Source organism: Nocardia sp. NPDC050408 (genome assembly GCF_044458905.1).
Taxonomy (GTDB): Bacteria; Actinomycetota; Actinomycetes; order Mycobacteriales; family Mycobacteriaceae; genus Nocardia.
Genome location: NZ_JBITIL010000024.1, coordinates 1 through 57,671, shown reverse-complemented (window position 1 = coordinate 57,671; position 57,671 = coordinate 1). Strand labels below are relative to the sequence as shown.

The following is a 57,671-nucleotide window of genomic DNA, read 5'->3' as shown; positions in this document are numbered from 1 at the left end:
ATGCCGACCGCTTGGCGGCTGGATCCGATTCCGCTGCTGATCTCCGCCGACGACTGGACCCGGCTGGAGGCCGGGCTGGTGCAGCGCTCGCGGGTGCTCGATGAGGTGCTCACCGATATCTACGGCGCGCGCCGCACCATCACCACCGGTCTGCTGCCGCCGGAGGTGGTGTTCGGCAATAGCGGATATGTGCGCGCCGCGCATGGCATCACGATTCCCGGGCGACACCAGTTGTTTCTGCACGCCTGCGATCTCAGCCGGTGGAGCGACGGACAGTTCCGTGTGATCGCCGACTGGGCGCAGGCGCCATCGGGTGCCGGATACGCGCTGGCGGATCGGCGGGTGGTGTCGACGGCGATTCCCGAAGCCTTCGAACATTCCAATCCGCGCCCGCTCACACCGTTCGCGCGGGCCATGCGGTTGATGTTGATCGAATCCGCGCCGATGGCCGATGACGATGATCCGGTCGTCGTGGTGCTGAGTCCAGGTGTGCATTCCGAAACCGCCTTCGACCAGGCCTATCTCGCTTCGACGCTCGGTTTTCCGTTGGTGGAGAGCGCGGATCTGGTGGTGCGCGACGGTGCCCTGTGGATGCGCTCGCTCGGCACGTTGAAGCGGGTCGATGTGGTGCTGCGGCGGGTGGACGCCGAATTCTCCGATCCGCTTGACCTGCGGCCGGATTCGCGGCTCGGGGTGGTCGGGCTGGTGGAGGTGTTGCGTCGCGGTGCGGTGACCGTGGTGAATACGATCGGCAGCGGGTTGCTGGAGAATCCGGCGCTGGCCGGGTTCCTGCCGCGGATCTCGCGGGCGCTGCTCGGAGAGGAGTTGGCGCTCGAGAGCGCGCCGACGTATTGGGGTGGCAATGACAGCGAACGCTCGCATCTGATCGCGAATCTGGATCGGCTGATCATTCGTTCGGCGGTCGACGGTGCGACGCTGTTCGGTCCGGAACTGTCCAATGCGCAACGCGCGGAGCTGGCCGTTCGGATCGAGGATCGCGGCTGGCAATGGGTCGGGCAGGAGCCCGCGCAGTTCTCGGTCGCGCCCGCGGTTCAGGGTTACGGCGGGCTCACCTCGGCACCTGTTGGTATGCGGCTGTTCTCGCTCGCCCGACGCGGCGGCTATACGGCGATGGAAGGGGGCCTCGGCCAACTGCGCCAACGCCTACAGCCTGAGCGAATAGTCATAAAGGTTGCCGCCAAAGACATCTGGGTCCGCGCGGCGCCCGCCGCTGTCGCCGCCATCGGCACCGAACCCACCCACGAGGAACGCGAACGCCGCGCCCCCACCCTCGAACCGATCAGCTCTCCCCGCGTCCTCAACGACCTGTTCTGGATGGGCCGCTACAGCGAACGCGCCGAAGCCGTTGTACGACAACTGATCGCAACCCACGACTGCTACCAGGACTATCGCTACCGCCCCTGGCTGGCAGGCGCCGACGCACTGCCTGCACTGATGGCCGCACTGGCCCGCACCACGGGGACGCTGGCTCCGCTCAGTGTGCTGCCTGATGGTGCCGGTGTCGTGCAGAAGTTGCCCGCGGAACCACCTGCGTCGCAGTCGCAATCAGCGGAGCAGGGGCCTATTGCGTCGAGCTCCGCTGATTCCTCGAAGCCGATGGCGGCGATCACCGCGCGGGCGGCGGTGCCTGGGACAGGGCGGGCCGGGCATGACTATTTGGTGGCGTTGACTGTCGATCAGGATATGCCGGGGTCGATGGCGTTTGCGATCCATCGGTACGGGTCGGCGGCGCGGGCGGTGCGCGATCAGCTGTCGGTGGATACCTGGATGATTCTGGGGGCGGTGGATCGGGCGCTGGTGGAATATCGGTTCACCGGTGATGATCAGGAAACGGCATTGTCGGCGCTGCATTCGCTGTCGTTGGCGGCGCTGCTTTCGCTGTCCGGTATCGGTGCCGAATCGCTGGTGCGCGATACCGGTTGGTACGTCATGGATATCGGCAAGCGCATCGAACGGGGGCTGTCGCTGACCGCATTGCTCGCGGCCGCGCTGACGAATGCCTATCGGCCGGAAGCCGAGCGGGTGGTCATCGAAACGGTGCTGAAGGCGACCGAGTCGTCGGTGAGTTACCGTCGTCGGCACCGGGATTCGGTGCGAGTATCGGCGGTCACCGGACTGCTACTTTTCGATGCCGGGAATCCGCGCTCGCTGGCCTATCAGCTGCATCGGCTCGATGCCGACTTCCAAGCGCTGCCGGGTAATTCGCGATCCTCCCGCCCGCAACGGCTGCTGGCCGATGCCCAGCGCATGCTGCGCCGGGTAGACCCGGACGAGCTGGATGTCACCGATGCCGAGGGTCGGCGTAGCGAACTGGCCGAGTTGTTGGAGGGCGTGCATTTGCGGTTGCGCAAGATCTCCGAATCGTTCGAGACCACGAAACTGGCGCTGCCGATCGGCATCCAGCCGCTGTGGGGTAGCACGAGGGTCGTTGGATGACCGTGCCCAACGCCGCCGCCCGGCGCTATCGGGTCGAGCATCGCACCACCTACAAATATTCCGGCGAGGTCACCAGCTCCTATGGGCGCGCCTATCTCACGCCCCGGGATTTTCCCGGACAGCGCCTGCTCTCCCATGAGATCCACATCGATCCGACACCATCGGACCGCTCGATCGGCACCGATGTGTACGGCAACACCACCTCGTATTTCCATGTCACGGCCGAACATACGAAGCTCGTGGTCACCGGCGAATCCATGGTCGAGGTCGAGGTACCAGATGCCACAGCTGTGAGCGCGACCGCCGAGCCGTGGGAGCGGTCCCGTCCGTGCACCGCGAATGGCCCACTCGCAGTGGAGTTCACCCTCGACCTGCATCCACCCGAGGTCACGCCCGAGCTCACCGCATACACCGCCGAATCTTTGAAGCCCGGCAGGCCACTACTGGAAGCGGTGACCGAACTCAACACCCGCATCTACGAAGACTTCACCTACAAATCCGGCTCGACGACGGTATCCACTAGGGTCGCCGACGTCTTCGCGGCCCGCGCGGGCGTCTGCCAGGACTTCGCCAGAATCGGCGCCGCCTGCCTACGCTCACACGGCCTGGCCGCACGCTATGTATCCGGCTACCTGGCAACTGATCCGCCGCCGGGTAAGGAACGCATGGTCGGCGCGGACGCGACCCACGCCTGGTCCGCGGTATGGGTCCCCGGCGATACCGCACACGACCGGACCGGCCACTGGATCGGCTTCGACCCGACCAACGACCAATTCGCCGACGAGCGCTACGTAACCGTCGCATGGGGCCGCGACTACGCCGACGTGCCCCCGCTGCGTGGCATCATCTACACCGACGCCAGGGAGAGCTCGATCACCGTATCCGTCGACGTGGCGCCGGTAGAGGTGTAGCGATTTGCGCGATTTCACTCGCCCGAACTGCGCCCGACAATTGGCGGTGTGGCGGAGTTCGCCGGTACTTAGGTCCCAGCGCACCGGCGACGGATTGCCTTCGAGAATTCGGTGTGCCTGTCCTGTTCCCGCCCTCTGGGTTTCAGCCTCGCCGATCGCGCACTGCTGGTGATCGGCGATCCGCCGACGGATGCGGAGTAGATCGGTCGAACGGCGTCGTCGGTCGCGCCCGGTTCCAGCTCTGCGACAACTTGCATGTGCGGAATGCAATTGGCTGGTGCCGGTGCCCGGCACCGAGGTATCGGCCAGCGCGATCGTGCCGCCCCGTCGGGCACGTCGGAGAACGCTGACCGCGCGCACCGTTGGTGCGCGCGGTCAGCGCTGTGTGTTTCAGCCGATGCCGTTGGTCGCCATCATGTGCTCCGCGATGCCTTCCGGTCCCCATTGGTTTTGTGCCAGCGCCTCGTATACACAGATGAGCAGCAGAATCCGGGCGCGCTGTCCGGCCGTCAATTCGGTATCCAGATAAGACTCCTGGGCTCGCAGGCCGGTGCCGGATACCCGGCGCGGGCTGGGCTCCGACAGCAGCCAGAACAACTCCGGCCCGATCAAGGTCGAGCGTCCACCGGTTTCGGTGAACCAGCGCGACGAGTATTCGATCATCAACTCGATGAATGCTTCCCCGTTGCCGACCGATTCGGCGAACTGGTTCAGCGCGCCCGATCGGTCGAGGCCGCTCTGGATCACTGACGCGAGCCGGCCCGCGACCTCCCGGAATTGATCTATGCCCTGGTCTTGCCAAACGGTTATAGCCATCATTTACTCCATCGACGTGTCCGATTGTGGCTGAAGCAGTTTCGGGTCAGAAGGGGTTGATCTTTGTCTGGCCGTTCGGACCGGTGGTCACGAACGTCGGGGTGATCCACGGCGTGGCACCGGTCCTGGGCAGTGCGTTGGGCAGCACTGCTTTCGGAGCGATGAGCAGCGGATCGGTATTCTCCAGGATCACGGGAATCCGTGTCGGCACGACACGCTCGGACGGCGCTGCCGAGTTCCGATCCTCCTCCGCTGCCGAGTCCCAGTCCTCTTCCAGCGCCGCTAGGTTCCAATCGTCCTGTTCTGCTGAAACCCAATCCTCTTGTGCCGCTGGGGCGCGATCCAGTCGCGGTGCTGGAACGTGATCGTCCTGCGGTGTCGGGACGTGATCGCCCTGCCGTGTCGGGACGTGATCGCCCTGCGGTGCTGGGACGTGATCATCCTGCGCTGCCGAGGCGTGATCGTCCCGAGCTGCCTTGGCTTGCTCCTCCTGCGGCACTGGGACGTGATTCGCGGTGCGTGTGTGCCCGCGTCGGCGCCCGAACAGCATCAGGGTGAGATGCACCGCGAACAGCATCGTCATCGGCATGCCGGCGTACAGCGCCAAAGACACGGGGCTACCCCCGATTTCGCGCGCGTACTCGATATTTCCGGCCACCGATATCAGGGTCCAGAAGACGAATAGTGCCGTGGCGTACCACCAGCCCGAACTTCCCCTCCGGAAGGTGGCGGTGGCGATGATCGAACCGACGACCAGGCCATCGATGGCGATCGGCACATTCGCTGCGAGCGCTGGCGCCACCAGGTTTCGCACCGCCAGGTCGTGCAACGCGGCGAACGACATTTCGAATGACGTTAGTGCGACGACGCCGGTGACGATTGCCGAAGCATGCAACGGCCGTGGCCGCCACGCTCGTAGTCGGCTCACTAGGGACCGCCGCTCATTTGTTGGTGCCGACTGCTCTTCGAACCGATCCGATCTCGTTGGTGTGATCGTCGCCATAGCGGGAGCGTATCGTGAATCATCCGTTATTCCACCGAGGCGCAAGGGAAAAGCGCGTCGCGTTGCCCCTTTTCGCACACCGCGCGACCGACGGTGTCGGCATCACCGCGCGCCCGCGGATCACCCGCGACCAGCTTCGAATCGGCGATCAGGCGCGCAGGCGCTCGCGGCGGAGTTGGTCGACCTCGGGGAGGTGCAGGGGTGGCAGTTCGTCCACGCCGAGGACGCGGGACAGCAGCAGGTCGGCGAGTTCGGGGTTGCGGGCCAGGGCGGGTCCGTGCATGTAGGTGCCGATGGCGGAGCCCTGGACAACGCCCTCGAGGCCGTCGCCGACACCGTTGCCCACGCCGCGGGTGACGTGCGCGAGGCCGGTGGCGTCGCCGCCGAGTTTGGTTCCGCCGCGGTGGTTTTCGAAGCCGGTGAGGGCGGCGGTGAGACCAGGGAGCAGCGGCGTGGTCGTCACCTCGCCGATGGCGCGCTTGGCCTGCGGGGAGGTGGTGACATCGATGAGGCCGACGCCGTCGACACGCTCGCCGGTCGACGTCTCGTACCAGTGACCCAGCACCTGGATCGCGGCGCAGATGGCGAGTACCGGAGCGCCTTTCGCGGTGGCCCGCTGCAGCCCGGGATAGCGCTGCAGATGCCGGGTGGCCAGGCGCTGCGCCGAATCCTCGGCTCCGCCAAGGGTGTAGATGTCGAGCGACTCGGGAACCGGGTCGGACAGGGTGATTTCGACGATCTCGGCGTCATGGCCGCGCATGCGCAGGCGCTGCCGCAGCACCAGCGCATTGCCGCCGTCGCCGTAGGTGCCCATCACATCGGGCAGCACCAGGCCGATTCGTACGGTCGATTCCGTCCCATCCGTCACTGGCCACCACCCATCGTCGAATCGCTGCGCGACGCTGCCATCAGTTCTGCTCCTCCAGATCGCGGTTGAGATCGCGGAACGCGGTGTAGTTGGCCAGCACCTCGACCCGTCCCGCCGGACAGGATGCGATGGCGCGCACCGGATCCGGCACCGTTGTGTGCTCGACTCCGGCATAGGTCAGGCGCACCGCGAGATCTGTGGCGCGTTCACCGGCGGCCACCACCTGGACGCCCTCGAAATGCTCGAACCGCACATCCCACAGCCAGGACAGATCCTCGCCGTCGGGCACCTGCCCGTTCACCGCGATCACCAGCCCGGCCGAATCAGGCTCGATCATCGACAGCGCCTCCTGCCAGCCCGCCGGATTCTTCGCCAGCAGCAGCCGGGCGGCGTGCTCGCCGACCTGCACCGTCCGATAGCGACCGGCGATCTCGCGCACGGTACCCGCCGCGGTCGCCGCCGCGGCCGGATCCGCACCGAGGGCAACCGCCGCGGCGACCGCCTGCGCGGCATTGCCCTTATTGGCCCGTCCGGGCAGCGCCAATTTCAGTGGCAGCCGGACACCGTCGGGTCCGACCAGCTCGTCGCCGTCCAGCCACCAATTCGGTTCGGGCCGTTCGAAATCCGTGCCGGTACTGCGCCAATGCGCACCCTCCCAGACGATCGGCTCACCGCTGCGCGGACAGCTCGTCGCATCCATCGACCAACCGCTGCCCGCCGCGACCCACACCACATTCGGATGGTCGTAGGCAATGGAGGTCACCAGCACATCGTCGCAGTTGGCGATCACCACGGTCTGCGGATGCCGCGCCAGTCCGGCGCGCAGCTTGCGCTCGATCATATTGATCTCGCCGACCCGATCCAGCTGATCGCGGCTCAGATTGAGCAGCACCACCACGGACGGATTCAACGAATCGGTGACGTGCGGCAGATGCAGTTCATCCACCTCGATCGCGGCCAGCGGCGTCCCGCGGTGCGCGCTCAGCGCGGCCACGATGCCCGCATCCATATTCGCGCCGTCGGCCTGCGTGGCGACCTGGCCGAGGGTGCTCAATGCGGCGGTGGTCATCCTGGTGGTGGTCGACTTGCCATTGGTGCCGGTCACCAGCACCGTGCGCCGTCCCCGGCCCAGCTGATCCATGATCGTCTTATCGATCTGCAGGGCGATCAGCCCACCGATCATCGACCCCTTGCCGCGGCCCGCCTTCTGCGACGCCCACGACGCTGCCGCCGCCGCCCGCAGCGCGAGTCGCCCGCGCACCGTTATGTCTGCCACGCCGCGAGTCTATGTGTTCTGCTCGGCGGCGCATTCGCTGCGGCCCACCCGCTCGGCCGCAGTGACCGTACTCACTCCCGGTACAGCTTGGCTTGGTAATTTTCCGGCGAGTAGTAGCGCTCCAATTCCTCCACCGACTCCGTCACATTGGTCTGGACCTCCTTGACGAGCCGGGCCGGACTCGGCAGATCGTCGACCGGCCACTGCTCCGGTTCCCACAGGTGACTGCGGATGAACGCCTTGGCGCAGTGGAAGAAGATCTGCTCGATATCGACTTCGATCGCCAGGATCGGTCGATGGCCCTTGACCACCATGTCGTCGAAATACGGTGCGTCCCGAACCAGGCGGGCCCGACCGTTGATGCGCAACGTCTCGCGGCGACCCGGAATCATGAACAGCAGCCCGACGTGCGGATTACTGAGGATATTCAGGTAGCCGTCGGCCCTGCGGTTACCCGGCCGTTCCGGAATGGCGATGGTGGTGTCGTCGAGCACTTTCACGAATCCGGGCGGATCACCCTTGGGCGAGGTATCGCAATTGCCGTCGGCATCGCTGGTACTCAAGGCAATGAACGGGGTGGCCGCTATCCAGTCACGGTCGCGAGGATGCAGTGCCACGCGCTCCTTCGTCGCGGCTCGCGGCATGACCTCCCCGAGCAACTGCCGCAGCTCGGCCGGGTCGGTGATCTTATTGGTGTCGGTGGTCTCGCCCATAGTTCGATCAAAGCACCGGCACGGGGGCGCGGACGATCGAATTATGTTCCCGCGAGGGGAGATCGATCACAGTCGCACATCGAACAGGTTGGGCTGGCCCGCGGCGTAACGGTCGGCATCGATGCGGCGCAGCGGCTCCAATTCGGTGGCCCGGTAGAGCGTGAACTTGCGGCAGCGTTCGGCATTCGAACCCGAAACGTCGAGAATGGCATTGACCGCGTCGCGCGCGGACTCGTTGGCGCCCTCCATGGTTGCCAGATCGACATTGGTGCGCACGTAATCGCCCGCCAGGAACAGGTTTTCGAGCGCACCGTGGGTTTCCGGTCGACACTCCCATGACCCGGCGGTGTTGATAAGCAACGGATCGGCATTGGCATTGCGCCGCTGGGATTCCTGCCAGCTGATGCCCGGATCGAGGAACCAGGAATGCAGATCGGCATCGCGCAACAGATCGTCGCGATCGTTCAGATGCGCCCGCAGCTGCGCCCACACCTCGCGCGCGATCTCCTCGTGCGTGCACTCCTTGGCAGGCTTGCCGTAGAGCATGCCGGGGGAGTTCCAATCGGAGATATCGACCGAAAGGCAGTCCTGCACCGTACCGTCGCCGAATTCGGTCAGTTTGTGCGTCCACAGCTGATTCTGGGTGATCGAGGTGAGTGACCACGGGGCGTCGATATAGGCGGTGTGACCGTGTGAAATATCCATCGGCCTGCGCAGATAGAACTGGATGCCGTTCATCCAGTCGACGAAGAGCCGATCCATCGCGGCCAATTCCGGGCGCACCTCGAGCACGTCGGGCGACCAAAGGGCGCGGGCTTGTTCGGCGGGCAGCGCGACCACGAAGTAATCCGCGTCGATGCTGCGCTGAGCGCCGTTTTCATCGACGATGCGGGCTGCGGCGATCCGCCGCTCGCGCACGTCGAGCCCGCGCACCTGTGCCCCGAGCGCGAATTCCACGCCGAGGTCGCGCAGCCGCTGCACCCATGGATCGATCCACACCGAATCGGTCGGACCGTTCAGCACCCGGTCCAGCGCCCCGTCATTGCCGATTTCGAAGGGGTTGCCCAGGAACTGTTCGCCCATGGTGCCGATGGTGCGGACGCTGGCGACGTCCTCTTTCGCGGCGACCATGATGCTGGTCAGCGTGCGCGAGAGCAGGGCGCGGAATTCGTGGGAGCGCTGGTGGCCGCCGACGAAATCGCGCCACGAGGTATTTTCCCACTGTCCCAGCCGCCGGGCATCGCAGCTGGAATTGAAGACCAGTAGTCGATCCGCGAAATAGGCGCCCTCGTTGGCCGGCATTTTCAAGGCCGTCGCGATTGCCGCGCCCATGGTTTCACGGAATGCGTCCGGACTGAAATTGGTGCGGGCCTTGGGGCCCAAGGGAAGTCGGAAATCATCGCCGCCGCGGCGGGCGAAACGTGCCTCCGGCACGCCGATCAGGTTATTCCAAACGCCATCCGGATTGCCCGCGAACGGAATTCGCCGCATGGTGTCCGGAATATGCTGGTAGAAGCCGGGAAAGAAGCGGAAGCCGTGCTCACCGGGTAGCTCCGGCCGTCCGGCCGACCCACTGCCCGGCACCGGGATGCTGCGCGCCTTGCCCCCGAGCGCACGTCTTTCGAATACGGTGACCTGGAACCCACGCTCGGCCAATTCGTGCGCCGCGGTCAATCCCGCGACCCCACCGCCGAGTACCGCGACCCGCCTGCCGCCGGGACTGGCAGCGGCAGGCGCTGGTCTGAGCCCGCCGGCCGTTAGCGCCCCCGCCGTTGCTACCCCCATCGCAACCGTGCCGCGAAGCATTGTTCTTCGCGAAACGGTCCACTGTTGTTCTGCCATGCGCGTCTTTTGCTGCCTAGCCTCGGACCTGATCTCTACCGCCGCGAACACTGTAAAGCGACTGCTGGTGGGTGCGCCGACCCACCCCTGACGCCGCCGCCTGGACCTGGTCTCCCTCGCATTCGACCAGTACAGCGGGGCAGACATTACCGGGCGGTGTGACCGAGCCGAGTTGGTTTCTCGAACCGGCGTCATACGCAAACTTCGCAGGTCAGGGCGCCGTGGCGGCCGATACTTCCCAGGTGCGGAAGAAGAGGGCAGGTAAATCGCGTGCGGCTGTGCTGGGTTGTCTATCGCAGGCTGTGTTGACGAGCGTGCAATGGATCAGACATGCACCAACCAGGGTTGCCTGCCGAGCAGCGGCTCCGGTGCCGGGGTACGGTCGCACCCGGTTCCATCGCTGCTGTAATCGGCGTGGCGGTCGGCTCGGGCCGACTCCAACCAGGGTTGTGTGCGCAGGGGTGGCTCCGGCGCTGGGACAGGGTCGAATCCGGTTTGGCCGTTGCGGTAGTCGTATGGGGGTCGGCTTGGGGCCTGCACCAATCGGGGTTGTGTGCCGTGGGGGTGGCTCCGGCGCTGGGACAGGGTCGAATCCGGTTTGGCCGTTGCGGTAGTCGTATCGGGGTCGGCTCAGGCCTGCACCAATCGGGGTTGCGTGCCCAGGGCCGGTTCCGACACCGATTCCGCCGCTGGGGCGTTCGCATCGCGGCGGCTCGCCTTCGTCGCCGCGAACGCACCCGCGATCACGATGGCTCCGCCGAGCAGCGACAGTGGCGTCGGGTCCTCGCCGAAGGCGGCCCAGGCGGCGAGGATGCCGACCACCGGGACCAGCAGGGACATGGGCGCGACCGTGCTGACCGGGTATCGGCTCATCAGGTAGGTCCACAGGCCCGAGCCCGCGATGGTGCCGAGCGCGACGATGTAGGCGAGGCCGAACAGTGCGTGCCAGCCGCCGGGGGAGGTGACATCGGTCAAGGCGTGCAAGCCGGTAGTCGGTCCTTCGATGAATGCGGACAGCGCGAACATCGGGATCGGCGGCACGACCGTCATCCAGAGCGTCAGATGCAGCGGTTCGACATCGCCGGACGCCGTGGCCAATCGTGAACCGATATTGCCGAAGGCCCAGCCCAGACCACCCGCCAGCGTTAGCAGCACCGGCAGCAGCGCCGCTTGCTGTGCGCGATCGAGCCCGATCACCACAATGCCCGCCACGGCGACGGCAATGCCGAGCAACTGGGTCCCCCGCAGCCGCTCTCGCAGGAACAGCGCGCCCAGGACCACGGTGAACGGCGCGGAGGATTGCAGCACCAGCGAGGACAACCCGGTCGGCATGCCCGCACGCATCGCGGTGAACAGAAAGGCGAACTGCAGAATCCCGAATCCGATCCCATACAGCAGCAACCACCGCAGCGGCACCTTCGGCCGCGGCACGAACACCAACACCGGCACCGCGATCACCGCGAACCGCAGCGCAGCGAAAAAGAACGGCGGAAAGTGGTCCAGCCCTAGCCGGATAGCAATGAAGTTCAGGCCCCAGAGCAGGACAACGGTAAGCCCGAGCAAGCGATCACGATTGGTCACATTCCTTATCGTCGGTAATGAAACCGATAAGAACAATCGAATAAATATGCACTATCGATGTAGCATCGCTTAATGGTTTTGGACGTGCGGGTTGGGCCACCGATGGCGGTTGAGCGGCTGCGGGTGCTGCGGGAGTTCGCGGATCGCGGGACTATCGCAGCTGTGGCCGAGGCACTTTCGATGACTCCTTCCGCGGTATCGCAGCAGCTCAAGGTGCTTGCCAAGGAAGCGGGTGTCGCGTTGCTCGAGCCGGATGGGCGGCGGGTTCGGCTCACCGATGCGGGGCAGGCGCTTGTGGTGCGTGCTGATGAGGTACTTGCCGCGATGGATCGTGCGGTTGCGGAGATGGCGCACTATCGCGGGTCCGCGCGTGGCCGGGTTCGGGTCGCGCTGTTCCCGTCCGGCGCGGCGCTGCTGCTGCCACGGGTGCTGCCTGCGCTGGCCGACAGTGGTGTCGAGGTTGTCGCCCGTGACGAGGATCTGCCGCCGACTGAAGTGCCGCGGCTGCTGGCCGACTACGACATCGTCCTCACACACCGCGACGAGCGCTCGCCGGGTATCGCGGGCCCTCGCGTCAGCACCACGGTTATCATGCGCGAACCCACCGATGTCGTTGTCGCACCGACCCATCCGCTCGCGACTCGCACCGAGGTGACCCCGGCCGAACTCGCCGAGGAAACCTGGCTCAGCGTGCGCGGCGGCTTCCCGGTCGACGACGTGCTGCGCTCGATCGCCACCATGACCGGTGTCCAACCTCGTATTGCCCAGCGCCTCAACGACTTCCGCGTCATCGAAACCCTCGTCGCCGCCAACTACGGCGTCGCCCTCATGCCGCGCTGGGCGGTGGCCCACCCGGACCTCGCCGTGCTACGCCTGTCCGGCGTCCGCGCCGCCCGCCTCTACGAATTGGCTACCCGCCCCCACACCGTGACCCGCCCCGCCATAGCCACCGTCCTGCAAGCCTTCCGAACTGCGGCTACCGAAGTCGCCGCCGAATAGCGGCCGAATCAACGCTGGCGCAAACCATGTGGCCTCCGCACACAGGTTGCAACCTATGCGAGGGTGCCCATCGCTGTGCGTCATGTGAATTCTCGAGCCTTCCCACACCACCGCAGCCGAAGTCGCCGCGGAGTAGTCGCTCACGCAGCGTTGGCGACGACCGTGTGGCACGGTCACACCGGTTGCGGTCTATGCGAGGGTGTCACACGGTCTGCGCCAGGAATTCTCGGGATACGCGGCAGGCCTCGGATGCTCAATCCGTTGGCCGCCATGGCGACGACGGATCGAACCTGTCTCGGACAACGTGCTTCGAAACGCTAGTAGTGCCGGGGCGGGCCCGGGCGGTACTGCTGGTTGCCGATGTAGCCGAAATCGTCGGCGACCATGGCGGCCAGTTCCAGGAGTGCGCGCCGGGTCGGCTTGCTCACCAGTTCCAGGTCGATCTCGGCGCCCTCGGCGAGGTGGTCGTCGAAGGGCACCACCTGGACCGCGCGGGTGCGGTCGAGGAACAGTTTGCGTAGCTGGTCCAGGTCGACGGTGGAGGCACCGCGGCGAGATGCGTTGACCACCACCACGGTTCGCTCGACCAACTTGCCGTAGCCATGGTGGTCCAGCCAGTCCAGGGTGGCCGAGGCGCTGCGGGCGCCGTCGATGGCGGGTGAGGTCACCAGCACCAGTGAGCTGGCCATATCGAGCACACCGGCCATGGCCGAATGCATCAGACCGGTACCGCAGTCGGTGAGGATGATGTTGTAGAACGACTGCAGGATGCTGATGGCCTGGCGGTAATCGGCCTCGCTGAAGGCTTCGGAAACCGCAGGGTCCTGTTCACTGGCAAGCACTTCCAGTCGGCTCGGCGCCTGGGACGTATGCGCCCGGACATCGGAGTACCTGCTGATGTGCTGATCCTCGAGCAGATTGCGCACGGTGGAGCGGGTCTGGCGCGGCACACGATGCGCCAGGGTGCCGAGGTCGGGATTGGCGTCGATCGCGATGACTCGGTCGCCGCGCAGCGAGGAGAACGTCGATCCGAGCCCGACCGTGGTCGTGGTCTTGCCGACGCCGCCCTTGAGCGAGAGGATCGCGATCCGATAGTCCCCGCGCACCGGCTGATTCACCCGGTCGACCAGATCGCGGTAGACGACATCGGCCGCGGACTCCCCCGGATTGATCATGCCGCCGGAAGCCTTGTGCACCGCGCGCCGCCAGCCACTGCGCGGCGCCTTGCGCGCCCGCTTGAGCAGGTTCAGGTCATTGACCGAATGTCCCGGTTGGCCGGGCTGCGGCACATGCTGCGGCTGGAACGGCAGCTGGGTATTCGGCGGGCCGCCTTGCCATCCCGGCGGCGGGCCCTGTTCGGTATACGGCATCATGCCGGTGCCCGGACCTTGCTCGCCATACGGCATCAGACCGGTGCCCGGCCCCTGCTCGGCGTACGGCAGCTGCCCGGTGTGCGGCCCTTGCTCGGCGTACGGCAGCTGCCCGGTGTGCGGTTGCTGGCCCATCGGTGGTTGCTGGCCCACGGGTGGTTGTCCCATCGGGGGCTGTTGTCCCATGGGCGGCTGCTGATACATCGGCGGCTGCTGCACCGGCGGTGGCGGCGCCCAACTGTAGATCGGCGGCTCGGGCGGACTTTCCGCCGGGACCCGTCGGACCAGCCCATCGGGCCCGATCTCCTGCCGGTACTCGCCATAGGATGGCTCGGGCTGAACCGGATGGTTTCCGCTCTGGCCGGGACCCGGCTGATGCGACTGCGCGAATTGACCGGTGTTGTAAGGCGTTCCGGGCGGCGCGAAAACCTCGGGCGGTCCGTACTGCTGCTGCGGCGGCACTCCGGCCTGCGGGTAGTTGGTCTGATCCGTTGGCCCGCCCGGGTATCCGGTGAACTCCGACTGTTCGGACTCGTCGGGCTGTTCGGTAACCTCGGCGGCCTCATGCTCGTCGGTTGCGGGCTCCGCGTCGACGGGTGCGGACTCGGCCGCTTCATCCGGCGCCGAGGAGTCGGTGGTGACCTCGGCCGTATCCACCGAATGACTCTGCAGCCAGGGCGGAGAAGTCGGGTTGTGGTCGTTAGTTGTCACAGTTCCCCCATCTGCTCGGTAATTCGAGCAGAGAGCTCGGCGCTTGAATGCGAATCAACGCTAGCACGGGGTATTCGGCCCCGCGCCGTGGTATACACGGCCGCCGCGTCGCGTCAAACACCGCGACCAGCCGTAACTCGAAAACACTGTCCAACAGCAAGTTCGAGAGCCGGGCGCCCGGGTCGGCGACGAATTGTCACCAACGGATGCCCGGCCCCCACCGTACTCTCAGGTCTGAGCCGAGGTGTCCCGATCGATCGGACCGAATCAGTTGACCCGCTTCCGGGCCGACCTTCGGACCCGAATCGCGCAGTCGGACTCAGCGTTCCCGTGCTCGCCGACGCAACGTGCAGACTCCGCTTATCGGCTCGGTCCGGCGACTCCGGCTCAGTGCGCCCGGTTCACCGCCGACACCACGGCCCGCAGCGAGGCGGTCGTAATCGAGGTGGCGATGCCGACACCCCACACCACCTTGTCGCCGATCGCGCACTCCACATACGCCGCCGCCTGCGCGTCGTCACCTGCCGACATCGCGTGTTCGGAGTAATCCAGCACGCGCACATCGAATCCGACCGTCGCGATCGCATCGACGAAGGCGGCGAGCGGTCCATTGCCCGCGCCGGTGACTTCCTGCTCGACGCCCTCGACCTTCACCACCGCGGTAATCGAGTCCACGCCGCCGTCGGTCTCGGAGGCGGTCACCTTCTGCCGCATCCGCTCCAGCGGACGGATCGGGCTCAGGTATTCGTCGGCGAAGACATCCCACATCTCCTTGGGCGAAACCTCGCCGCCCTCACCGTCGGTGATCTTCTGGATCGCCTGGGAGAACTCGATCTGCAGCCGGCGCGGCAGCACCAGTCCGTGATCGGTCTTCATGATGTAGGCGACGCCGCCCTTACCGGACTGCGAGTTGACCCGAATGACGGCCTCGTAGGTGCGGCCCACATCCTTGGGGTCGATCGGCAGGTACGGCACCTCCCAGACGATGTCGTCGATATCGGATTCTGCGGCGTCGGCCGCGGTCTTCATCGCGTCCAGACCCTTGTTGATCGCGTCCTGATGCGAACCGGAGAACGCGGTGTAGACCAGATCGCCGCCGTAGGGGTGGCGCTCGTGCACCGGCAGCTGGTTGCAGTATTCGACGGTGCGGCGGATCTCGTCGATATCGGAGAAGTTGATCTGCGGATCCACACCGCGGGAGAACAAATTCATCCCCAGCGTCACCAGGCAGACATTGCCGGTGCGCTCACCGTTGCCGAACAGGCAGCCCTCGATGCGATCGGCACCGGCCTGGTAGCCCAGTTCGGCGGCGGCCACTGCGGTACCTCGGTCGTTGTGCGGATGCAGCGACAGCACGATCGAATCGCGGCGGGCCAGGTTGCGGCTCATCCACTCGATCGAATCGGCGTACACATTCGGGGTCGCCATCTCGACGGTCGCGGGCAGATTGATGATCATCGGCTTGTCGGGGGTGGGCGCGATGATCTCGGTCACCGCGTCGCACACCTCCTTGGCGTAGGACAGTTCGGTGCCGGTGTAGGACTCCGGGCTGTACTCGTAGCGCCAGTTGGTGTCCGGATACTTCTGTTCGATCTGCAGGCACAGCTCGGCGGCATCGGTCGCGATCTTCTTCACCGCCGCCTGGTCCGCGCGGAACACCACACGCCGCTGCAGGACCGAGGTCGAGTTGTAGAAGTGCACGATCACATTGGTCGCACCGGCGCACGCCTCGAAGGTGCGCTCGATCAGTTCGGCGCGACACTGGGTCAGCACCTGGATGGTGACGTCGTCGGGAATCGCTCCGTCCTCGACGATCTCGCGGACGAAGTCGAAATCGGTCTGACTGGCCGAGGGGAAGCCGACCTCGATCTCCTTGTAGCCCATCCGCACCAGTAGGTCGAACATGCGGCGCTTGCGGGCCGGGCTCATCGGGTCGATCAGGGCCTGGTTGCCGTCGCGCAGGTCGACGGCGCACCAGCCGGGAGCGCGATCGATGATCTTGTCCGGCCAGGTGCGGTCGGGCAGCGTGATCGGCTCGACCTCCTCGGCGAAGGGCCGGTAGCGGAAGGTTGGCATGGACGAGTTCTTCTGCCGGTTCCAGACGGGCTGGTCGGCAGGCGCGGGCTTACTCGGAGCCGTAATGGTGCGCGAGCCGGATACGTAGGCGTCAGCGGGGGACATGCGGTTTCTCCAGGGTGTGGTGGATCCCAGTTGTCGGGTCGACCGGCGCGGCAGGACCCCGCGACGGGAGGCCGGTCCGATCAGACCCCGTCGCGGCGGCCGAGAAGAAGTGCCCGCTGCATGATGCCGGCGAGTTTACCGTGCCTCGACGCCTCGCCGAAAGCCCGGTCCCCATCGTCCGGTCATCCGACGTAACGATTAGCGTTCCGACCGGCTGGAGGTAGGTTCATATGACTTGGCTGGAACAACTGGCGGTCTTCGGCGCGGGCATCGCGGCGGGCGGCATCAACACCATTGTGGGATCGGGCACACTGATCACCTTCCCGGTACTGCTCGCCTTCGGAATTCCGCCGGTCACGGCGAATGTGTCGAACACCATCGGTCTGGTTCCCGGTGGCGTGAGCGGGGCGTACGGCTATCGGCGCGAACTCGAAGGGCAGCGGGCCAGGTTGGTCCGGCTCGGCAGCGCGTCCCTGCTCGGCGGCACCACCGGCGCGATCCTGCTGCTCATCCTGCCCGCCGCGGCCTTCAAGGCGATCGTGCCGGTGCTGATCATCGCGGCGCTGATCCTGGTCGTGGTTCAGCCGCGGCTGGCGCGCTGGGTGAAGGAACGTCGCGCGGCCGATACCGGTCCGGCGCCCGAACACGGTGGCCTGATCCTGTACGTCGCGATATTTCTGTGCGGCATCTACGGCGGCTATTTCGGCGCGGCCCAGGGCGTGTTGTTGATCGGTTTGCTCGGAGTGTTCGTGCACGAGGACATCCAACGGCTCAACGGGGTCAAGAATGTGCTCGGTCTGCTGGTGAACGCGGTTTCCGCGGTGGTGTTCACGATGATCGCCGACGTCGACTGGCGGGTCGCCGCGCTGATCGCGGTCGGCTCGATCATCGGCGGCGTACTCGGCGCGAAGCTGGGCAGGCGGATGCCGCCAACCGCATTGCGTGCGGTGATCGTCGTGGTTGGCGGCATTGCGGTCGTCCGATTGCTGATGACCTAGCCGCAATAGTCTTGTCGACCAGCGCGGTTCGACCGGATACGGAGGAAGTACGTGGCACTCGAGATGCGAAACCCCTAGTGCGGTCGTACTTGTGGCGGATTGGTCCCAAAGGAGGACGACGGCAGCCTGGTCCGCAACGCAGGATGATCGGTATGCGCGGGTGGAAGATCGTCGGGTTGGCGCTGACGACCGTATTGGTGCCGACATTGGTTTCGTGCTTCCGGCAGAGCGAAGCGGTCTCGCAGGTCGCCGAACTGGTCGCACAAGCCGATTCGGCACCGACTCCGAAACTCGATTGGGCCCAGTGCCCCGAATCGGAGTTGAGCAAGTATCAGTGCGCGACGGCCGCGGTCCCGATCGACTACGCGCAGCCCAACGGTCCGACGCTGGCGCTGGCCCTCATCAAACAGCCCGCCGCCGATCAGGACCGTCGCATCGGCACTCTGTTCAGCGCGGTCGGCGGACCCGGCGGTTCGGGCTTCAAATGGGCGAGCCACAGTGTGCTGTCCTCCGGTGAGGTGGCCCGCCGATTCGACGTGATCACCTTCGATCAGCGCGGTATCGGGCGCAGCGGTCAGGTGCGCTGTTTCGCGAATGCCGAAGAGCGGCACCGGTTCTGGTCCGATTTCCGGCTTCCGCCGACGAATGCCGAACAGGAGGCCACCGCCGCGCGCAATGCCCGCGAACTGGCTGCCGGTTGCGCCGCGCACAGCCCGGAGTTGCTGGCGCACCTGACCACCGTCGATGCCGCCCGTGATCTGGATCTGCTGCGCCGCGCGGTCGGCGAGACGACCATGACCTACACGGGCGGGTCCTACGCGAGTTATCTGGGCGAGGTGTACGGCGCGCTCTTCGGCGACCGGGTCCGTGCGCTGCAACTCGGCTCGATGATCGACCCGGACGCCTACACCAACGCTTCGCGCGCGCAGATCGCCGACTCCGCGGCGGGCACCGAGGAGGTGCTCGCGGAGTTCCTGCGGCTGTGTGCCGAAGCCGGACAACCGCATTGCGTCTTCGCGGGGCCGACCAAAACCGATCCGGCCGCACTGCGCACCCGCAACGACGCCGTACTGGACCGGCTGCGCCAGGGACCCATCGTGGTCGGTCAGGGTGCGCACACCCGCGCGGTAACCCTCACCGAGATGCTGCCCGCACACGCCACCATGCTCTACGACACGAAGGAGGGCTGGCCCGCACTGGCCGAACTGCTCACCGAATTGGAGCGCGGATCGGCGGGCGATCCCGATGTCGTACAGCAGATTCTGGACGCGGGCGGCTTCACCGAGGACTTCCTCGACGCCTTCACCGCAATCTCGTGTGCGGACAACAGCTTCGGCCGCGAACCGGAGCAATGGCCTCTCATGGCGGCCGAATTAGCCGGTACCGCACCGCATTACGGTCCAATGTGGCTGTATCTGCGACAGGCCTGCGGTGCTTGGCCGGCACCGGCGAAGGGGTATCCGCAGCGCATAACCGGGCCGTGGATTCTGCGCTCGGATAAACCCGCCCTGCTGTTCAACAACCGCTTCGACCCGGTCACCCCGCTGACGGCCGCCCGCCGGGCCCAGCAGGAGTTGGTCAATGCCAGGCTGGTGATCGTCGAGGGCGGCTACGGCCACCTGGTGGTGAGCGACTGCGCTGGTCGTCTGCAGGAGCACTACCTTGTGGACCTGCAACTCCCCGCGCCCGGCGCTACCTGTAAGCCGGACAAAGCCCCGTTCACCGACTGAAACGCCAGTACCGGAAACCGCTCGACCAAGATCGTCGGTATCCTTCGACTACCACTGTTCAGGACTCCCGAATCCCGGTAGTCTGCGCTCGGCCATGCATGATGAGGGAGGTGGCCAGGTGCACAGACGTGCCTTTTTCAAGGCAGCCGGTGCGGCCGCGATGCTGGGTGTCGCGAGTACCGCACTGGATAGGGCGACAGCCGATGCCGCCGACCCGATCTGGGACAACTTTTTCCGCATGTGGGTCCCGGAAATCTTTGCGCCACTTCCCGATCCGCCCGAGCATTCGCCCGCGATCGTGATCGGCTCCGGCTTCGGCGCGTCGGTCACCGCACTGCGCCTGGCCGAGGCCGGCATCGCCAATACCGTGCTGGAGCGCGGTTCGCGCTGGCCGAACGATCCATGGCGGGAAATCTTCACCGGTGACGATCTGCCCGACGGCCGCGGTTTCTGGCATCGCACCAACTTCACCGGCGTCACCAAGGTCCCGATGCATTTCGCCAGCTTCGGTGGGGTGCTCGATTGCGTCGAGTATCCGGGCATCGACGTATGGCGGGCCGCTGCTGTCGGTGGCGGCTCGATCGTCTTCTCCGGTGCCATGGTCGCGCCCGAGCGCCGCTTCTTCGACCATGTCTTCGGCGGCACGGTCGATTACGGCGAAATGGCGCAGGTCTACTACCCTCGGGTCCGGGAGATGTTGCGGCTCAGCCCGATTCCTGCGGACCTCTACGCCGCTTCGCCGTTCGCGCATTCCCGGGCCTGGGACGAGCAGGTGCGCAGAGCGGGCTATCAGCCGCTCGCCAATGACTCGATCTTCAACTGGGATGTGCTGCGCGGCGAAATCGCCGGCACCACAAGGCCTTCGGCGACCGTGGCGCGCAGTAATCTCGGCAACTCCAACGGCGCGAAGTTCGACCTCGACCAGAACTACCTTCGGTACGCCGAGGGCACCGGCAAGTCCACCATCTATCCGGGGCACCGCGTCGATGCCATCGCGCAGGAATCCGGCGGCCGCTATTCGGTGACCGTGACAAAACTTTCGCCGACCGGCGAGGTGATCTGCACCCGCACCCTGACCTGCGACCGCCTGTTCCTCGGCGCGGGTTCGATCGGTACCTCGGAGCTACTGGTGCGGGCCCAGGCGACCGGCGCGCTGGCGAACCTCAACGAGCACATCGGCGATGGCTGGGGCACCAACGGTGATGTGGTGCTCGCTCGCGGTGCCAGCGATTTGGCCGGTTTCGGTCAGGGCGTGCCGAGCGTGAGCCGGATCCTCGACGAATCCGCCGTGCCGCTCACGCTCGAAAATTGGTACATCCCGGGCATTCCGTTCGAGACCGGCGCGCTCGCTTCATTGGGCATGGTGCTCGATCCGGCCCGCGCACGCTTCGGCTACGACCGCGCCCGTAATACGGTCGGGTTGTCCTGGTCGACCAAGAACCGTGACGATATCGTGGCGGCCGCCCGCGCGGTCGATCACCGGATCGCTGAACGCTCCAATGCCCTCGTCGAATACGGCGCACTCGGCTACGACGCGAACGCGCTGTTCACCGCGCACCCACTCGGTGGTGCGGTGCTCGGTCGGGCCACCGACGGCAACGGTCGCGTGCACGGTCACCCGGGCCTGTACGTGATGGACGGTGCGGCTATCCCTGGCAGCACCGGCACGGTCAACCCGTCGCTCACGATCACCGCGCTGGCCGAGCGCAATATCGAGGCGATCATCCGCGCTGGGAAGTAGCCCGGCGCGGCGCGTATTACTGTCGGCGGGACCGTTCGGCGTCGAAGGGATCCTTACGTGGCAACTCCAACCAGGCCGACCACGCCCGGCCTCGACGAATGGCCGAAGCTGGATTTTCCACGCAAGCCGCCCGCGCTGTGGTCGGACCTGGTGATGCTGGCGCTGGCCGTCGTCTCGGTCGTGCTCGTCACCTGGGTCACCTTCTTCGAAGTGTCCGCGCACACCTACCGCGTGATCGTGGTGCTCGATTACTCCGTGTGCGCGATATTCGCGGTCGAATTCCTCTGGCGCTGGCGCCGCGCGGGCTGGCCGTGGACGTTCCCGTTCATCTACTGGTACGAAGTGCTCGGCATGATCCCGGTGACCAGTCCGTTCTTCCGCGGATTCCGATTGCTGCGGATCGTGGTGATCGCGGTTCGCCTCGGCCGGGTCGCCGATCGGGCACTCGGCGATCGGGTGACCGCCGCAGTGGTGAACCGCTTCGTGACAACCATTGTCGAAGTCATCAAGCGCCCCATGACGATCGCGATCCTGGACGAGGTCGCGCATGTGCTGCGCGCGGGCCACTACACCCGCAATATCGCGGCGGCGCTGGAGGAGAACCGCGCCGAAATGGACGAGATGATCCTCGAACTCATCAAGAAGGATCCACAGGCCGGACGGGTCCGCTACATCCCGTTTCACGACGAGATCATCCGACTCATCGCCGACACCACATTCCGAATTGTGTTCCAGGTGCTGGCCGATCCCCGCACGGACGAACTGGTTTCGGACATGATCCGCGAGAACGTGGATCAGATCCGGGACGCCGTGCACGCCGGGGTGCGCGTCGAGCCGTCCAATCACGGCCCGACGCCGCACGAACAGACCGTGCGCTACCACCTCAGCCGTGTGCCGCGTGCCTGATCTCGTCGCGCGGCGCCGCGTAACGCATTGTCTCCCAGACGATCAGCAGCACCAGTACACCGCACAGCAGCCCCAGTGACGCCAGCGCGGGCAGTGCACAGGCCGCCGGAATCAGCGCAAGCAGCAGTACGGCGGCCACCAGACGCGGCACCGTGACGTTCCCGGTCGCGTACTGCTTGAACCCGACCAATGCGATCAGATACAGCACCACACCGCCGTACAGCGCGAACAGCGGTATCCCGGACAGCGAGTCTGTGAGGCTGTGCGCAGATTCGTCGCCGACGTAGTAGAGCACCTTCTTCAGCCCGAGCGAGAGTCCGATGATCCCGGCGATCATCGGGAAATGCCAGAAGGTGTAGGAGTTTCGGGCGATCTTGATCTGCCGCTCGCCGTTGGCCTGCTGCAGCTCGTGCTCCACCGACAGCGCCGCCACATCGAAGTACGCCCACCACAGCAGACCCGAAACCGCGAGTCCGAGTAGCGATCCGACGGCGATCGGCCACGAAATGGGCAGTCCAGCGACGCCGATGCCGATCGAGACGATCGATTCACCCAGCGCCACAATGGTGATCAGCCCGTAGCGTTCGGAGAAATGGCTGGCCGAGTTCAATCGCCAGTCCTCGCCCGCCAGCAGGGTCCACCCCATATCGCCGACGATCGCGGCGATCCACAGCACGATCTGCGTCGTCCCCGATGTCATCGCGGCGATGACGAGCAGGGTGGTCCCGATAGTGATGGAACCCAGACTCCAGCGCAGCACCTGGTTGCGCAATTGCGAATCCTCGGCGCTGGCCAGCACGAACATGCCCAGATGCACCAGGCGCACAATCAGATACGCGATCGCGAAGACCAGCGGGCCGTACCAGCCGCCGGCCGCGTCGTCGAAGGCCTCCGGAATGGTGAGTGCCGCCAGGAAACCACCGCCCATCGCGATGAACATGGCGACCCGCGCGATGCCCTCGTCCGCGCGCACCACATTGCCCAGCCAGGAGTATGCGATCCACAGCCACCACATGACGGCGAGTACCAACACCGCCCGCAGCATGTTCTTGGCGCTGGTGTCGTGTGCGACCAGGCCGGTGACCATGGTGAACGCGAAGACGAGCACCAGGTCGAAGAACAACTCGAGCTGCGTTACCGACGCATCCTCGGCCGTTGGCAACAGGCGTGCCCGTTTGGAACCGATCATGTTCACATCGTTGCATCCGACTGCGACAGGTGCGTTCTACACCGCCTGATAGTTCTCGTTCTCGGTGAAGCCCTCGGCGAACTCGATGAAGTTCTGTACGACGGCCTCATTCGAGCGGCGCATGGTCCGTTTCACCAGCATGCCCGGAATTGGGATCGGGATGTAGAGCTCGACGTGATACCAGACATCGGTGCCCTCCTCGCCCTCGGTGACCTCGAACCAGCCGCCGCCCTTCACCCCTTCGGTGCTGTCGGTGACCTCCCAGGAGGAGCGGGTCTCGGTCCATTCGTACTCCAGGACCTGCAGATCCGACCTGCCCATCAGTTCCGCTTTTACGAATACCCGGCGCGGTCGCAGCACGTCGTCGCGGCTTGCGACCCGGGCGTCGCTGTAGGAGGTCGACCACTCCGGCAGCATCTCGACCGCGGCCAGCGCATCCATTACCTGCTCGGGATCGGCGTCGACGACGAAACGGATATCGGTCTTTGTACGCATTCCATACCTCCGCCCCCGCCCAACTACATCGGCAAATTGTGCCCAGCGACACATTCGCAAGTCAACCGAGCGGTCAGTGCCCGAAGCCACATCGGCCGCATATCTCGGGGTGATCACGGTCGATTATGTACGGCGAGAACAAGTTACGGTTCAGTATTTTCGAATGAACCGCGATATCGGCGGAATCAGTGGACTTGCCGCCGGAGCTGCCGGGACCGTATGTCGATCGTGCGCGAGGTATCGCATCTGCGGCTGGACAGGGGGTAACGGGCCCGCGGCGAGCGGGCCCGCTGGTGCCGGGGCTCAGTGCGGCGTTGGTTCGATGATCGCGTCCGGACCTGGGTAGACGAGCGATTCGTGCCCGTCGTCGAACCGCACCACATACGGCGGTGCGCCCTGAGGCCCGCGGACTTCCACGATTTCGCCGTGGCGATCACTCTGTCCCACAACGTGGCCGTGCACGAGGAGCCGGTCTCCGACATTCGCCATCATCGCCCCATTATCGAATGACAGTGATGCGCGTCACAAGGGCTCCCCGTACGACGCGGCGTTTCACTCGTCGCCGACGAGTCGATCGACCGCGGCTTCGATCAGTTCCTGGCTCTGCTCCTCGGTGAAGATTCCCGGCAGCGTGAGCCGATCCACGATCAGCCAATTCAGTGCCAGATACAACAGCATCACCGAGTTTTCGTCGCCGGGCAGTCCGGCCTCGAGATGGTTGCGCACATTGAAATCGAGATCCGCGCGCACGGCCTCGGTCATGACCGCGCGCAACTCCGGTCGCCGCGTCGCCTCCAAGCGCAGCTCGAGCATGGCCAGGTACCCGGTACGGAAGGCCTCGATGCGCCCGACCGTCTCCCGCATCAGTTCGGTGATATGCGCCCGCGTTTTCGGGCCCGTCGCGAGGTCGGCCATGGTGGCCGCACTCGGGGTCAACCGTTCGTAGAACCGCCCGCCCGCCTGTGTCAGCAGGTCGTCACGGTTGGCGAAGTAATTCGACGCAGTACCCGCGGGCGCCCCGGCCTCCTTGTCCACCGCCCGAAAGGTGAGCCCGCGCGCGCCCTCCTTCGCCAACACCTCGAGCGCCGCATCGAGCAGCGCTTGCCGCCGCTCCGGATTTGTCCGCACTTGACACCACTCCATCTGTAGTACTACCTTCAAACCACTTCACTTAGAGTACAACGGATCAGGCGGTATGAATATGCGAAACCTCGTCTACTACGTGGCCGTATCGCTCGACGGCTATATCGCGGGTCCAGCAGGGGAGTTCGACTTCTATCCACGCGACGCCGAGATGACGGAGTGGATCACGACGCGGTATCCGGACTTCGTACCGAGTCATGTGCGGCCGCATGTCGGTATGGCGGTGGACGAACCGAGTAAGCGGTTCGACACCGTGCTGATGGGCCGCGGGAGTTATGAACCCGGGCTGTCCGAGGGGGTCGCCAGTCCGTATGCGCATATGCGGCAGTACGTCATTTCGAGCACCCTCGGCCCGACCGATGATCCACAGATCGAGGTGGTCGCGAGCGATCCGGTTGGGCTGGTGCGACGACTGAAAGCCGAGTCGGGCGGCGATATCTGGCTGTGCGGCGGCGGCAAGCTGGCCGCGGCACTGCTCGACGAACTCGACGAAATGATCGTCAAGAGCTATCCGGTCGTCGCGGGCGGCGGCATATCCGCCTTCTCGGGTGCGTTCAACCCGACCCTGTTCACACCGACCGAGCGCCGGGAGTTCGGCAACGGCGCCCAGGTCACCTGGTTCTCCCGTGCCTGACGATCCAGCACCACGAAAGAGGTAGTCATATGCGAAAACTCGTCTACTTTGTCGGCATGTCCCTCGACGGCTACATCGCGGGGGCCCGGTGACGACATCAGCTTCTATCCGGTCGGGGACGACATGTGGGACTGGGTGAAGGCACAGTATCCAGAGACGCTCCCGACCCATATCCGCCCGCATATCGGCCTGGCGGTCGATGCGCCGAATCAGAAGTTCGACACCCTGGTCATGGGCCGCGGAACCTACGATCCGGCTCTGTCCATCGGCGTGACCAGCCCGTATGCGCATATGCGGCAGTACGTCGTTTCGAGTTCCCTCGGGCCGGTCGATGGTCCGCAGGTCGAGGTGGTCGCGAGCGATCCGGTCGGCCTGGTGCGTCGGCTGAAGCATGAGAACGGCATGGATATCTGGCTGGCTGGTGGCGGCAAGCTCGCCGCGCAGTTACTCGGCGAGATCGATGAGCTCGTCATCAAGAGTTATCCGGTGGTGGCCGGGACCGGAACCGAGGCCTTCGCGGGCGAATTCAACCCCACATCGTTCGCACCCACCAAGCGCATCGAATTCGGCAATGGCACCCAGGTCACCTGGCTGGCCAGAGCCTGAGGCCGATCTTGTCGTAGACCAGCACGATCGCACCGGAGGCCAATCCACGATGTCGCCGCCGGATTCGGCGCGCAGCTGCTTGACCGTCGCGGCCGGATCGGATTCGGCGATACGGGAGTTCGGCGACGGCGTCTCGGTCAGCGTTCGATTCCGGCTGGAAAAGCCTGACACCCACCGAGCGTTCCGTGGTCGAACTCGCCGTCTCCGGCCTGACCAATCCGGCGATCGCCGCGCGTTTGTTCATCAGTCGCGGCACCGTCAACGCATCTGGCCCACGTATACGCCGAGCTCGGTATTGCCAATCGCACCGAACTCGCCCGGCTCGCCCCAACCGATCGCCCGACTAACCGCGCAGAAACGACAGGCGCACTTGCCGATCCGGGTTGTCGACATTGAGATCGACCATCGCGATCGACTGCCAGGTACCCAAGGTCAGCGCACCGCCGATAACCGGGACCGTGGCATAGGGCGGGATCAACGCGGGCATCACATGCGAACGGCCGTGCCCGCGCGAGCCGTGTGCGTGCCGCCACCGATCATCGGCGGGCAGCAGATCGCGCAGTGCAGCGAGCAGATCGTCATCGCTGCGCGCACCGAGTTCCATGATCGCGATTCCGGCTGTGGCATGCGGCACGAAGATATGCAGCAATCCGTCCGCACCCGCGTCCCGCGCGAACGACGCGCACTGTGGGGTGATGTCGTGCACGACTTCGGATCGTCCCGTGGTCACCTCGAGCACCGTGCTTTTCATGGGCTACATCGTCCTCTCATTCGGTGTCTGCTGCCCGCAGCAGTGCCGTCACCCGTACCGATGTGTCGTGCAGTCGGTTGAACACATCCAGCTGCTCGACCGAATACCCGCCATCGCCACCGCGAACTCCCGCGCCACCACCTCGTAGTGCGGCGCGATCTCATCGATCCGCTCCTGGATCACACTGATCGACCCGCCGCCGGTCCTGTGCGTCGTGTTCGCGCAGCACATAGCGCCTTCGGTAGCCGGTCGATCATCCGCGTGATGGCGCCGGCGGTCAGGCCGGTGCGCATGGGCCAGTTCCCCGGCGGTGGCCGGACCGCCGATGCGAAGCAGAATCAAGCCGCGCAGATCCGTCACATGCAGGCCGAGCCGGTCCGTGACGGCCTGATGCGTCATCACGCCGTCATTGGCGCTGCGCTGGGCCGCAAGGCTCAATGCGGTCGAAAGATTCACACGATGGCCCCTTCGATCCTCGCCCGCTGAGGAGGTAGGAACAAATCCGCTGGACCTCGGCCGGTACTCTGGGGTGCTGTTAGCAGCTGATTGTCGATCTTGGAGGACCCTGTCGTGGCTCTCGTGGTTCAGAAGTACGGAGGATCCTCGGTGGCAACCGCCGAGCGTATCCGGCGCGTCGCTGAACGGATCGTCGAGACGAAGAAGCAGGGCCACGACGTGGTGGTCGTCTGCTCGGCCATGGGCGATACCACCGACGAGCTACTGGATCTGGCGCAGCAGGTGGCGCCCGCGCCACCGGCTCGGGAAATGGACATGCTGCTCACCTCGGGTGAGCGCATCTCCAATGCGCTGGTCGCCATGGCCATCCATTCGCTCGGCGCCGAGGCTCGCTCGTTCACCGGCTCGCAGGCGGGTGTGATCACCACCGGATCGCACGGTAACGCCAAGATCATCGACGTCACCCCGGGCCGGGTGCGCGCCGCGCTGGACCAAGGTCTGGTCGTGCTGGTCGCCGGTTTCCAGGGCGTCAGCCAGGACAGTCGCGACGTCACCACGCTCGGTCGCGGCGGCTCCGATACCACCGCGGTCGCGCTGGCCGCGGCGCTGGATGCCGACGTCTGCGAGATCTACACCGATGTTGACGGCGTCTTCACCGCCGACCCGCGGATCGTGCCCGACGCCCAGCAGCTCGAGCAGGTCTCCTATGAGGAGATGCTCGAGCTCGCCGCCTGCGGCGCGAAGGTACTCATGTTGCGCTGCGTGGAATACGCGCGCCGCTACAACGTTCCGGTGCATGTGCGCTCGTCCTACACCGACAAGCCCGGCACCTACGTCTATGGATCGATGGAGGACATCCCCTTGGAGCAAGCAATCCTCACGGGCGTCGCGCACGACCGCAGCGAGGCCAAGGTGACCGTGGTCGGCCTGCCGGACGAACCTGGCTACGCCGCCAAGGTTTTCCGCGCGATCGCCGACGCGGAGATCAATATCGATATGGTCCTGCAGAACATCTCCAAGGTCGAGACGGGTAAGACCGATATCACCTTCACCCTGCCCAAGACCGAGGGCGCGCGTGCGGTGGAGATGCTGACCAAGCGTCAGGACGTGATCGGTTTTTCGCAGGTGCTCTACGACGACCACATCGGTAAGGTTTCGCTGGTCGGCGCGGGTATGAAGAGTCATCCGGGCGTCACCGCCACCTTCTGTGAGGCGCTGGCGAACGCGGGTGTGAACATCGACCTCATCTCCACCTCCGAGATCCGGATCTCGGTGCTGGTCAAGGACACCGAACTGGACGAGGCCGTGCAGGTGCTGCACAAGGCCTTCGATCTGGGCGGCGACGAGGTCGCCGTCGTCCACGCGGGAACAGGACGATAAGCATGGGTGTACGGGTAGGAGTCGTCGGCGCGACCGGCCAGGTCGGCGCCGTCATGCGAAAACTGCTGGAAGAGCGCAATTTCCCGGCCGATGAGGTGCGTTTCTTCGCCTCGGCCCGCTCGGCGGGTAAGACCCTGCCGTGGCGCGGCGGCGAGATCGTGGTCGAGGACACCGAGACCGCCGATCCCGCGGGCCTGGATATCGCGCTGTTCTCCGCGGGCGCCACCATGTCGCGCGTGCAGGCCCCGCGGTTCGCGGCGGCCGGTGTCACTGTGATCGATAACTCGTCGGCCTGGCGTAAGGATCCCGAGGTCCCGCTGGTCGTGAGCGAGGTGAATCCGGAGCAGACCCGCAATCTGGTCAAGGGCATCATCGCCAACCCGAATTGCACGACCATGGCCGCCATGCCGGTGCTCAAGCCACTGCACGATGTGGCGGGTCTGCGGCGGCTGATTGTGTCGAGCTACCAGGCGGTCTCCGGCAGCGGTCTGGCCGGTGTCGAGGAGTTGGCCTCCCAGGTGCGCGCTGTGGTCGACGATGCCGAAAAGCTGGTGCACGATGGCAGTGCGGTGCGGTTCCCGGCCCCGAACAAGTACGTCGCGCCGATCGCCTTCGATGTGATCCCGCTCGCTGGTTCGCTGGTCGACGACGGCTCCTTCGAAACCGACGAAGACCAGAAGCTGCGCAACGAGAGCCGCAAGATCCTCGGGCTGCCCGACCTGCTGGTCAGCGGCACCTGCGTGCGCGTCCCGGTCTTCACCGGCCACTCGCTGTCGGTGAATGCCGAATTCGCCGAACCGATTTCGGTTGAGCGCGCCAAGGAAATCCTCGCCAAGGCCCCCGGCGTCCAGCTCACCGACGTGCCGACCCCGTTGGCAGCCGCGGGCAAGGACGACTCTCTGGTCGGCCGCATCCGCCAGGATCCGGGCGTACCCGACGGTCGCGGCATCGCCCTGTTCATCTCGGGCGATAACCTCCGAAAAGGTGCCGCCCTCAACACCATTCAAATCGCGGAAGTCCTGTTGGCTCAGCGCTGACACCGACCGAACGGGCCGTTCTGATCGTGAGATCTGAACGGCCCGTTTTCTTTTCGGTCATCGGATATCGAATGTCACCGACGAGCCGAGCAGCGCGGTCGGCGACGCCCCGAATGCGCGCCGGAAGGTTTCGCTCAGGTGTGACGGGGAGGCGAATCCGGCATCGGCGGCGCAGCGGGCGAGGTCGTGCCCGGCGGCCAGGCTCGCGAAAACCATTCGCAGCCGCGCCCATTGGCGGTAGCGGCGGAATGTGGTGCCGGTGTGTGCGGTGAAGGTTCGTAGGAAGTGGGTTTCCGACATTCCGGCGGCATCGGCCGCGTGTTCGGCGCGGATGTGTGCGGTCGTGGCATGCATCCGTATGCCCGGTTCCGGGCCGAGGTATCCGACATGTCCGGGCCGCACCCACAGCACCGGCGCACCGCATGTTTGTGAAAGCGCGGCCCCGGTCATGTTCGTCAGGCTAATCGGTGCCCGGCGCAATCAGCCGGTGCGAGCCGCGACGACAGGGAGATGAACGGATATGACAACCGAGGCAGTCACCGCGAAGCCGAGCTGGCAGACCAGGGCTATCACCGCACTGTTGGCATCGCGCGGCCAGAAGCGGATGCTCGGCAGCGCGGAAGGGGTTCATGCGGCGGTGCAAAAGCGCGACCGGCGCGTCAAAGAGGTACGGCCACCGGCCTTCCTGCGCAAGGCAGCGACCGTCACCTCGGATGATCTCGACGGTTGGCCCGTATTCCGGATAACGCCGAGCGCCGGTCCCACCGACGTCAGCGTGGTTTTCCTGCACGGCGGCGGCTTTTTCGCCGAGATCGTGCGCCCGCACTGGAGTTTCGTCCGCGAACTCGCCGCCGCCATTCCAGCGCAGGTCGTGGTCCCGATCTATCCGCTGATCCCACATAGCAGCGCCGCGGATATGGTGGCCACTACCGCCGCGATCATCACCCGCGCGATCGAGCAGCGCGGCTCCGGAAAGACCGTGGTCATGGGCAATTCGGCAGGCGGCCTGCTGGCGCTGGCGGCAGCACATGCCGTGCGCGATCAGGGTGGGCCGCAACCGTCGCGGGTGGTACTGATCTCCGCCTGGCTCGACGCCACCCTTTCCGGCCCGGCACTGCCCGCACTCGAACAGGTCGATCCGTTGCATCAGCGACCCGGAATGGCCGAGATCGCGCGGCTCTACGCCGACGGCCTCGACCTCCGCGACCCTCGCGTCAGCCCGCTGTTCGGTGCGATCGAGGGACTGCCGCCCCTGACCATCTTCTCCGGCACCCACGAAATGGTCCTGGCCGACGCCCGTGCCCTGACCCGCCGCGCCGAAGCCGCGGGCATACCGGTCGACTACCACGAGGGTCCGGGGCTGCCGCACAACTACGTGCTCATGCCCAGCCCCGAAGGCCGCGCGGCTCGCAAGATCATCATCGACGCTTGCCGCACGCCACGCCACGATCGGTCCGCAGTCGACCGGGACATCGCGGGCCGATAACGGTCCTGCTCATCGCGCCCTGCCCGCCCGCTTCGACCAACTGTGACGACTCGGAAGCGGCGAGAGCCCGACGAACACGTGACCGGTGCGGGCCAGCTTGGGCTCGGGGGCGGGTGGAGCAACTCGTTGTCGACGATGGTGATCGGCAGGGGACGGATCGCGTCGTCTTCTGTCGTATCGCCGCAATCGGCGGGGTTGGTGTCGTGTCGTTTCGGACAGTGGGCTGTAGTCAGTGGGGCCGTAGCCCGTCGAACACGATTGCGAAGGTGCGGCGGCGTTGCTCCGCGGTGGTGTTCGTGGTGTTGGCGGCTAGGAAGGTGCCCTTTACGACACGCATGAGGTCGTCGATATCGATATCGCGCCGAACCGCTCCGGATTGTTGTGCGCGGGTTAGTAATTCGGCGATGGCGGCGTTCAGGGCATGGGCCGGTTTGCGGTATTCGGGGGCGTCGGCGCCTACGGCTTCGGCTAGGTCGCGTTTGACGGTGCCTTCGGTGACCATGCGGTCGAGGAAGTCGAAGAAGGCTTTGCCCGGGTCGGGGGCGGTGGCGAGTTCCCGCGCGTAGGCGATCATGCGCTCGACGCGGTCCACGATCGCCGCTTCGAAAAGGGCTTCCTTGGTGGGGAAGTGGCGGTAGACGGTGCCCGCGCCTACGCCTGCGCGACGGGCGATTTCGTCGAGCGGGACCGAAATGCCCTCGGCGGCGAAGGCCTCTTGGGCGGCGGCGAGTACGCGGTCGCGATTGCGGCGCGCATCGGCGCGCAGCGGGCGCGGTTCCTCGCGATCGGTCATGAGGGCTGAGTTTACTGGAGACCTTGACAAGCGGGGCGGTCGTTCCGGATGATAACCGGGGTCAACGTTCCGCTTAATTGAAGCAGGTGTTTTCATGGTGGAGACTTCGGTGGAAAGCCCTCGCGAGCTGGTCGAACGGCTCTTTCGCGAACTGCCCGCTCGCGATGCCGACGCATTCGTCGAGCTGCTCGCCACAGATGCGGTATTCGAGATCCCCTTCGTCATTCCCGGGATGCCGACCCGGCTTGTCGGGCGCGAGGAGATCCGGGCGCATCTCGCGCAGCGCTGGTCCGGGATTTCGGGTATCGAGGTACACGGGATCTATCCACAGGTGTACGAAACAGACGATCCCGAGGTGGTTTTCGTGGAGAACGAGGTGGATATGACGGTGCCCGGCGCCGCGCGGGCGCGAGTTCGCACGTCGGTCAATGTCGTTCGGGTCCGCGACGGCAAGGTCGCGCTGTTCCGCGACTACATGGATACGGCGCGCTTCAACCGACTTGTGGATAACTGACCCAGCCGGCCCGGGCGGTCCGAAATTCCGTCGCTTCGCCCGGGTACCGACTGCTAGCCTGCGCCGATGGCGAATCCTTATCCACAGGTGTACTTCGGCGACCGGCTCGTCGACGCGGAGCAGGCGTCGGTCGCTGTCGCATCGTCGGCGGTGCTGTACGGCCTGAGTGTGTACACAGTGCTCCCGGTGCTTGTGGATGGATCGGCACGTACGGCATTTCGGCTCGACGACCATTTCCGGCGACTCGAGGAATCCTGCAAGATCATCGGCATCGACCGGTTCGCCGCCGAATGGGACTTCGCCCGATTCCGCACCGCGGTCATCGACCTGATCGCAGCCAATGCGCCGACCGAGGACGTATTCGTCCGCGCAACAGTGCATGTCGTCGAATCGATTCCGGGCACTCGGGTCCGCGGCTGCGCCATCCAGGTCAGCATTTTCGTCTACGACGCGGTGCCGATCGTGCCCCAGGAGGGTATGCGGCTGAAATCCAGTCCGTGGCGGCGCATTCCGGACAATGCGATTCCATCGCGCGCGAAAGTCAATGGCGCGTACGTCAATTCGGTACTCGCCAAACAGGACGCCATCGACAGCGGATACGACGACTGCATCTTCCTGGACGGCAACGGCCACGTCTGCGAACTCAGTGCCGCCAATATCTTCCTCGTCCGCAACGGCACCCTGATCACCCCGGATGTGTCCTGCGACATTCTCGACGGCATCAACCGCCGCACCATCCTCACCCTCGCCGCCGAAGACGGCATCCCGATCGTCGAACGCACCATCGACCTGACCGAGCTCTACATAGCCGACGAGGTCTTCGTCACCGGCACCTCATCCGGCACCTCACCGGTCACCGAAGTCGACGGCCGCCTCATCGCCGACGGCCACCCCGGCCCCCTCACCCAAACCCTCCGCAAACGCCACACCGCCGCCCTCCGCACCGATACCCATCACAACTGGCTCACCTCCCTCTGACCGCGACGGAGTGGATTCCCGTCGATGTCTTCGATCCATTGCGGATGCCCGTCACAAGTGCTCGAGGGCGGCGATGGTGCTGAGGAACAGTTCCACGTTGTCGTGCACGAATTTGTCCCGGGGTAGGGCAGCGCCTGCTGGATCCAGGCGGTGACTGTGTCACCGAACGCACCGACCAGCGCGCGGTGAGGTCGACGGCGAGATCGTCCGGATCGCGGTCGGGAACCAGCTGCGACAGGATCCCGCGGAACGCGCGGGACACGTCCTCCGAGCGGGCGAGCCGCCGCTCGGCAACGGGCGGATGTCCATATGCCTTGGATGCCTTGGTGGGCAGGATCTTTCCCTTGCAGGCGCGGCCAGGAAGAAATCCATCATGGCCTGCACCACTGCGGTGACCTGCGCCCGACTGTCCGGTGCCGCCGCATGTGGACGGCTGCTTCGGCTGCGGACCACCCAATCCGGCGGCGGTCGGCATCGCACTGAATCTCGAAAACGACCACGTCATCGGTCGTTTCACCCTCGACGAGCGCCACCAGGGCGCACCGGGTGTCGCGCACGGCGGTGTCATCGCCGCGATACTCGACGAGGCATCCGGCACGGTGCCGAGCGCCATGTGCGTGCCAGCGGTCACCGCGAAGCTCGAGGTGAACTATGTGCTTCCCGCACCGCTGCACCGATCGAGCGGCGCGAAGGCTAGCGCAAATTGCATATTCACGCTCGCCTCGAACACGACGGTGAACGCATAGCCGAGGGCAATGCCCTTCATCGCGGTCTCGCCGGATCACTTCTTCGCAGAGGGCGCAAAGGAAGGCGATATCCCGTTCTTCGGCGTGTGATTCAGCGGATGCCCGGCGTGCGCGGATCCGGACCGAGGCACACCAGAATGGCGCACCCGGGTGCGGTGTCGGCGAACGGTGGCGCCAACGGATAGTTCAGGCAGCTGAAGACATTGCAGCCCGGATATGCCGCAGGCCCGATGCCGAAGACCGCCAGCAGCAGATTCGTATCCACGAACCGCCTCGGATCCAGACGCAGCGGCGGCTCCACATACGGTCCCGGATCGGGCACCGGACGGACTTCGAAGGCCGCGAACAGCCGACGGAAAAATTCGTACGGCAATTCCGCGGTGTTCTGCACAATCCCCGAAATGCCCTCGTTGCTGACATCTCCGAAGACTCCGGTCCATACCACCGTCAAATCCAGGCTCGGAATGATGAAGACGTTCTGCAAGCCGAGTCCCGACATCGAGTAGACGTCGGCGGGCAGGTAGTCGGGGGTCTCAGCGCATCCCGGTCCGATCCAGAACAGATAGCCATAGCACTCGTTCGCCGCTGACGGTTGGCGTGCCTTGCGCAGATACGTCTGCGAAACGATTTGCTGTCCGCCCCAGCTCCCGTTATTGCTCACCAGCAACCCGAGTTTGGCGAAATCGTTCGGCGGGATCATCAGGTGGGCGTATCCATAGGTGTGCCCGGCGCGATCACGCGCCCAGTAATAATCGCCGCGTTCGATACCGAGCGGATCGAAAAGCTCACGCTGCGCGAACTGCCGCAGCGGTTCCCCGACGGCCAATTCGATGACATAGGCGAGCAGATCGACATTGCGCTGGCTGTAGCTGAATGCCGCGCCGGGCGGATTGTCCAACGGCACCCCGAGCGCCTGTACGGCACTATTCGGATCGAGCGGAATCACCCCGGTGACGCCCTCGGTGAGCACACCCACCTTCATGCCAGAGGATTCGGTCAGCAGATTCTGCACGGTGATCGACCGATGCTGCTCATCACCGAGTCCCGGCGGCAGATACCGATCGATCGGTGCTTCGATATCGAGTTTCCGCTGATCCCAGGCTATTCCGGCGAGCACGGAAACTACGCTTTTCGTCGCACTCCAGATATTCCAGGCGACATTGCCGGTCTGGTCGTTCGTCGGTCCCTCGCCGATCAAGCAGTTGTGCCGGAACACCTGCACATTCAACCGATTACGCCCGCTCGCGAACTCCAATGCCTGCGCGAGCCGCCCCGCATCCAGTCCAACCTGTTCCGGCGCCGCCCGTTCCGGCTCCCGCCCGGAAGACACGCCACATGACAGCTGCTCGGTGTGCGCGGCTTGCGCACCCCCGGCGAAGACGCTTCCCACAACCAGCGATACCGCCGCGATTCCGGCCAGGAATCCGTAGATGCGCCCCATGCGCATGAGGCTATCGCGCCAGACCACGCCAGACCGGGCAACAGGCTGAATGCGTCCCAGTCAATTGCCAACTCGGCGCGCCGATCGCCGTCATAGCGCATCGGCCACGCGCCACGCCCGCAATTCGCTCCGCACGGCGGCTCCTTCTCGGACGACGTCTGTAGCGTGTCCGCACAACGAACCAGTCCGCGGCTCGCGATGAGGACCGCGATTCCGCTCAGTTTCGCTCGAGGTCAGCGGCGTGTCCGGACAGTGAACCGGTCTGCGCCGGCGGTGAGGAGCGCGATTCCGCTCAGTTTCGCTCGAGGTCAGCGGCGTGTCCGGACAATGAACCGTTGTCGCGGTGCATTGCGCATGTGCACGAGTGTCCCGACACCGCAGGCGATGACCGTCCCGACCACAAGCGTCAGCGGCATGTGTCGGGCAAGCAGCTTCTCGCGCAACGGGTCACGCATCAGCCGCGAGCCCGCGACAATCATCAACCACCCCTCGCAGAGCGCCGAGACGAGCGCAGCCTCGACCATCGGTCGCCACGCTCCACGGTTCCGCTCGACCCGCCAACCGCCGATCGGCGCGATCCCGCTGGGTATCAGCATCATGCGTGACGAGCTGTCCGCACAGCGAACCAGCCTGCGCCCACACCCAGGACTACGAGTCCGGTCAGCACCGCACCGAGCGGCAGTGACAGCCCGACGACCAAGCACCCGGTCGCGCCGACGAACGGTACCCAGCGTGGCGGACGATCCTCGGTCAATGTCGCCGCCGAAACATTGGCGATCAGGTAATACACCAGCACGGTGAACGACGAAAACTCAATGGTCGCATGCAGATCGACGGTTCCCACGACCACCGCAACCACCGCACCGACCGCCAACTCGGCCCGATGTGGCACACCGAAGCGCGGATGCACCGCGGCCAGCGCACCCGGCAGATGTCTGTCGCGTGCCATCGCAAGCACTGTCCGCGAAACGCCGAGTATCAACGCGAGCAGCGATCCGGCCGCCGCGAGCACTGCACCCACCCGGACCAACGGTGCCAACCCAGACACCCCCGCCGTCGAGACGACCCTGGCCAGCGGATCGATCGCCTGCGCGAGCCCCGCCGACCCGAGCACCTCGAGCGCGGCCACCGCCACCAGCGCATAGACCGCCAGCGCGAGCCCGAGCGCGATCATGATGGCCCGTGGAATCGTGCGTCGCGGATCGCGCACCTCCTCGCCGAGGGTGGCGATGCGGGCATATCCCGCGAAGGCGAAGAACAGTAATCCCGCGGCCTGCAAGACCCCGCGCGGACCGATCCGGTCGGCCAGAGTTGTTGCGGCGGAATGGTTTCCGAACATGCCCACCCCGACGACCACTGCCAGCACGGTCAGAACCGCCGCCACGATGATCCGGGTGGCCAGCGCCGATTTCTGCACACCGGTGTAGTTGATCGCGGTGATCGCGAAAACCGCCGCGACCGCGACGACCCGCGAATGTTCCGGCCACGCGTATCCGCCCACCGTCAGCGCCATCGCAGCACACGATGCGGTCTTACCCGCGACGAATCCCCACCCGGCCAGATATCCCCAGAACGCACCCAGACGCTCGCGCCCGTACACATATGTCCCGCCCGACACCGGATACCGCGCGGCAAGCCGCGCCGAGGAGGTCGCATTGCAGTACGCCACCAGTGCGGCCACCGCCAAGGCGAGCAGCAGCCAACTGCCCGACGCGCCCGCCGCGGGAGCAAGCGCGGCGAAGATGCCCGCACCGACCATGGACCCGAGTCCGATGACCACGGAGTCGGTTAGTCCGAGCCTGCGTCGCAGCGCGTCGCCGTGCGTTGCCATTGCTGCATCATCGACCACACCGCCCTCGACCACGAATCGAGCGGAAATGTAAAACGCCGCCAGGTTGGTAAACCTGGCGGCGCTGAGTCGCCGGACGCCACGCCAACGTCACGACTCGAGTGCCGACGTCCCACAAGCGCCTCTCGGCGAGTGGTCGCTCGTAGCGACAAATGGGGTGAGGCCCGGGGCTGTCCGGACGCCGACAGAGGTGATCAACGGTCCGCAGGCCGGATGTATTCCACGAATTCGGATGTGATGCGCACCACGAAACTCGTCTGGTCGGATCCCGCCGACACGTCCTCGGGATTCTCAGCTGACCTGTGCGGCGCAAACCCGCCTGTAAGGCACGGATGGATACTGCGGCCACAGACCCTGGACCGACCGATATGCACCCGCTGAGCTTCCCCGAGTTGCGTCGTCATTCAGGCCGGTCGCGAATGCGCGCCGAGACACCGGAGGATGCAGCGGCTTCGCGACCCGACGCGCCAGCGTCGGCTGGCACCCCGGCCTTTGCCTTTACGGCAGAAGCCGATGTCTTCGCACTCGAGGCCGGATACACATCGGCAGATCCGCGGACGGCACGCCTGCGCCCAGCGGCTGTGATCACATGCGGGATGGCCGTTCGATGGGTAGGTCCTGTGGATGGCAGGCGTGCGCCACGCCGCGCCGCCCGACTGTTATCAGATGTGGGATTGCTGCGGTAGGTCCTGTGGACGGCATGCCTGCGCCGCGCCGACTGTGATCAGGTGCGGGATTGCCGCGGTAGGTCCTGTGGACGGCATGCCTGCGCCGCGCCGACTGTGATCAGGTGCGGGATTGCCGCGGTAGGTCTTGCGGACGGCACGCGTGCACCGCACCGCGCGCCCAGCGACCGTGATCAGACGCGGTATGGCCGCTCGATGGGCAGGTCCTGCGGACAGCACGCCTGCGCCGCACCGCGCCGCCCGACTGTGATCAGATGCGGGATGTCCGCTCGACGAGCGGGTCCTGGCACTGTCGGCAGCCCGTGGGTGGCGGTTCGGGGCGGTACGGACTCGGGTATCGCAATCTAGAATCAACGAGCTCATGAGGTGAACAGGGGGGATCGGTTTGTCCGATGATCTGGTACTGATCGAAATGCTGGCCGCGTTGGAGCGCAGTCCGGAGGTGCTCGCGCTGCGGGTGCGGGTGGTCGAGCTGTTGATCGATCGTGGTCGCCATGCCGAGGCGCTGGCCCAGTGTGCGACGGCGCTCGCCCAGGAACCGGGGCACGCTCGGGTACTGGAGTTGTTGCAGCAGTGCACGATTGCGCTCGCGGGTGGTGCGCCGGGCGTTCAGGTGCCCAGCGAAATTCGATCCCCTCGTACGGAGCGCGCTCCTTCGACCGAGTCGGCGCCGGATGAGGCGAAAGACGCACCGCTGCAATATGATTGGGTCGCTGCCGAAGAGCAGGTCGGTGACATCATCGCCCCGGCGTTCATCAATGAGGGCTCGCGCGAATACGTCAGCGACTCCGATGTCGGCGTGTTCGAAAAGCCCACCGTCAAGCTGGCCGATGTCGGCGGGATGCAGGATGTGAAGCGTCAGCTCGAACTCACCCTGCTCGGCCCGATCCGCAATCCCGGATTCGCCAAGGCTTTCGGCACCTCCGCGCGCGGTGGACTGCTGCTCTATGGCCCGCCCGGCTGCGGTAAGACCTTCATCGCCTCGGCGGTCGCAGGTGAACTCGGCGCGAATTTCTATCCGATCGAAATCGCCGACATCCTCGATATCTATCACGGGTCCGGTGAGCGCAATCTGCACGAGGTCTTCGAAATGGCCCGCCGCAATGCGCCTTGTGTGCTGTTCCTCGACGAGGTCGACGCTCTCGGGCACAAGCGCAGTCAGATGGCTGGTTCGACCTGGATGCGCAATGTGGTGAATCAGCTACTGAGTGAAATGGATTCGGCAACCCGCAGCAACGACGGCGTCTACATCCTCGGTGCCACCAACCACCCGTGGGACCTCGATGTCGCCCTGCGCCGCCCCGGTCGGTTCGACCGGATGATCCTGGTCGGCCTGCCGGATCCCCAAGCGCGCCAGGCGATTCTGCACTACCACCTCGAGGATCGTCCCGTCGCGGGCATTGATCTCCCGGCCATCGTGCGGCGCACCGACGGCTTCTCCGGTGCCGATCTGGCCCACATCTGCACCTCGGCAACGCAATTGGCGATGGCCGATTCGATCAGCACCGGCACCGTGCGCCCGGTCGGCATGGCCGATATCGAGGCCGCGCTGAGTCAGATCAAGCCGAGCGCGGGGCCCTGGTTCGAATCCGCACGCAACGTAATCGAATTCGCCAATGGCGACGGCGCCTACGACGAACTCGCGAAGTACATGCGAGCCAAGAAGTTCCGCTTGAAGTAGGCGCGGCCTGTTCGCGCGGCCGCTACCAACCCGCACTTCGTCCGGCGGAGGGGCGCGTCTCGAAGCGCGCAGGCGACCGGTCCCTGCCGTGACCGCCACTGCATCCGCTGGCTTACCAGCATGGCAGACGCTTTTCTTGATCATTTCTAATTCTTGACAGACTGGAAGAGCGTGCACGCCGAACTCGGCAAACGCGTCGAGGAAGGTGTCCGCGCCCGACTGGACGCCTGGTACCGCATGTCCGAAAACAGCTCCGCCCCCGACCATTTCGGTCGGAGGCGGAGCGTTTCGTTATATGGGGGGCAGGATGCCACGGGCCCCAGGTCTCGGAATTACAACAGGCCCCACCAATAGAGCAGGCAGGCCAGCACCCAGACAACCACGGTTTCCATCGCCGCTCCAATCTCCTTGGCGCCCTTATCCACCATCATCCGCCGATTCGCGCCAACGCGCCGCAAACTTGTCGGGATCTTCCATAAATAACGCGACTACCTGCGGTTTTTCTCCTGCAAGGTCTTCTTAAGTGCCCAACAAGCCCGCGACGGCATTGTTTGTGTCAACACCGCAACACAAGCCACCACCGGGGTGGGGAACCGGACTCGACCTGTTCACGAGGGGTAACAGGTCGCGTTTCGGGGGTAGTGCCAGCCGGGCCGGTCCACGAGGGGTGACCGGCCCGGCTGGCGCTTTTATCGGGGGCAACCACTTCGGATGGCTCTTCCCGGAGCTGACAGGCGCACTGAGTCGCCGCTGCCGAAGGTAACCATTCGGTGCGCGCCGACGATCCCATCCAAGGGTGTATGTAGCCGGGCCGGTTCACGAGGGGTGACCGGCCCGGCCGGGCCTCGAGCGGTCAGCCGACGGTCTGGAGCAAGTAGTCGGGCAGTTCGTAGCTCTCGGTCTTGGTGAGCATCTTCATCATGAGCGGCTTCATGATCTTGGTGGTCATCAGCCTGCTGACGAACAGGCCCGCGCGGATGCCGAAGCGGGATTTGGGCGTCATCGAGCGCAGGCCACCCGGCGGCAATTCCTGCGCGGTGGCGACGAACGGCCGCAGTACCTCTTCGTAGCGGGCCAGCGCCGCTTCGGGATCGGTTGCGTGCGCGGCGATTTCACCGGCCAGCACGTACGCGCCGACCAGTGCCATCGCGGTGCCCTGTCCAGTGAGCGGCGAACCGCAGTAGCCCGCGTCGCCGAGCAGCACCACGCGGCCCTTGGACCAGTTCGGCACGTCGATGCGGGCCAATTCGTCGAAGTAGAAATCGTCGGCGGTGGCCATTGCGTCGCGGACGGTGCTCGCGATCGTGCCGCCGTCGACCAGTCGCTCACGGATGAGCTGCTGCTGTGCCGCGACATCACGACGCAGCGCCGGATTCGCGGCGTCGCGAATGACGACCAGTGCCTTGCAAGTGGCGGGATCGGCATCCGGACGCAGTCCCACACCGGTCGCGCCGACCAGGGAATTCATCGCGATCCAGTGCTGCTCGGCATAGTCGGGCGTCGGCAGCGTGAAGAAGGACATATAGCCGCCGAGGTAGGTGGAGAAATCCTCCTCCGGGCCGAAGACCAGGCGACGGGTCGAGGAATGCAGTCCGTCCGCGCCGATCACGATGTCGAACCGTTCGGTGCTGCCGGAGGCGAAGGTGACATCCGCGCCCGCGCCGTCCTGACTGATCTCGGTAACCCATTCGCCGTAGCGGTAGTCGATGCCGCCCGCCTCGTCGAGCAGATCGAGCAGGACCTGGTTCAGGTCGCCGCGCGTGATCTCGATCTCCGCGACCGCGCCCTTACCCTCGAAGACCTCCGCGGCCATGCGCAGCAGTTCCTTGCCCTCGCTGTCCACGAAAACCATGCCGCGCTCGTCCAGTTGGGATTTGCGGATGCCCGGCATGAGCCCCATCCGCTGTGCCACCTCCACACTCGGACCGCGCAGGTCCACGGCCTGGCCGCCCGGTCGGGGCGCGGCCGCCCGCTCGACCACGGTGGCCTGGATCCCGGCCCGGAGCAGTTGCAGGGCAACGGCATTACCGCCGATGCCGCCGCCGCAGACGAGGACCCGTGGGCGGTTGGCGGCGGGGTTGGTGTTGCTCATGATCTGTTCCTCACTGGCTCGAATGTCTTGTACATATGTCTAACAGACGAGTTGCACGTTTGTCTAGTACAAATGTGTAAGACGGATGAGTCAGTGCTGGTCTTGCATATAGGCCTTCCAGCCGCCGAATGAGGTGATGTCGGTGGCAGATCGTGCGGCGTCGTAGGTGCAGGCGAAGCCGATAACCGCACGTCCGTCGGAGAGTTCGATACTGGTCAAGGCCATCGGCGCGGGCAGCGCGGCGAGGAAGCGACCGAGCCCCGCCGCCGATACCCGGAACAGCTCGCCGAGGATCGGCGCACCGAGTCCCGAGCCGTGCCGCACCAGTCCTGGTTTCGGGGGTGTGGTGTCCAGTGCGGTCAGGCGGTACGCGTCGGTGGTGCGGATCTCGCCGGTGAACCGCGCGCCGATCTCCTCCAGCTGCCAGTGCAGCGGCTGGCCGCGCAGGTGCGCGCCGAAGACGGCCAGTTCGACACCGTCTTCGACCAATGCCGGGGGAATGTCCTCGCCGACGATGCGGGCGGCGATATCGACGGCGACCTGATCGGTGAAGGCGGGCGTCACGACCATCACCCCGAACGGCGCACCGGTCGCGGTGGGTTGGCCGGGGACGGCGACGGCCGCCATATCCAGGAGATTGCAGAAGTTCGTGAACGTGCCCAGTCGACGGTTGATGCCGAACGGATCCGCTTGTACCGCGGCGATACTCGGATGCTCCGTGGTCGTCGGTAACAGCAGTCCGGCGAATCCCCGCAATGTCTGTGCCGCGGCGGCCTTGGCCTTCGCGAGGGTATCCAGATCGGCCGCGAATCCGGGGCCTGTCGTGGCTCGCGCGGCATTGATGATCGCCGTCACGGTGGGATCGGCACTCGCCGGTGCGGTATCGAGGAACGCCCCGACGGCCGCATAGCGTTCGGCGACGATCGCGCCGTCGTAGAGCAGGAGTGCGGCATCGAGCATCCCGGAGATATCGACCTCTTCGGTCGTGATCCCGCCGCTCGACAGCGCGGATACAGTGCGGGCGAAGGCATCTCGGTACGGATCACTGAGCGTGACGAGATCTTCGGCGCGGGGAACCGCGAGCCGGATGGTCTGCGGTGCGGCGAGCGCTACATCGGCGGGCCAGGACCGGCTGCGCGGATCCCGCGATTCCGGTCCGGCCATGACAGCGGCCGCTCGGACCGCGCGCTCGAGGTCAGTGGCGAAGACCGTCACGGCGTCGTAGTCCGCACACGCTCGGACCACACCGTGCGCGGGAATGATCCCCAAAGTGGCTTTGACACCTACGATTCCGTGCAGTGCGGCCGGGACACGTCCGGAACCCGCGGTGTCCGTACCGATCCCGATATCCGCGACACCCAGCGCCACGGCGACCGCCGATCCGGAACTGGACCCGCCGGAGATCAACTCCGGATCGTGCGCGTGACGCACCGCGCCGTAGGGGCTGCGAGTACCGACGAGCCCCGTTGCGAACTGATCCAGATTCGTTTTACCGAGGACCAGTGCCCCCGCCGCGACCAGGCGCTCGACCGCCGCCGCCGTGACCTCGGCGGTGTAGGCGAATTCGGGACAGGCCGCGGTCGTCGGTAGCCCCGCTACATCGATATTGTCCTTGACCGCGACCAATACCCCTGCCAGCGGCAAGGATTCACCTGCGGCGACCCGTCGCTCAACGGCCGCGGCCTCGGCGGCGACATCGGACTCGACGCGCAGCGTGATCCACACCTCCGGCCGATCGACCTCTGCGATCCGCCGATACGCTGCCGCGACCCGTGCGGTGGGCGTGCCGTGGACTTCGGTATTGCCTAGGACACCTGAGGTCATTCGGCGGCTCCGATCACTGCTAGTGGGGTTCCCGGTTCGACTTTCGCGCCTGGTGCGGCCAGCACCTTCAGTACCGTGCCGGTGCCCGGGCTGTGCACCGGCAGTTCGAGTTTCATCGCCTCCAGGATGGCCACCGGATCGCCCGCGCCGAGGCGTTGGCCCACCTCGACCTCCACCCGCCAGACATTGCCGATCATCGGTGCGGTGACCACCGTCGCGTCCGGCGGTAATCCGGCCAGTGGGTCGGTCACGGGTTCCGCTGCGCTCTCGGCGGTCGCGCTCTGCTCGAATTCCCCTGCGGCGCGCCAGGCCTGCTTCTCCGCATCGAAGGCGATGGCCTGTTTGGCCTCGAATTCCGTTATGGCTTCCGCATTTTCGGCGAGCAGTCGCAGATGGTCGGCGAGTGCGAAGGTGCCATCGCTGACCTCGGCGTCGAAACGCCCCGCTGCGGCGGCCGCGCGCTGCTCGAGCAACTGCTCAGCAGTCACCGGCTCCCAGACGATCCGGTCGAAGAATCGAAACAGCCATGGGGTGCCTGCTTCGAATGGCGCGGATTGCCGGTAGCTGGACCAGATCGGCACCGTCCGGCCGATCAGTTGATAGCCGCCCGGTGATGCCATGCCGTATACGCAGAGGTACTTGCCGCCGATACCAACCGCATCCGATGGCGTCCAGGTGCGTGCCGGATTGTACTTGGTGGTGACCAACCGATGTCGCGGATCGAGCGGAACCGCGAGCGGTGCACCGAGGTATACGTCACCGAGGCCGAGCACCAGGTACTCCGCGTCGAATACCGCGGCACGCACATCCGCGATGCTGTCGAGGCCATTGATGCGGCGGATGAACTCGGTGTTCGACGGCAGCCACGGCGCGGTATCGCGGACCCCGCTGCGGTATCGATCGATGGCCTCGGCAATCGAGGGATCGTCGAACGACAACGGCAATCGAATCGTGCGACTGGGCACCACGAGGTCGTGGGTGGCGGGCAGTTCGGATTCGAGGTCGGTCAGCCTGCCGAGCAACCGATACTGCGGCAGCACCTCGGGATCGAAATGGATGTGCAGCGAACGGACACCCGGTGTCACATCGATGATGCCCGGGAGGCCGGTGGCCGCCAATGCCTCGGCGAGTGCGTGTACCCGCATGCGCAGGCCGAGATCCAGCACCCTCTCGCCGTATTCGACCAGGATATTGTCATCGCCGCCGCGCAAATAGGCGACCGGCGGACGATCCGCACCCGCCGCGACGGTGCCGAGGATGCCGCGATCGTCCAGTCCGACCGGCGCGCGGGAACCGGTGAGCAGGCTCGGTGTCGCAGATGGGGCATCGGCCTCGGCGCGGGCGGCGTTCGAACGGCGCAGCGCCGTGGCCCGGGCATCGTCGACGGGCACGAAGCGGACGGTATCCCCGGGACGTAACTGGCCGAGCTTCCAGCGATGCGCCGAGATCACGGTCAGCGGGCAGGCGAAGCCGCCGAGGCTCGGACCGTCCGGACCGAGCAGGATCGGGGTATCACCGGAGACATTCAATGTTCCTACGCTGTACGGGTTGTCGTGCAGATTCGACGGATGCAGCCCCGCATCGCCGCCGTCGGTGCGCGACCAGGTCGGCTTCGGACCCTCCAGCCTGATACCGGTGCGATTCGCATGACTGCCGACTTTCCAAGGGTGCGAATAGAATTGGTCCATATCCGCGTCGGTGAAATAGGTTGGCGCGGTCTGTGGTCCGATACCGACGGCCAGTTGCCAGACATGCGTGAATCGGGGTCGTTCGTCGAGCGGAACCTCTTGCGGCTCAGCGAGTTCGGGTCGATCCCTGACGACTCCCAGCACGTCACCCGCGACAATTGCTTTACCGGTGCTGCCGCCGAAACCGCCGAGCGTGAAGGTTGCGGCGCTGCCGTGATAGAGCGGTGCATCGATGCCACCGCGCACCGCGAGGTAGGTGCGCAGGCCGGCGTCCGACGGTGCGCCGATATCGAGCACCGACCCGGCCGGGACGGTCACCGGCTGCCACATCCGGATCGGCCGTTCATCCACCGTGACCGGCGCCGAGGCGCCCGTCACGCACACCACGGTCGTATCGGTGAAAAGCAGTCGGGGACCATGCAGCGTACATTCCAGCGCGGGTACCCCGGATGGGTTGCCGACGGCGATATTCGCCAGGGTGAACGACAGATCATCCATCGGGCCCGACGGCGGAATTCCGACCTGCCACAAGCCGATTCGGCCCGGATGATCCTGAATCGTGGTCATCGTGCCTGCGCGCAGCACATCGATGCGATGGCTGGCGGGTCGGATATCGGCCAGCGTGGTCGTGACATGGTCCGCGGCTAGCACCACGGGATCTGCGCTCGCCGCCCGCAACTGGGGCAGATTCGTTTGGACCCCGTAGATCCTGGTCGCGACCAGCGCATCGCTCAATTCCGCGAAGGCGGCCGCGCGCGTGGCTCCCGAGGTGATCACCTTCGCGAGCAGCGGGTCGTAATACGGACTGACCTCGGTGCCCGTCGTGACCCAGGTATCGACGCGAACCCCGGTATCCACCGGAAACGTAGCCGAAGTGATCAGCCCGGCGCTCGGTCGGTAATCGTGTCCCGGATCCTCGGCGTAGACCCGCGCCTGCACGGCCCATCCGCTGATCACCGGTCCGGTCTCGGGCAGTTCGTCGACCATCGAGCTGTCCCCACCCGCCAGCCGCAGCATCCACCCGACCAGATCGATCCGAGTGATCGCCTCGGTCACCGGATGCTCGACCTGCAGCCGGGTATTCATCTCGAGGAACGAGGCCGCACCGCGCTCGATGTCGTAGACGAATTCCACCGTGCCCGCCGATCGGTACCCGACCGACCTGGCCAACTCCCGCGACGCCGCGAGCAACTGCTCTGACAGCTCCGGCGCGAGTTCGGGTGCGGGCGCTTCCTCCAGCACCTTCTGATTGCGCCGCTGCAGCGAACAATCCCTGGTGCCGAGGCTCACCACACGCCCGTGACCGTCACCGAACAGCTGCACCTCGACATGCCTGGCCCGCGCCACGAACCGCTCCAGGAAGACACCGGTCGAGGAGAAATGTGTCGCGGCCAAACGCTGCACACGCGCATAGGCCGACCGCAGCTCATCGGCATTTTCGCAGGCCTGCATGCCGATGCCGCCGCCACCACCGACGGCCTTGAGCATTACTGGATAGCCGATACGCTCGGCCTCGGCAACCGCGTGCTCGGCCGATTCGAGCAGCCCGGTGCCCGGAATCAATGGCACCCCAACGGCTTTGGCCGTCTCGCGGGCGGTGTGCTTATCGCCGAAGATGCGCAATTGCTCCGGCGTCGGCCCGACGAATGCGATCCCGGCATCGGTCACCGCCGCAGCGAAATCCGCATTCTCCGAAAGGAATCCGTATCCGGGATGAATCGCACCCGCACCCGTCGACAGCGCCGCTGCGATCACCCGGTCCGCGCGCAGGTACGACTCGGTCGCCGGACTCGACCCCAGATGTACTGCTACATCGGCGATTTCGACATGGGCGGCACCGACATCGGCATCGGAGTACACGGCGACGGTCTTCAGTCCGAGCGCATGCGCCGTCCGCATGATCCGGCAGGCGATTTCGCCGCGATTGGCGACCAGAACTGTATCGAATTCCAATGTCACCGAAAACTCCCTATTCAGTTGCCAAGGACATCGCGGTAATGGCCCGCGTGACCCGATCGAGAACGACATCGAGCGATTCGCCGATGTGCGTGTGCAGCAGTCGGTATGCCAGCGCAAGATCTTGTGCCAGTACGGCATCCAGAATTCCCAGATGCTCGGCAATGGTGGTCTCGATCCGGTTGTTGACCATGAAGTCGTACATCCGGACATGCCGGATCCGCGAATTCACCGCCTTCAGCGAACGCACCAGCTCGGCATTGCCCGCCGCCGTCAGCAGCGTGACGTGGAACTCCTCGTCGCGCACCACGAAACCGGGCTCCTGCTCGGGCGGATCCGCCCGCAGGGCCAGCCAGGCCTCCCGTTCGGCCGCCAGCAGCGCATGATCGTGCACGACCGCCGGATTATCGATGGCGCGCTGAATTCCGCTGAGCTCCAAGGTGATTCGCAGCTCGTACAGGTCTCGGATCAGCGGAATGCTCGGCCGCACCGGAGTGAAGCCGTATTCCTCCCGATGTAAAAGCCCGTCCGAGCACAGCATGGTCAGCGCCTCCCGGACCGGCGTGCGCGAGATACCGAACCGAGTCGACAGCTTGGGCTCGGTCAGCCGCTCGCCGAACCGGATATCACCGTTCATCAACTCGCCGCGCAAAGTCGTATAAACAACGTCTCGCAGCGGCCGTCCCCCCGCATCCGCCAGTGTGGCCACCCGTGTCGACATGCGTGTATACGCTATGGACCTCGCGTTTCATCGAGATGACCGCACGTTAGCAAGCGGTAAGAGTCTGCTCATCGCCCATATGGGACGACCAGGGACATATCGGAACCGTCGCGCATTCCTTCGGCGCGCCGCCTTCCGGAATTTCGCACCGGCGGTGCACAGTGAGGGGGAGCAGACAGCAACACTTGGCAACGTCGCCGCACCACCGCAGGACACATTGTCCCAGCAGGCTGATGACAGCCGCGCACTTTCGTGCCGCCGGTCGGTGCAGATCCGTCACGACGCCGGGTGCACCTACGAGAGGTCTCGGGAGGTATGGATGGATGCGTTCGTGATCGTTGGCTTGCTCGCCCTGGTCTGCGGGCTACTAGCGGTCATTGCCTGCGCGGTGTGGTGGCCCACCCCGGACCGCCGGGCCAACCAGCGTAAACAGCTCCGCCCCCGACCTGTGCGGGCCGGGGGCGGAACCATTCGTCTCAACCACGAGTCGGGGTGACAGGATTTGAACCTGCGACCTCTTCGTCCCGAACGAAGCGCGCTACCAAGCTGCGCCACACCCCGTGAAGCGAACCTGGAGTAGCTTACAACAGCTCACGTCCAGACGTTAAACCCGCAGGTCAATCAGCCTCCGTGGGGTCGAATGCTGGTGAAGATGCGCATCGCGGTGGCCGTGTCGACGGCATTGGGGACGCCGGTGTCGGCCGCGATCACCATGACGAAATTGCCGCTATCGGTCGGGGTCGCGAAGGTGTAGATCGAGTACTCCGTCGCGCAGCCCGGGTTGACCTTGGTCGCGGTGCCCTTGGTCTCGACGAACATGCCCTGCTGGGAGCCGTCGAGCGAGCGCAGCGGCTGCGCGGCGCCGGGTGTGCCGCCCGGTGAGTCGGGGTATGCGATCTTGGCGGTTCTGGTGCCGAGTTCGGTTGCGGCGGTTGCCGAATCGGTGTCCTTGGAGCCGGTCAGGAAGGCCACGGTGCGGGTCGAGCCGGGGCAGTAACTCTTCCCCTCGGTGGCCAACCCCTTACCGGTGACGGCATTCGGCGGTTCGCCGAAGCCACCGACCTTGCCGTCGGGGGCCACCGTCCAGTCGGCGGGCACGTCATAGGCGGCACCGAGATCCGTGGCCACCACCACCTGGTAACCGGGTACGACCGGCGTTTCGTTATTGGCCGGGGCGTGCTTGGTGGTGGTCGGCTGAGTCGAGGTATGCGAACCAGTGGGGGTGAGTGCACTCACCATCGAGGGAGCCGGATTTTGCGCCGTGGTCTCGTCGGAGTCGTGGTTGGCCGTGACGATCGCCACCGTCGCCCCGGCCGCGACCACGAGCGTCGCGACCGCGGCGGCGATCCAGGTGGTGCGGCGTCCGTGGGTCGGTCGATTCGCGCTCGACGCGGCGGTCAAGTGCGATGCGAATCGGTCACCGAAGAGCGCATTCGAGCCCGGGCCCTGGGGCACTTGCATCCCGCCATACGGTCCGGATGGCGTTGCACCGGGCTGGAATTGCGTCGCCGAGCCCGCCTGCGCCGAGCCCGCCTGCCATGCCGGAGCGGGTTGCGGCGCCCACTGCAGGGTCGGATCGAATTGACCAGGGGCACTTGTCGTTTGCTGCTGGGGCGGCCACGGCATGGGCAGCGCCGGTGCGACGCCGCCGTTCCACGGTGTGGCCGTGGGTTCCGGGCCGAACGGTGACAGTGCGGTCGGATCGAGCTGTACCGGCGCACCGAACGTGCTGTGCGATTCGTCGGCCGCCGGCCGAGCGGGCTCGGACTGCCCCGGCTGTCCCAGCGCAGGGCCGAATTGCTCTGCGCTGGAAGGCTGTTGCTGATAGTGCGTACCGGATTCGCGCCGGTCGTCGGAATCACTCACGACTGTGCCCCGCTGGCGCTCGGCTTCGTCGTGCGCGATTGCACGCTGTGTTGATGGTTCACTCGCTCCGCCCGCTCACGCTGTCCCCTGCCTGACGTCAGTCTCGGCAAAGGACCTTAGCGGAACTCAGCGAGCGATGGCTTCCGAGGGTGAAACGCCCTGTCCGCTTTCGGCATTGGGACGCTTCGGCGGTGCGGCGACCAGAGTCAGCAGCGTCGCCTCGGGGCGGCAGCAGAACCGGTACGGCGCCCACGGCGAGGTGCCCAGACCTGCGGAGACGTGCAGTTGGGTGTGCGCGCCCCACTTGGACGAGCCCTTCACCCGCGAGCGATCGATACCGCAGTTGGTGACGAGCGCACCGTATCCGGGCAGGCACAGCTGGCCGCCGTGCGTATGTCCGGCCATGACCAGGTCGTAGCCGTCCTCGGCGAAACGGTCCAGCACCCGGGGTTCGGGGGAGTGGGACAGTCCGATGCTCAGCACGGCGAGCGGGTTGGGCGCGCCCGCGACGGTGTCGTACCGGTCGCGCTGCAGGTGCGGATCGTCGACGCCCGCGCTCGCGATGCGTATGCCCGCGACCTCGATATCGCGGCGGACGTGGGTCAGATCGAGCCAGCCGCGTTCGGTGAAGGCCGCGCGCAGATCCTTCCACGGCAACGGCGCGCCATACACCCGGCGGTGATCCTTCTTGAAGTACTTCGCCGGATTCTTCGGCACCGGCGCGAAATAGTCATTGCTGCCGAAAACGAAAAGGCCTGGGCGGGAAAGCAATCCGCCGAGGGCCTGCACCACCGCGGGCACCGACTTCTGGTGCGAAAGATTGTCCCCCGTATTGACGACCAGATCCGGCTCCAGCCGATCCAGCTCCCGCAGCCACTGCTGCTTGAGCTTCTGACCGGGCATCATGTGCAGATCGCTGATGTGCAGTATCCGTAGTGACGACGAGCCCGGCGCTAGGACGGGCATCGTGGCCTCGCGCAGTACGAAGGCATTTCGTTCGATCAGCGAGGCGTAGCCGATACCGGCCACCGCGGCCCCGGCGGCTCCCAACGCGGTTCGTCGGATGGCGGAGGTCGAGATTACGGGCATTTGCCCAGCATAGGTGACCCCGGTGCGGAACGCCGAGTGTGTTTCCGCACAAGCGGTCGGCTGGTCGTTTCGAGCGACCTGCAAGCAGTCGCTACGGAGCGTGTGGTGAATCCGGGTCGAGCGTCAAATGTAGTGGGCCGGGAACGGGGAAACGGCTACCGTGTGGCACATGTCGGAACTCAAATCGCAGCTGCGTGCGGATATGACCGCCGCGATGAAAGCCAAGGACACGCTGCGCCTCGCCACCCTCAGGATGCTGCTCGCCGCCATCCAGACCGCGGAGGTCGCGGGCTCGCAGGCGCGTGAACTCTCCGACGCCGAGGTCATCGCCGTACTGCAGAAAGAGGCGAAGAAGCGCAACGAGTCGGCCGAGGTCTACACCCAGGCCGGGCGTGGCGACCTGGCCGCCAACGAACACGCCGAGGCGCGCATCATCGATGAATATCTGCCGACGCAGCTGACCGACGCCGAGGTCGCCGACGTCGCCGATACCGCGATCGCGCAGGTCGCCGAGGAACTCGGCGAGCGGCCGGGCATGCGCCAGATGGGTCAGGTCATGAAGGCGGCCACCGCGATCGCCGCTGGTAAGGCCGACGGCTCCCGGATCTCGGCCGCCGTGAAGGCGCGCCTGTAGCCATACATATACGAAAGCCGCCGATCCGGGATCCGGGTCGGCGGCTTTCGTATTGTCAGTGGCGCTATCGAGGCACTGGGAATCCCGGAATATTCGGCAATCCCGGTATGCCGGGAATACCCGGAATCGGAAGCCCAGGCGCCGGTGCCGGTCCAGGTGCCGGCGCGGGTGCCCGTTCGGTCCCATCGCTGATATAGATCGTGATCACCGACCCGGGAATCGCCGACCCATTCGGCGCTGTCCCCATCACCGTCCCCTTCGGCGGCGCACCGACGCCGTTCACCGGCGAGACCTGGAATCCCGCGGCGACCAGCGCGGCGGTCGCCTGACCCTGGGTCATGCCCGCGACATCGGGGACCTGAGCCTGATTGGATCCGCGCACATACTTATCGTCCAGCGGTGGCAGTCCGGGTGGCGGGAAGTTCCCGATCACCGGCTTGACCGCGTTGAACCAGGTGCGAGCGGGTTCATTACCACCGAAGAGATTGCCGTCGCCGCAGCTGCGCAGCGGGAAAGAGCAGATCTCACCGGGCGTCGGGCTGTCGCCGTAGATGTAGGCCGCGGCCGCGAGCGAATTGGTGAAACCGAGGAACGCCGAGGAGCGGTGGCTCTCGGTGGTTCCCGTCTTGGCCGACAGCGGCAGATTCCAGCCGGTGGCCTGGGCCGCACCGGCCGCCGTACCGCTGACGTCGTCCTTACTAAGGGCGTTGGCCAGGGTGTTCGCCAGCCCGGGATCGACGACTTGCTCGCATGCCTGCTGGGTCAGCGGCACCGTCTTACCGTAACGGTCGACCACCTCCTTGATCGGCGAGGGCGGGCACCACCGGCCGCCGGAACCCAAGGTCGCGGCCACATTCGACAGTTCGAGCGGGTTGATCGCGACCGGGCCGAGGGTGAACGAGCCGAGGTTCTGCTCCTTGATCATGTCCGCCAGGCTCTGGTTGCCGTGGCCCGAGCTGCCCGCCTCGGTGTAGGAGCGCATGCCGAGGCGAACCGCCATATCGACAGTCGGGGTGACCCCGACGGCCTGGATCAGCTTGACGAACGCGGTATTCGGCGAGGTGGCCAGCGCCTCGGTCACCGACATCGGCGACTTGTAGTTACCCGCGTTCTGCACGCAATAGGTGGCGGGCGGGCAGCCGCGCGCACCACCGTTACCCATGCCCTTTGCCTCGAATCGGCCCGGTACATCGAGTTGAGCGTTGATACCGAGGCCCTTTTCCATGGCCGCGGCCGTGGTGAAGATCTTGAAAATCGAGCCGGCGCCGTCACCGACCATCGAATACGGCTGCGGCTGCACCGTTTCATTGGCATCGCGGTTCAGGCCGTAGGTGCGGCTGCTGGCCATGGCGAGCAGCGGATGCGAATCCTGTCCCGGGCCGACCACCGACATCACCTGCGCGATGTCGTCCAGGTTCGGGTTCGCGGCATCGGTAACCGAACGTTTCACCGAATCCTGCAGAGCCGGATCGAGCGTGGTCTTGATCGTGTAGCCACCGGTATTGATCTGCTCGCGGCTGATACCGGCATTGGCCAGATACTGCATCGCGTAGTCGCAGAAGAACCCACGATCGTTGGCGGCGATGCAGCCGCGCGGCAGCCCCTTCGGCTCGGGCAGCACGCCGAGCGGTTCGGACTTGGCCTTGCGGAATTCCTCGGTGCGGCTGGGGATGTTCTGGATCAGCGTGTCCAACACGGTATTGCGCCGCTGCAGCACACCCTCGGGATTGGTGTAAGGATTCAGCTTCGAGCTGGACTGCACCATGCCCGCGAGCATCGCCGACTGCGGCACATTCAGATTCGCGGCGTCGACGCCGAAGTAGGTCTGCGCCGCGTCCTGGATGCCATAGGAGGAGTTACCGAACGGGACGAGATTCAAGTATCGAGTGAGGATCTCGTCCTTGGTCAGCTCCCGGTCCAGCGTGAGCGCCATCCGGATCTCGCGCAGTTTGCGCGCGGGTGTGGTCTCGATGGCGGCCCGGCGCTCGGCGTCGGTCTTGGCAACGACGAGTAGCTGGAAGTTCTTTACATACTGCTGATCGAGGGTGGACGCACCCTGTTGCACCTCGCCGCTGCTGGTATTGGTGACGAACGCGCGCATGGTGCCCGTCCAGTCCACACCCGCGTGCTCGGCGAAGCGCCGATCCTCGATGGAGACGATCGCCAACTTCATATCGTTGGAGATTTTGTCGCTGGGGACCTCGAAGCGGCGCTGCTCGTACAACCAGGCGATGGGCGTTCCGTTCGCGTCGACCATGGTCGAGACGGCGGGGACGGTGCCCTCCACCAACTCCGCGGACACATTGTCGACGGCGTCGGCGGCCCGGTTGGAGACGAACCCGAAACCGCCTGCGAGAGGGAACAACAACCCGGCGACGAGCACGGCGGCCAGCGCGCAGCTGCCGGCCAGCCTCGCGAGCGTATGTGTGATCGGCACGAGCCCAGACTACGGGGTGCCGATTTAGCGCTCTCGGGTGTGTTTGCGTGTAGCGCGGATCCTGGAGTTCTCGAGCGAGCACGGCGAGTGAGCAATAGACACGGCCCGGCACGGAGCTGGCGGAGCTGAGTGCCAGCGAGGCGCAGCCTGCCCCGATTGGGCGTGTCGTGGGATGGATTCCGGCGTGTCGCGGAGGGGCGGACCGCAGGGCGAGTCGACCGCCCGGTTCTGGATCACGGTTGCAGGGACGGACGTACCAAAAAGTCTCGGGACGGTCTTGCGCAGAGGCCATACCTTTACCTAGATTGAGAACCCAGTGTGATAGAGCTAACACTCAAAGTGGAATGTGGTGCAGTTCGCAGCGGGGTTTGGGTTGCTGCGACACTGACACGCGATTCTGGAGCGCCGTTGACCCGGTGTTCGGACTGCAAAGGGGCACACCAAATGCACATGACAACCCCCATCGCTCGATTGGACGTAGAGCAGGCCGAAGCAAGGATCGCCTGGGTAGCCCAGGCCCGATGCAAGGAAGTAGACCCCGATCAACTGTTCGTCCGCGGCGCGGCGCAGCGCAAGGCGGCGACGATCTGCAGGCACTGCCCGGTGCTGATGCAGTGTGGGGCCGATGCGCTCGACAATCGAGTCGAATTCGGCGTGTGGGGTGGAATGACCGAACGGCAGCGTCGTGCGCTGCTCAAGCAGCACCCGGAGGTGACGTCCTGGGCAGACTTTTTCCAGGCCCAGCGTCAACATCAAATTGCAATCTAACCCTGGAAATGAAGCCGAGCCCGCGATTGCGGGCTCGGCTTCGTTAATGGGCCTATATCAAACCGACATCAGAATGACACAGTCGCTCAGTCGATTTCGGCTCAGGCGGTCACCTCGACCTCGTGCGCATCGGTGAGCTGTGCACCGACGGCACGCAGCGCCTCGAGATCGGAGACCTCGAAGGGCAGCGCGGTCACCGAGGTGATCGGCACGCGCGGATGCGCACCGGTGAACCGGTGCAGCAGATGCTGTTCGCGCTTGGCGGTGGCGACCCGCTGAGCATGGATGCGCAGCACCGCGGCGGTCAGCGGATCGGATTCGGCCAGTTGATCGGCGGCGGTCAGCGCGTGATCGGCCGATAGTGAGCTGAGCACCGGGTGGGTCCGGTTCAAGATCAGTCCGGCCAGCGGCATGCGTTCGGTGGAGAGCCGGTCGACGAAGAACGACGCCTCGCGCAGCGCATCCGGTTCGGCGGCCGCGACCACCACGAAGTGCGTGCCCGGCTTGGACAGCATCGCGTAGGTACGGTCCGCGCGATCTTGGAACCCACCGAACAGCGACTCCAGCGACTGCAGGAAATTCGACGCATCCTTGAGCATCTGGCCGCCGACAACAGTCGACACACCGCGTACGGCCAGGCTCATCGCACCGGTCACCAATCGGGTGACACCGCGACCGGGAGCCATGATGACCCGGATCATCCTGCCGTTCAAGAAGTTTCCGAGCCGCTTGGGCGCATCGAGGAAATCGAGGGCATTGCGCGACGGGGGAGTGTCGACCACGATCAGGTCCCACTCCTTGTGCCCGGCCAACTGACCGAGCTTCTCCATCGCCATGTACTCCTGCGTACCACCGAAGGAGGAGGCGACCGTCTGATAAAAGGGATTGGCGAAAATCTGCTCCGCCTTCTCCGGATTGGTGTGCTCGAGCACCATATCGTCGAAGGTGCGCCGCATATTGAGCATCATCGCGTGCAGTTCGCCCTTGACCTCCGGGCCGAGCGCCACCCGCTGCGGAGTGTTGTCCAGATCGGCGACACCGAGTGACTGGGCCAGCCGACGTGCCGGGTCGATGGTGAGCACCACGACCTTGCGACCCTGCTCGGCCGCGCGCAAGGCGATGGCCGCCGCGGTGGTCGTCTTGCCGACGCCGCCGGAGCCGCAGCAGACCACCACTCGCGCGGTGCGGTCGGCGATAATGCTCGAAATATCCAGTGGCGCAGCCATATTCGGATTGCTCATCGGACCCCCTGCTTGCTCAGATGTTCGGCAAGTTCATAGATGCCACCGAGATCCATGCCGTCGGCGAGTGCGGGCAGATACATCCGCGATACATCCACTTTCGCGAGTTCGGCGGCGCTGTCGTCCTGTGCCCGCAAAGTGGCCGAATGCTCGACGGTTTCGGTGATAAGGCCCTGGAAGTCCTGGTCCGATAGGGAAATTCCGGCCTCGGTGAGTCCGGCGCGAATGGCGTCGAGGTCGATATCGCCCTGCGCGGCCTTATTCCGCACGTCGGCGGGTAGCTGGCCCTTGGTCGCGCGGTTCACGATGACGGTGCCGATCCGAAGGTCATTGGCGGTGAGTTCGGCGACCGCGTCGGCGGTTTCCTGCACCGGCAGTGCCTCCAGCAGGGTGACCAGGTGGATCATGGTCTGATCGGAGTGCAGCAGCCGCGAAACGCCCTCGGCCTGCGAGGCGATCGGCCCGCCCTTGGCCACCTCGACCATGGCCTGGGTGACATCGAGGAAGCTGGCGATGCGTCCGGTCGGCGGTGCGTCGACGACGATTTCGTCGAATACCTGCTTGCCCTGCTTGTCCACTCGGACAGCGCATTCCTTGATCTTGCCGGTCAAGATGACATCGCGCAGACCAGGTGCGATCGTGGTGACGAATTCGATGGCGCCGACCCGGCGCATCGCCCGCCCGGCGAAGCCCAAGTTGTAGAACATATCCAGGTATTCGAGAAAGGCGTGCTCGATATCCAGTGCGAGCGCGACAACTTCACCGCCGCCGTCCGCGGTGGCGATCCTGGTTTCGGTGGGCGGCAGCGGCGGCAGATCGAACAGCTGGGCAATGGATTGTCTGCTCTCCACCTCGACCAACAGCACCCGCCGTCCGCCCGCGGCCAGCGCGAGTGCCAGCGCGGCGGCGACCGTCGACTTGCCGGTCCCCCCTTTGCCGGAGACATAATGCAGGCGGGCCCTATCCGCGCGCTCCGGCCAACCCGTTTCCAGCCCCGGCTCCGCCGAAATAGGCACTGCTGTTGGTACTCCCACGATCGCGAGCCTATAACCAGTTCCGAGACCGCGTCCCAGCGATATGGTCAGCGCCTCATTTTCCAGAGATTCTGCCTCAGACAGTTGCGCCAGAGTTTGCCGCAAGGTGAGATACCTGCCCTACCGAGCACGACGGAGCGAGTCTTACGAGGGACCCATTCGTGGCCTTCTCGCGGCCGAGGGGCCGAAGCGCATGCGGGCATCGACCATCCGGCGCCTGTGCATCGGGTGCTGAACGATCCGCCATCAGCAACCACGACGGAGCGAGTCTTACGAGCGACCCGTTCGCGGCCCGTCTCGCGTCCGAGCCGTCGAAGCGCATGCGACGAAGTCGCGAGTCTCGACGGCTCGGA

General features: G+C 65.6%; 47 protein-coding genes, 1 tRNA gene and 1 pseudogene (1 of these 49 running past the window's edge). 19 read left to right on the top strand and 30 right to left on the bottom strand.

What is annotated here, in order from left to right:
• Both ACIBJI_RS37965 and ACIBJI_RS37960 read left to right on the top strand, forming a co-directional pair.
• Positions 1-2,457 carry the 3' portion of a circularly permuted type 2 ATP-grasp protein gene (locus tag ACIBJI_RS37965; protein ID WP_396958017.1) on the top strand. Its footprint begins 342 nt before the window's first position, so only the last 2,457 of its 2,799 coding nucleotides appear in the window; its start codon lies beyond the left edge, outside the window; its stop codon occupies positions 2,455-2,457.
• Entirely contained in the window at positions 2,454-3,368 is a 915-nt protein-coding gene (locus ACIBJI_RS37960; protein WP_364358357.1) for a transglutaminase family protein, read from the top strand. Before ACIBJI_RS37965 ends, ACIBJI_RS37960 begins: the two co-directional genes overlap by 4 nt.
• A 390-nt stretch (positions 3,369-3,758) precedes the next feature.
• Here ACIBJI_RS37960 and ACIBJI_RS37955 read toward each other — a convergent pair whose 3' ends face one another.
• The 7 genes from ACIBJI_RS37955 to ACIBJI_RS37925 all read right to left on the bottom strand — a co-directional run bounded on the left by ACIBJI_RS37955 (position 3,759) and on the right by ACIBJI_RS37925 (position 11,467).
• Positions 3,759-4,184 carry a hypothetical protein gene (locus ACIBJI_RS37955; protein ID WP_364358354.1) on the bottom strand — a complete coding sequence of 142 codons (426 nt, stop codon included), beginning with the start codon at positions 4,182-4,184 and terminating at the stop codon, positions 3,759-3,761.
• Positions 4,185-4,230: 46 nt separating this feature from the next.
• Positions 4,231-5,187 (bottom strand): DUF2637 domain-containing protein, encoded by a 957-nt coding sequence (locus ACIBJI_RS37950; RefSeq protein WP_364358351.1) that lies wholly within the window; start codon positions 5,185-5,187, stop codon positions 4,231-4,233.
• 148 nt (positions 5,188-5,335) lie between these two features.
• Positions 5,336-6,055 carry a glutamine amidotransferase gene (locus tag ACIBJI_RS37945; RefSeq protein WP_364358348.1) on the bottom strand — a complete coding sequence of 240 codons (720 nt, stop codon included), beginning with the start codon at positions 6,053-6,055 and terminating at the stop codon, positions 5,336-5,338.
• Positions 6,056-6,095: 40 nt separating this feature from the next.
• A complete protein-coding gene (locus tag ACIBJI_RS37940; RefSeq protein WP_396957969.1) occupies positions 6,096-7,331 on the bottom strand; it encodes a MurT ligase domain-containing protein in 1,236 nt (411 codons plus the stop codon).
• 71 nt (positions 7,332-7,402) lie between these two features.
• Positions 7,403-8,044 carry a pyridoxamine 5'-phosphate oxidase family protein gene (locus tag ACIBJI_RS37935; protein ID WP_396957967.1) on the bottom strand — a complete coding sequence of 214 codons (642 nt, stop codon included), beginning with the start codon at positions 8,042-8,044 and terminating at the stop codon, positions 7,403-7,405.
• 66 nt (positions 8,045-8,110) lie between these two features.
• Positions 8,111-9,829, bottom strand: coding sequence for an FAD-dependent oxidoreductase (locus tag ACIBJI_RS37930; protein WP_396957965.1), 1,719 nt, complete (start codon positions 9,827-9,829; stop codon positions 8,111-8,113).
• A gap of 687 nt (positions 9,830-10,516) precedes the next feature.
• A complete protein-coding gene (locus ACIBJI_RS37925; protein WP_396957963.1) occupies positions 10,517-11,467 on the bottom strand; it encodes an EamA family transporter in 951 nt (316 codons plus the stop codon).
• Between the two features lie 102 nt (positions 11,468-11,569).
• Here ACIBJI_RS37925 and ACIBJI_RS37920 point away from each other — a divergent pair, with 102 nt between their 5' ends.
• Entirely contained in the window at positions 11,570-12,466 is an 897-nt protein-coding gene (locus ACIBJI_RS37920) for a LysR family transcriptional regulator (protein ID WP_396958016.1), read from the top strand.
• A 317-nt stretch (positions 12,467-12,783) separates the two neighbouring features.
• Here the strand turns inward: ACIBJI_RS37920 and ACIBJI_RS37915 are convergent, their stop codons facing one another.
• Positions 12,784-14,493: an AAA family ATPase gene (locus ACIBJI_RS37915; protein ID WP_364358333.1), complete on the bottom strand. Its 1,710-nt coding sequence runs from the start codon at positions 14,491-14,493 to the stop codon at positions 12,784-12,786.
• A 441-nt stretch (positions 14,494-14,934) separates the two neighbouring features.
• Entirely contained in the window at positions 14,935-16,728 is a 1,794-nt protein-coding gene (gene leuA / locus ACIBJI_RS37910; RefSeq protein ID WP_397087962.1) for a 2-isopropylmalate synthase, read from the bottom strand.
• Positions 16,729-16,958: 230 nt separating this feature from the next.
• Here leuA and ACIBJI_RS37905 point away from each other — a divergent pair, with 230 nt between their 5' ends.
• From ACIBJI_RS37905 to ACIBJI_RS37890, 4 genes are all read left to right on the top strand, one after another.
• Positions 16,959-17,726 carry a sulfite exporter TauE/SafE family protein gene (locus tag ACIBJI_RS37905; protein WP_364358327.1) on the top strand — a complete coding sequence of 256 codons (768 nt, stop codon included), beginning with the start codon at positions 16,959-16,961 and terminating at the stop codon, positions 17,724-17,726.
• A 152-nt stretch (positions 17,727-17,878) separates the two neighbouring features.
• Entirely contained in the window at positions 17,879-19,456 is a 1,578-nt protein-coding gene (locus ACIBJI_RS37900) for an alpha/beta hydrolase (protein WP_364359830.1), read from the top strand.
• A gap of 118 nt (positions 19,457-19,574) precedes the next feature.
• The gene (locus tag ACIBJI_RS37895) at positions 19,575-21,197 is read left to right on the top strand and encodes a GMC oxidoreductase (protein ID WP_396957955.1); all 1,623 of its coding nucleotides are present in this window, start codon (positions 19,575-19,577) and stop codon (positions 21,195-21,197) included.
• 57 nt (positions 21,198-21,254) lie between these two features.
• The gene (locus ACIBJI_RS37890; RefSeq protein ID WP_396957953.1) at positions 21,255-22,103 is read left to right on the top strand and encodes an ion transporter; all 849 of its coding nucleotides are present in this window, start codon (positions 21,255-21,257) and stop codon (positions 22,101-22,103) included.
• Here the strand turns inward: ACIBJI_RS37890 and ACIBJI_RS37885 are convergent.
• The 4 genes from ACIBJI_RS37885 to ACIBJI_RS37870 all read right to left on the bottom strand — a co-directional run bounded on the left by ACIBJI_RS37885 (position 22,081) and on the right by ACIBJI_RS37870 (position 24,930).
• The gene (locus ACIBJI_RS37885; protein ID WP_397087959.1) at positions 22,081-23,292 is read right to left on the bottom strand and encodes a low temperature requirement protein A; all 1,212 of its coding nucleotides are present in this window, start codon (positions 23,290-23,292) and stop codon (positions 22,081-22,083) included. The genes ACIBJI_RS37890 and ACIBJI_RS37885 overlap by 23 nt on opposite strands.
• Positions 23,293-23,328: 36 nt before the next feature.
• A complete protein-coding gene (locus tag ACIBJI_RS37880; RefSeq protein ID WP_364359818.1) occupies positions 23,329-23,787 on the bottom strand; it encodes an SRPBCC family protein in 459 nt (152 codons plus the stop codon).
• A 303-nt stretch (positions 23,788-24,090) separates the two neighbouring features.
• Positions 24,091-24,279, bottom strand: coding sequence for a DUF1918 domain-containing protein (locus ACIBJI_RS37875; protein WP_040686020.1), 189 nt, complete (start codon positions 24,277-24,279; stop codon positions 24,091-24,093).
• Between the two features lie 60 nt (positions 24,280-24,339).
• Positions 24,340-24,930 (bottom strand): TetR family transcriptional regulator, encoded by a 591-nt coding sequence (locus tag ACIBJI_RS37870; protein WP_364359814.1) that lies wholly within the window; start codon positions 24,928-24,930, stop codon positions 24,340-24,342.
• Between the two features lie 58 nt (positions 24,931-24,988).
• On the opposite strand from ACIBJI_RS37870, the gene ACIBJI_RS37865 reads away from it, so the two are divergent.
• The 3 genes and pseudogenes from ACIBJI_RS37865 (at position 24,989) to ACIBJI_RS37855 (ending at position 26,517) form a co-directional block, all read left to right on the top strand.
• A complete protein-coding gene (locus tag ACIBJI_RS37865; protein ID WP_397087984.1) occupies positions 24,989-25,564 on the top strand; it encodes a dihydrofolate reductase family protein in 576 nt (191 codons plus the stop codon).
• A gap of 29 nt (positions 25,565-25,593) precedes the next feature.
• Positions 25,594-26,170, top strand: a pseudogene (locus ACIBJI_RS37860) (dihydrofolate reductase family protein).
• A 101-nt stretch (positions 26,171-26,271) separates the two neighbouring features.
• Complete coding sequence (locus ACIBJI_RS37855) at positions 26,272-26,517, top strand: helix-turn-helix transcriptional regulator (RefSeq protein ID WP_396958014.1); 246 nt, start codon at positions 26,272-26,274, stop codon at positions 26,515-26,517.
• On the opposite strand, the gene ACIBJI_RS37850 is transcribed toward ACIBJI_RS37855, so the two are convergent.
• Positions 26,514-26,921, bottom strand: coding sequence for a secondary thiamine-phosphate synthase enzyme YjbQ (locus ACIBJI_RS37850; protein ID WP_364359802.1), 408 nt, complete (start codon positions 26,919-26,921; stop codon positions 26,514-26,516). The two genes, ACIBJI_RS37855 and ACIBJI_RS37850, sit on opposite strands and share 4 nt — an antisense overlap.
• A 48-nt stretch (positions 26,922-26,969) precedes the next feature.
• Positions 26,970-27,377, bottom strand: coding sequence for a hypothetical protein (locus ACIBJI_RS37845; protein WP_397087957.1), 408 nt, complete (start codon positions 27,375-27,377; stop codon positions 26,970-26,972).
• Positions 27,378-27,491: 114 nt separating this feature from the next.
• Between ACIBJI_RS37845 and ACIBJI_RS37840 the strand changes: the two genes are divergently transcribed.
• Positions 27,492-28,757, top strand: coding sequence for an aspartate kinase (locus ACIBJI_RS37840; protein WP_364359796.1), 1,266 nt, complete (start codon positions 27,492-27,494; stop codon positions 28,755-28,757).
• A gap of 2 nt (positions 28,758-28,759) precedes the next feature.
• On the top strand, positions 28,760-29,794 hold the full coding sequence (locus ACIBJI_RS37835; protein ID WP_364359793.1) for an aspartate-semialdehyde dehydrogenase: 1,035 nt from the start codon (positions 28,760-28,762) through the stop codon (positions 29,792-29,794).
• Between the two features lie 57 nt (positions 29,795-29,851).
• Here the strand turns inward: ACIBJI_RS37835 and ACIBJI_RS37830 are convergent, their stop codons facing one another.
• Complete coding sequence (locus tag ACIBJI_RS37830) at positions 29,852-30,244, bottom strand: helix-turn-helix domain-containing protein (RefSeq protein ID WP_364359790.1); 393 nt, start codon at positions 30,242-30,244, stop codon at positions 29,852-29,854.
• A gap of 70 nt (positions 30,245-30,314) precedes the next feature.
• Between ACIBJI_RS37830 and ACIBJI_RS37825 the strand changes: the two genes are divergently transcribed.
• Entirely contained in the window at positions 30,315-31,280 is a 966-nt protein-coding gene (locus ACIBJI_RS37825) for an alpha/beta hydrolase (RefSeq protein ID WP_364359787.1), read from the top strand.
• 229 nt (positions 31,281-31,509) lie between these two features.
• Here the strand turns inward: ACIBJI_RS37825 and ACIBJI_RS37820 are convergent, their stop codons facing one another.
• Positions 31,510-32,073 carry a TetR/AcrR family transcriptional regulator gene (locus ACIBJI_RS37820; protein WP_397087954.1) on the bottom strand — a complete coding sequence of 188 codons (564 nt, stop codon included), beginning with the start codon at positions 32,071-32,073 and terminating at the stop codon, positions 31,510-31,512.
• A gap of 94 nt (positions 32,074-32,167) precedes the next feature.
• On the opposite strand from ACIBJI_RS37820, the gene ACIBJI_RS37815 reads away from it, so the two are divergent.
• From ACIBJI_RS37815 to ACIBJI_RS37805, 3 genes are all read left to right on the top strand, one after another.
• Positions 32,168-32,587, top strand: a complete 420-nt coding sequence (locus ACIBJI_RS37815; protein ID WP_364359782.1) for a nuclear transport factor 2 family protein — start codon at positions 32,168-32,170, stop codon at positions 32,585-32,587.
• Positions 32,588-32,653: 66 nt separating this feature from the next.
• Positions 32,654-33,565, top strand: a complete 912-nt coding sequence (locus ACIBJI_RS37810; RefSeq protein WP_397087952.1) for an aminotransferase class IV — start codon at positions 32,654-32,656, stop codon at positions 33,563-33,565.
• Between the two features lie 413 nt (positions 33,566-33,978).
• The gene (locus ACIBJI_RS37805) at positions 33,979-34,311 is read left to right on the top strand and encodes a PaaI family thioesterase (RefSeq protein ID WP_364359776.1); all 333 of its coding nucleotides are present in this window, start codon (positions 33,979-33,981) and stop codon (positions 34,309-34,311) included.
• Between the two features lie 91 nt (positions 34,312-34,402).
• Here the strand turns inward: ACIBJI_RS37805 and ACIBJI_RS37800 are convergent, their stop codons facing one another.
• The 3 genes from ACIBJI_RS37800 to ACIBJI_RS37790 all read right to left on the bottom strand — a co-directional run bounded on the left by ACIBJI_RS37800 (position 34,403) and on the right by ACIBJI_RS37790 (position 37,583).
• On the bottom strand, positions 34,403-35,752 hold the full coding sequence (locus tag ACIBJI_RS37800) for a serine hydrolase (protein ID WP_364359773.1): 1,350 nt from the start codon (positions 35,750-35,752) through the stop codon (positions 34,403-34,405).
• A gap of 308 nt (positions 35,753-36,060) precedes the next feature.
• Positions 36,061-36,276: a hypothetical protein gene (locus ACIBJI_RS37795; protein ID WP_396957930.1), complete on the bottom strand. Its 216-nt coding sequence runs from the start codon at positions 36,274-36,276 to the stop codon at positions 36,061-36,063.
• A 71-nt stretch (positions 36,277-36,347) separates the two neighbouring features.
• Entirely contained in the window at positions 36,348-37,583 is a 1,236-nt protein-coding gene (locus ACIBJI_RS37790) for an APC family permease (protein WP_397087949.1), read from the bottom strand.
• Between the two features lie 1,089 nt (positions 37,584-38,672).
• On the opposite strand from ACIBJI_RS37790, the gene ACIBJI_RS37785 reads away from it, so the two are divergent.
• Positions 38,673-39,968, top strand: coding sequence for an AAA family ATPase (locus ACIBJI_RS37785; protein ID WP_397087947.1), 1,296 nt, complete (start codon positions 38,673-38,675; stop codon positions 39,966-39,968).
• 853 nt (positions 39,969-40,821) lie between these two features.
• Here ACIBJI_RS37785 and ACIBJI_RS37780 read toward each other — a convergent pair.
• From ACIBJI_RS37780 to ACIBJI_RS37750, 7 genes are all read right to left on the bottom strand, one after another.
• Positions 40,822-42,060 (bottom strand): FAD-dependent monooxygenase, encoded by a 1,239-nt coding sequence (locus ACIBJI_RS37780; RefSeq protein ID WP_396957924.1) that lies wholly within the window; start codon positions 42,058-42,060, stop codon positions 40,822-40,824.
• 90 nt (positions 42,061-42,150) lie between these two features.
• On the bottom strand, positions 42,151-43,884 hold the full coding sequence (gene atzF, locus ACIBJI_RS37775; RefSeq protein ID WP_397087945.1) for an allophanate hydrolase: 1,734 nt from the start codon (positions 43,882-43,884) through the stop codon (positions 42,151-42,153).
• Positions 43,881-47,531: an urea carboxylase gene (gene uca / locus ACIBJI_RS37770; RefSeq protein WP_397087943.1), complete on the bottom strand. Its 3,651-nt coding sequence runs from the start codon at positions 47,529-47,531 to the stop codon at positions 43,881-43,883. The genes atzF and uca overlap by 4 nt, the downstream gene beginning before the upstream one ends.
• 10 nt (positions 47,532-47,541) lie before the next feature.
• Positions 47,542-48,249: a GntR family transcriptional regulator gene (locus ACIBJI_RS37765; RefSeq protein WP_364359552.1), complete on the bottom strand. Its 708-nt coding sequence runs from the start codon at positions 48,247-48,249 to the stop codon at positions 47,542-47,544.
• A gap of 487 nt (positions 48,250-48,736) precedes the next feature.
• Positions 48,737-48,810 (bottom strand) — tRNA-Pro (locus tag ACIBJI_RS37760).
• Positions 48,811-48,870: 60 nt separating this feature from the next.
• Positions 48,871-50,115 (bottom strand): hypothetical protein, encoded by a 1,245-nt coding sequence (locus tag ACIBJI_RS37755; RefSeq protein ID WP_364359549.1) that lies wholly within the window; start codon positions 50,113-50,115, stop codon positions 48,871-48,873.
• A 126-nt stretch (positions 50,116-50,241) separates the two neighbouring features.
• A complete protein-coding gene (locus tag ACIBJI_RS37750; RefSeq protein ID WP_364359546.1) occupies positions 50,242-51,204 on the bottom strand; it encodes a metallophosphoesterase in 963 nt (320 codons plus the stop codon).
• A 169-nt stretch (positions 51,205-51,373) separates the two neighbouring features.
• On the opposite strand from ACIBJI_RS37750, the gene ACIBJI_RS37745 reads away from it, so the two are divergent.
• Entirely contained in the window at positions 51,374-51,838 is a 465-nt protein-coding gene (locus tag ACIBJI_RS37745) for a GatB/YqeY domain-containing protein (protein ID WP_364359543.1), read from the top strand.
• Between the two features lie 64 nt (positions 51,839-51,902).
• On the opposite strand, the gene ACIBJI_RS37740 is transcribed toward ACIBJI_RS37745, so the two are convergent.
• On the bottom strand, positions 51,903-54,275 hold the full coding sequence (locus ACIBJI_RS37740; protein WP_364359540.1) for a penicillin-binding protein: 2,373 nt from the start codon (positions 54,273-54,275) through the stop codon (positions 51,903-51,905).
• A 444-nt stretch (positions 54,276-54,719) separates the two neighbouring features.
• On the opposite strand from ACIBJI_RS37740, the gene ACIBJI_RS37735 reads away from it, so the two are divergent.
• Positions 54,720-55,043, top strand: a complete 324-nt coding sequence (locus ACIBJI_RS37735; protein WP_040686051.1) for a WhiB family transcriptional regulator — start codon at positions 54,720-54,722, stop codon at positions 55,041-55,043.
• Between the two features lie 101 nt (positions 55,044-55,144).
• Here ACIBJI_RS37735 and ACIBJI_RS37730 read toward each other — a convergent pair whose 3' ends face one another.
• Entirely contained in the window at positions 55,145-56,284 is a 1,140-nt protein-coding gene (locus ACIBJI_RS37730) for an ArsA family ATPase (RefSeq protein WP_364359536.1), read from the bottom strand.
• Entirely contained in the window at positions 56,281-57,300 is a 1,020-nt protein-coding gene (locus ACIBJI_RS37725) for an ArsA-related P-loop ATPase (protein WP_364359567.1), read from the bottom strand. The genes ACIBJI_RS37730 and ACIBJI_RS37725 overlap by 4 nt, the downstream gene beginning before the upstream one ends.
• Positions 57,301-57,671 lie beyond the last annotated feature (371 nt).

Excerpts from the sequence above, each read along its gene's own strand:
- ACIBJI_RS37960 (WP_364358357.1), top strand. The coding sequence starts at position 2,454 with ATGACCGTGCCCAACGCCGCCGCCCGGCGCTATCGGGTCGAGCATCGC.
- ACIBJI_RS37955 (WP_364358354.1), bottom strand. The coding sequence starts at position 4,184 with ATGGCTATAACCGTTTGGCAAGACCAGGGCATAGATCAATTCCGGGAG.
- ACIBJI_RS37950 (WP_364358351.1), bottom strand. The coding sequence starts at position 5,187 with ATGGCGACGATCACACCAACGAGATCGGATCGGTTCGAAGAGCAGTCG.
- ACIBJI_RS37935 (WP_396957967.1), bottom strand. The coding sequence starts at position 8,044 with ATGGGCGAGACCACCGACACCAATAAGATCACCGACCCGGCCGAGCTG.
- ACIBJI_RS37930 (WP_396957965.1), bottom strand. The coding sequence starts at position 9,829 with ATGGGGGTAGCAACGGCGGGGGCGCTAACGGCCGGCGGGCTCAGACCA.
- ACIBJI_RS37920 (WP_396958016.1), top strand. The coding sequence starts at position 11,570 with ATGGCGGTTGAGCGGCTGCGGGTGCTGCGGGAGTTCGCGGATCGCGGG.
- leuA (WP_397087962.1), bottom strand. The coding sequence starts at position 16,728 with ATGTCCCCCGCTGACGCCTACGTATCCGGCTCGCGCACCATTACGGCT.
- ACIBJI_RS37905 (WP_364358327.1), top strand. The coding sequence starts at position 16,959 with ATGACTTGGCTGGAACAACTGGCGGTCTTCGGCGCGGGCATCGCGGCG.
- ACIBJI_RS37900 (WP_364359830.1), top strand. The coding sequence starts at position 17,879 with ATGCGCGGGTGGAAGATCGTCGGGTTGGCGCTGACGACCGTATTGGTG.
- ACIBJI_RS37885 (WP_397087959.1), bottom strand. The coding sequence starts at position 23,292 with ATGATCGGTTCCAAACGGGCACGCCTGTTGCCAACGGCCGAGGATGCG.
- ACIBJI_RS37880 (WP_364359818.1), bottom strand. The coding sequence starts at position 23,787 with ATGCGTACAAAGACCGATATCCGTTTCGTCGTCGACGCCGATCCCGAG.
- ACIBJI_RS37875 (WP_040686020.1), bottom strand. The coding sequence starts at position 24,279 with ATGATGGCGAATGTCGGAGACCGGCTCCTCGTGCACGGCCACGTTGTG.
- ACIBJI_RS37870 (WP_364359814.1), bottom strand. The coding sequence starts at position 24,930 with ATGGAGTGGTGTCAAGTGCGGACAAATCCGGAGCGGCGGCAAGCGCTG.
- ACIBJI_RS37865 (WP_397087984.1), top strand. The coding sequence starts at position 24,989 with ATGCGAAACCTCGTCTACTACGTGGCCGTATCGCTCGACGGCTATATC.
- ACIBJI_RS37850 (WP_364359802.1), bottom strand. The coding sequence starts at position 26,921 with ATGAAAAGCACGGTGCTCGAGGTGACCACGGGACGATCCGAAGTCGTG.
- ACIBJI_RS37835 (WP_364359793.1), top strand. The coding sequence starts at position 28,760 with ATGGGTGTACGGGTAGGAGTCGTCGGCGCGACCGGCCAGGTCGGCGCC.
- ACIBJI_RS37830 (WP_364359790.1), bottom strand. The coding sequence starts at position 30,244 with ATGACCGGGGCCGCGCTTTCACAAACATGCGGTGCGCCGGTGCTGTGG.
- ACIBJI_RS37825 (WP_364359787.1), top strand. The coding sequence starts at position 30,315 with ATGACAACCGAGGCAGTCACCGCGAAGCCGAGCTGGCAGACCAGGGCT.
- ACIBJI_RS37820 (WP_397087954.1), bottom strand. The coding sequence starts at position 32,073 with ATGACCGATCGCGAGGAACCGCGCCCGCTGCGCGCCGATGCGCGCCGC.
- ACIBJI_RS37815 (WP_364359782.1), top strand. The coding sequence starts at position 32,168 with ATGGTGGAGACTTCGGTGGAAAGCCCTCGCGAGCTGGTCGAACGGCTC.
- ACIBJI_RS37810 (WP_397087952.1), top strand. The coding sequence starts at position 32,654 with ATGGCGAATCCTTATCCACAGGTGTACTTCGGCGACCGGCTCGTCGAC.
- ACIBJI_RS37800 (WP_364359773.1), bottom strand. The coding sequence starts at position 35,752 with ATGGGGCGCATCTACGGATTCCTGGCCGGAATCGCGGCGGTATCGCTG.
- ACIBJI_RS37795 (WP_396957930.1), bottom strand. The coding sequence starts at position 36,276 with ATGGTCGAGGCTGCGCTCGTCTCGGCGCTCTGCGAGGGGTGGTTGATG.
- ACIBJI_RS37790 (WP_397087949.1), bottom strand. The coding sequence starts at position 37,583 with ATGGCAACGCACGGCGACGCGCTGCGACGCAGGCTCGGACTAACCGAC.
- ACIBJI_RS37780 (WP_396957924.1), bottom strand. The coding sequence starts at position 42,060 with ATGAGCAACACCAACCCCGCCGCCAACCGCCCACGGGTCCTCGTCTGC.
- atzF (WP_397087945.1), bottom strand. The coding sequence starts at position 43,884 with ATGACCTCAGGTGTCCTAGGCAATACCGAAGTCCACGGCACGCCCACC.
- ACIBJI_RS37765 (WP_364359552.1), bottom strand. The coding sequence starts at position 48,249 with ATGTCGACACGGGTGGCCACACTGGCGGATGCGGGGGGACGGCCGCTG.
- ACIBJI_RS37750 (WP_364359546.1), bottom strand. The coding sequence starts at position 51,204 with ATGCCCGTAATCTCGACCTCCGCCATCCGACGAACCGCGTTGGGAGCC.
- ACIBJI_RS37745 (WP_364359543.1), top strand. The coding sequence starts at position 51,374 with ATGTCGGAACTCAAATCGCAGCTGCGTGCGGATATGACCGCCGCGATG.
- ACIBJI_RS37735 (WP_040686051.1), top strand. The coding sequence starts at position 54,720 with ATGCACATGACAACCCCCATCGCTCGATTGGACGTAGAGCAGGCCGAA.
- ACIBJI_RS37730 (WP_364359536.1), bottom strand. The coding sequence starts at position 56,284 with ATGAGCAATCCGAATATGGCTGCGCCACTGGATATTTCGAGCATTATC.